The following is a 45914-nucleotide window of genomic DNA, read 5'->3' as shown; positions in this document are numbered from 1 at the left end:
AAAACTTGTGTAATACGTCACTACAAAATCTGTAGAAGGTTGTGCGCCTAAAATACCTAAATCTTGAACCGTTAAATCAAAATCCTCAAATCCATCATTGCTGTCATCATCGCAAACTTCTAGGTCTAAAACTGGATTAATTATAGGCTGACCAGAAACATTTAAAGTGAAAGTCAATATTTCATAACAATCTGATGTTAAATATTCAATTCTGATGTAAATAACTTGTCCATCAGTACCAGAATATGCTCCAGGGTTTGCAATTGCATTTGTATCATCATCAGCATCAAAAGCGGTTTCATGATAAGTGACAACCATATCTCCTGGTATTGGAGAGGAAGCTAGAACAACAGGAGTATTAGAACTTAAATCAAATATATATGGAGGAACTCCTGTATCACAAATGAATAAATCATTTGCTGGATCTGTAACTATTTCAGGTAGTACATTAATACAAACTTGCTCAGTATATTCACATCCAAAGTCATCAGTAACTCTGTAAGTATAACAATGTGTACCTTCAGTAGCAGGTTGAACTGTTATAACATTTCCTGCTGTATTAGTAATTGATGGATCTGCATCCCAAGCTTCAGAAGTAATTACTGGAGTAAATGATAATTCAGGAGGTTGAATATTTGGGTCAAAATTCATTCCCCAAGAAAATACATATCCATTATCTATAGCTAAATTATCTACAATTCTAATACACCAATCTCCATTAAGTGGGCTACCAACTAAACTTGCAAAAGATTCTACAGGCAAATATGTACCTGGTGCCCATGAGTTTCCTGGAGGGTTAGATCCTGCTGTAATAGTTGGAGCATTTTCTAATAAAACAGTTCCTGACATTGAAAAACAATAATCTGCTCCAACACCAGGTGTATTGGTTCCATCATCATTAGCACCTCCAAAATAGGTGCCTCCTCCTGCTTGTGTAAATAAGTCAGCTTCTTGACCATTCGGTGAAATTATAGTTATATCTAAATCTCCAGAATATGAGTGCTCCATATTAACACAGACATTCAAAAGCTGATTTGGATCTGTTAATGTTTGAGCTGAATCAAAACAATCTACAGTGATACAAGTTTCATAAACAGCACCAGAGCCATCTGGTAAGAATGTTGTACCACTTACTGGAGGCGTACAGTCGTTTATAAAAGGTACTGCATTTACCACACCTTCGATAGTAGTAGATTCTCCAAAACAAATTGTACTTTCAGCAGCTTGAGTACCTGTAAAATCTGGCTCAGTAGCTACCTGAATAACTTGATTTATTAAATTAGTATTTGGACAACCATCAGGATCAACACTTGTATTTGCATCTCTAATATCAAGATTTACAATATACACTCCTGGTGTTGCATACGAAAACGTAGCTGTTTGTCCTGCAATAGTATTACCATCTCCTAAATCCCACTCATATGTTGCTCCAGTACCATCAAACTCAAAGTTACCACTACCAGTAAGTGTAATTTCCTCATTAGGACAAACTCTTATATAACCATCTCCATTTGGAGCTGGCGTAGCTGAATCAATTTGAGAGGTAATAACCTGACAAGGTGTTAAACAAGAAATATCTGCAGCCCAACCTGTTGTTGTACCAGATCCATCTGAAGTAAACTCAATTGTAAGACACCCTGTAGGGTTAGATTCTGTAGCACTTACAAAACCTGGATTATTAACTCCATCAAATGTACCAAAAGCAGGAGATGCTGTACTATCTCCATTATAAATAGTCATTATATCTGCACCTAACTGGGTGTTAAAAGCTGTAAAGTTTAATTGAACTAATTGACCTGGGTTTTCAGGACAAATAGTGAACACCAATGTTTCATTACTTGAATAAGGCCCAGATGCACCTCCTGAGTCATAAAACGTTCCAGAGCATTGGCTTACTGTACCATTCTGCATTGAAACATCTTGAGAGTATGCTGTAAAAGAAAATATAAACAGTATTAAAAATGTAATTTTTTTCATTGCAATTTTTTATTGGAATTGAGACTTAATTATGATAAAGTAATTAGTGTTATCTACTCGGTACATTTCACCAGACAGACCATTAACATTGAATAAGTACTTTAAAGGATTAAACGTTTGAGGATTAAAAACCGTATCTCTTCGTAAATCACTAACATAATAGTTTAACAATGGTACTTCTGAAAGTAATGGACATTGTTTTTGGTCGTTAGGATTAGAAATAAGTTTTATTTCAATTCTATTCCTTAATAAGTTTTTAATGTCCTTTAATCTTTGAGGTCTGTTTAACACATACTCATTAGACTTATCTCCATAAACTTCATTAATTTGTTTTAACTCTTTACTATTTAAAGGAGCATTTACATTATCATTATACTTAATGAGCGAAATTGAAGGTTTAATGTTTTGAGAATTTGCTGAGTAAAATGTCATAAAACACACACATACAGCAAGTAGAAACGGTAATTTAATTTTCATTGCTTTATCAATTTTTAAAAGACGTGAAATTTAAGAATTTTTTAATAAAGACTATGTTAATATGTTAATGAAATTAACTTTTACACAGCTTATTTATATAACAACTGAAATTAAAAAACACCTACCTTGTGTTCAATTTTTTTAATTGCTTATCTTTGCCTTCTGTTTAAATTGACCTTATTTTTAAAATTGTAATGAAAATAGAAAAAGACATAGAAGATTTTGATTCTATTGGTAATGACCACATTGGCACTTCTGCCGACACTCCAATGAGATCTGATGCTTTTAACCTTACTAATGATGAAAAAATAGACATTATTAAGGATGACGTTAGACACATAATGGAGACTTTAGGTCTAGACCTGACTGATGACAGCCTTAGCGGCACACCTATGCGTGTTGCTAAAATGTTTGTGAAGGAAATTTTTGGAGGTTTAAACCCTGATAAAAAACCTAGCGCGTCAACCTTTGACAATAAATATAAATATGGTGAAATGCTAGTAGAAAAAAACATAACTGTTTATTCTACATGCGAACATCACTTATTACCAATTGTTGGTAGAGCTCATGTAGCTTACATATCTAACGGTACAGTTGTAGGTCTTTCAAAAATGAATCGTATTGTCGATTATTACGCAAAGCGACCTCAAGTACAAGAACGTCTTACCATACAAATCGTAAAAGAACTTCAAAGTGTTTTAAATACTGAAGATGTAGCTTGTGTTATTGATGCTAAACACTTGTGCGTTAACTCTAGAGGAATTAGAGATATAGAAAGCAGCACAGTCACTTCTGAATTTGGAGGAAAATTTAAAAATGAAGAAACTCGTAGAGAATTCTTAGATTATATTAAATTAGACACTCAATTTTAGTTTAAACATCACACAAAAAGCAAATGCATCTTTACGACCAGCAACACATTAAAATTTACAACTCATTAAGCGGACAAAAAGAACCTTTTAAATCTATTACCGAAGGGTATGTAGGTATGTATGTTTGTGGACCTACAGTTTACAGTAATGTACACTTAGGTAATGTAAGAACTTTTATGTCTTTTGATATGGTTTTTAGATACCTAAAGCATTTAGGGTATAAAGTACGTTATGTAAGAAATATTACTGATGCTGGTCATTTAGAAAACGATGCTGATGCTGGTGAAGACAAAATCACAAAAAAGGCGCGTTTAGAGCAAATTGAACCTATGGAAGTTGTGCAACGCTACACTGTAGACTTTCACAACATTTTAAGTATTTTCAATTTTTTACCACCAAGTATTGAGCCTACAGCTACAGGTCATATTATTGAACAAATTGAACTTATTAGCACCATAATAAAAAATGGTTTTGCTTACGAAGTAAACGGATCGGTATATTTTGATGTACATAAGTTTAATGAAACGAATGATTATGGCAAGTTAAGTAAACGTAAGTTGGACGATTTAATCCACAACACACGTGAACTTGATGGACAAAGCGACAAAAAAAATCCGCAAGATTTTGCCCTTTGGAAAAAAGCCGAACCACAACACATTATGCGTTGGCCTTCTCCTTGGAGCGATGGTTTTCCTGGTTGGCACTTAGAATGTACAGCAATGAGTACCAAATATCTTGGTGACCGTTTTGATATTCATGGTGGTGGTATGGACTTAAAATTTCCACATCACGAGTGCGAAATTGCTCAAAACGAAGCTGCTAAAGGACAATCGCCTGTTAACTACTGGATGCATGCTAATATGCTTCATCTTAATGGACAGCGTATGTCTAAATCTACAGGTAACACTGTAAACCCTGACGAGTTACTTTCTGGTGACAACAAATTTTTCAGTAAAGCATATTCACCAAGTGTTATACGTTTTTTTAATGCTCAATCGTCTTACAGAAGTGTATTAGACCTTACTGACGATGGATTATTGGCTAGCGAAAAAGGGTTTCATAGATTAATGGATGCTATTAATTTACTAGATAGCATATCGTCTACATCCACATCTACATTAAATGTTTCTGAATGGAAACAGAACTGTTACGATGCTATGAATGATGATTTTAATTCTCCAATATTAATAGCTCATTTATTTGACGCTGCTAAATACATCAACCAAATAAAAGACGGTAAAGCCTCTATTACTTCTGAAGATTTAAAACTTCTAAAACAAACTATGTACGCATTTACATTTGATGTTTTAGGATTACAAAACGAATCAAAAAAAGAGTCTGGTACTGATAAATTATCTGCTGCTGTTGATATTTTAATTAAATTACGACAAGAAGCCAGAGCTAATAAAGACTTTGCTTTATCTGATAAAATACGTGACGAATTAGCTGAAGCTGGAATTCAGCTTAAAGATGGTAAAGAAGGAACTACTTTTACGACAAACTAGTCATGAAAAAAATTATAATAGCTCCTTTTTTATTTTTAATAAAGGTCTATCAAACATTAATTTCACCTTTTCTACCTTCAACATGTAGATACCAACCTACTTGTTCTTACTACACAAAGGACGCATTATTAAAACATGGCTTATTAAAAGGTGGAAAACTGGCAATAAAAAGGATTTTTAGTTGTCATCCTTGGGGAGGTTCTGGTTTTGACCCTGTTCCTGAAAAGGAAAACTAATTTTCAAAAATACTTAACACTTAGTCACACTCAAAGTAGTATATTTACCTTTGAAAAAATAAACACATGCATTTTTTACATATAGACTGGAACCCATCAAAAGGAATAGACTTAAGCTTTTTTACACTACATTATTACAGTATGATGTGGATTGTAGCTTTTATACTTGGTTTCTACATCATGAAACGCATTTATAAAAATGAAAACGAAAGCAACGAATCTTTAGACTCGCTCTTTATCTATTCTGTAGTAGGTATTATGCTTGGTGCAAGATTAGGTCATGTTATTTTTTACCAACCCGAACTTTTTAAAGAAGATTTCTTTAGCGTCTTTTTACCTTTTAGCTTTAAAGGAGGTATTCATTTTACAGGTTTTCAAGGACTAGCAAGTCATGGTGCTGCTATGGCTATGATTGTCTCAATGTATTTATACAATAAGAAAGTGCTTAAAAAATCGGTGCTTTGGATATTAGACAGAGTTGTAATTCCTGTAGCTTCTGGAGCTGTTTTTGTTCGATTTGGGAACTTTATTAATTCTGAAATCATAGGAAAACCAACCAACTCTGATTACGGAGTAGTTTTCACAAAATTGGGTGAAGATTTTCCAAGACATCCAGCACAACTTTACGAAGCAATCTGTTATGTGTTCGTGTTCCTTATTCTATTTTATTTCTATTGGAAAACTAAGAAAAGTGAACAAGAAGGGTTTTTATTTGGCTTGTTTTTAGTGTTATTATGGACTGTTAGATTTTTTGTTGAGTTTGTTAAAGAGGCACAAGTTGAAGAACGTGCTGCATGGGCTTTAAACACAGGTCAATGGTTAAGTATTCCTTTTATTTTAATAGGACTATACTTTATGTTTGTTTATAAGCCTAAATCAAAGCTTTCTTAATGAGAAAGAAAATTTACAACATAGTATATGTTGCTAGTTTAAGCATATTTTGTTTAGCAAACACATCTTGTAAAGAAGACAAAAAAGCGATTAAACCAGTAGTTATTTCCTTTAAAAAAGAAGGTGAACTAACACTTTACAAAAGCACTTCAGACTCTATAGTTAAAACTTTAGATATAGAAATAGCTGATGATGATTACCAAACACAAACTGGTTTAATGTATAGAGATAGTATGAAAGATTCTCAAGGGATGCTATTTATTTTCCCAGATGAGAAATACCATAGTTTCTATATGAAGAATACCAAAATTCCTTTGGATATTATTTTTTTAAATGCTGATAAAACCATTATCAATATCCAAAAAAATGCTAAGCCTTATGACGAAACATCGTTACCGTCAAAAGCACCTGCTAAATATGTTCTTGAAATAAACGCAGGTTTAAGTGATGAATGGAAGCTTACTGCTGGTGATAGCATTTCATTCACTACTTTATAAATTTTCAAACTATAATAAATAAAAACTTAAGCAACTATAAAATAAAAAAGCCACTCTAAAAGAGTGGCTTTTTTGTTATTCAGAATAGTATATAATTCTTACTCTTTATCTTCAGCTGTTTCTCCTTTGTTTTTTAAAGTATCATACATAACTGGAGTTGCAATAAATACAGAAGAATATGTACCTACAACCACACCAACTATAAGTGCAAATAATAAACCTCTTAAAGAATCAGCTCCAAAAATAAACATTGCCAATAATACCACTAACGTTGTTAAAGAGGTATTCAATGTTCTACTTAAAGTACTGTTAATTGCAGAGTTAATATTTTTTCCACCTTTAAAACCAGCTCTTTCTGCTATCACTTCTCTAATTCTATCAAACACAACTACTGTATCGTTTAGAGAGTAACCAATTACGGTTAAGATAGCTGCAATAAACGCTTGGTCAATTTCCATACTAAATGGCATAAATGAATAAGTAATAGAGAACACTCCTAATACAATAATAATATCATGGAAAACCGCAGCAACTGCTCCAGTTGAGAATTGCCATTTTTTAAATCGTAATAAGATGTATAAGAATACAACTACTAATGACCCAAGTACAGCCCAGAAAGACTCTTTTTTGATATCATCAGCAATTGTTGGACTTACTTTACCAGAGAATACTTTACCTACATTGTTTTTAGCTTTAGAGAAATCGTCATACGATGTTCCTTGTGGTAAGTATTTGCTTAGTGATTCGTATAATTTAGTTTGAACGATAGAATCTGCTTCAGCTGAATTTTCATTTACCATGAACTTTGTAGATATTTTCAATTGGTGAGAATTACCAATTGTTTTTACCTCAGCGCTTTCAAAAACGCTTTCTACATCAGCTTTAACCTCTTCAGGATTCACATCTTGGTCAAAACGTACTTGGTAAGTTCTACCTCCAACAAAATCAATACCTTGATCTAATCCTTTAGTAGCTAAAGAACCAATACTAACAACAATTAAAATTGCTGAAAACACATAAGCCACTTTTCTCTTACTAATAAAATCGATGTTCAAGTTTTTAAATAATCCTTTTGTTAACGCAGTAGAGAACTCTAGTTTACCACCTCTGTTTACATACCAGTCAACTAATAATCTAGTGATGAATATTGCAGTAAATAAAGACGTAACAATACCAATTAATAATGTTGTAGCAAATCCTTTAATTGGACCAGTACCAAACACAAATAATATAATTGCAGTTAAACCTGTTGTAATGTTAGCATCTAAGATAGAAGACAATGCATTAGCAAAACCATCTTTTACAGCTTCTTTTTGTCCTTTACCTTTTGCTATTTCTTCACGTACACGTTCAAAAATAAGTACGTTGGCATCTACCGACATACCAATTGTTAATACAATACCTGCTAAACCAGGAAGCGTTAACACAGCTCCTAACCCTGAAAGTACTCCAAATATTAAAAGAATGTTGAATAATAAGGCAATATCAGCAAAAATACCTGACTTACCATAGTATAGTATCATCCATAATAATACTAATGATAATGCAATTAAAAATGATTTAATACCACTATCAATAGCTTCTTGTCCTAAAGTAGCACCAACTTCTTCAGCTTGAACAATATCAGCCGAAGCAGGTAACTTACCAGCTCTTAATACGTTAGCTAAATCTACTGCTTCGTTTAATGTGAATGAACCAGATATTTCAGAGTTACCTCCAGAAATTGGACCAGTTGTTACACCTGGAGCAGAATATACAATATCATCAAGAACAATTGCTATTTGGCTTTGTTGCTGATACGCTTTTCCTGTCATTTCTTCCCAAATCTTAGCACCTTTGCTATCCATTTGCATACTTACAGATGGCTTACCTGTTTGGCTATAAGATTGACGTGCATCAGAAATAACAGCTCCACTTAAAGGTGGTTGATTTTCTCTGTTTCCTACAAGTGCATATAAATCTACATAATCACTATCTTTTGGTTGAATTCCCCAAACAAATTTCACATAACGTTGTTCAGCTGGCAATAATGCTCTTACCTGTGGATTGTTTAAGTATGAAGTAACAAGTTCTTTATCTTTTGCTTCAAAAGTTGCTACTACAGGTCCTCCTGAACCATAACCTCTTAATAAATCAAAAATTGGGTTTACTGCTACATCTGTAGAATCAGTAGTTGTTTCACCTACTAAATCATCAATTAAACTATCAGTTTTTTCAGCTACAGTAGAATCAACAGTTACCTCAGTATCTTTTTCAGTATTAACTATAGGCTTCAACGTTTCGTTAGCTTGCGCTAAGAATGGAAGAAATTGCTCTCCTCTATACGCATCCCAAAACTCTAACTGTGCAGTACTTTGTAAAAGTTTTTTAACACGCTCAACATCTTTAGCTCCTGGAAGCTCTACTAAAATACGTCCTGAGTTTCCTAAACGCTGAATATTTGGTTGAGTAACACCAAACTTATCAATACGCTTACGTAATACCTCAAATGCAGAAACGATAGACTCATCAACTTTAGTTTTGATAATGCCTTTAACGTCATCGTCAGACATATCGTTTGTAATGTCTGGGTACATTGTTCTGTTAGCAAAAATATCAGGAGAAGCTAATTTTTGGTCTCCTTTTATAGCATCAAAAGCTTTGTAGAAAGACTCTAAATATGGCTCTTGAGCGTCTTTTTGAATTTCCTCAGCATCACTTAACGCCTTGTTAAAAACTGGGTCTTTAGAGTCGTTTGCTAATCCTACTAAGATATCTTTTACAGATATTTCAAGGATAACGTTAATTCCTCCTTTAAGGTCAAGACCAAGGTTCATGGCCTTGTCTTTTACCTCGTTGTACGTGTAGTCGGCAATTCCTATATCGAAAACTTTAATGCTTTCTTGTTTTCCGTCTACATCAACTTTGTTTGTTTTAAGAGAGTCTAGGTATCTTACCTCTTCGGCTGCTCTTTCTTCTGGTGTATCAAATTTACTTATTGCTAATTCTTCAGCAGTACTGTCAATTTGATTAGCTTTGAATGTAAATGATAATTGGTATATACTTACCAAACCAAATAACACTGCAAATAGCTTTACTAATCCTTTGTTTTGCATTACTTTATTTTTTGGTCAAATTTTTTAAAAACGAGCAAATATAGAATTTACTCAGAATTTGACAATTATTTTTTATGATTATAAGTGGTTTTAAATGCGCTTTTCGATAAAACACGAAAAACTATCTTTAATAGGAGTGATAAGCTTTTGGGTATAGAAACTTATCTTTTAATAACTGATTAAGCTAAAGGTCCTGCTCTAACTTCAGGAATTTTGTAGGAATACTTATCTATTGCGTTAGCAATATATCTTCTAAACACATAACTAGACGCTCTTAATTGCTCAGTGGCATCAATATTAAGGTAATATGAAGGCGCAAATACATTTGGGTTTATTAATCGGTCGTGGTCAGATTTTAATTCTACAGCAAGTTTACCACTTAATCCAATGTCGTAGTTACTATGAATTTCGTAAACATCAACATTGTAGTCAATTGATGTATTTCTTGATGGAAGTTCATTACTCCTTGATTTGTCATCAAAAGCAGTAACACCTAAATCTAGAACATTATCTTGAGATAATTGCTTTTTAATATTGGTAACGTCAGAAGTGCTGTAATAGGTAATTTTTAGTTGACCGTTATCTTGCTCTACAACCTTAATGTTTTCAGCTCCTGCATGTTGTAACTGCTGTTTTACATTAGCTATAGCATTTTGTGTATCTTCATGACTTACATGTTCTCCTGTAAATTGTAAAACAACTTCCTGATTAGGTACAGACGATTGCTGCTGGCTAGAAAAACCACCTAATACAGATAAAATGATTACCAGAGTACTAATGTACCATCTCAAATTCATGCGCCAAATATATGAAAAAAATAAAGACTGCTATATAGCAGTCTTTAAGTCTATTTTAATCGTGAAAGCTAAAATTTATAATTCTAATAATCCGTTAGTTTTACTTACACCTTCAGCACTTTCTTGCATGTGTGCTTTTTCGGCATCACTAAGCTCAATGCTTACGATTTCTTCAATACCATTACGTCCTAAAATTACAGGAACACCAATACATAAATCGTTTAATCCGTACTCACCTTCTAATAAAGCTGAACATGGGAACATTTTCTTTTGATCGCAAGCGATAGCTTGTACCAATCCGCTTACTGCAGCTCCTGGAGCATACCAAGCAGAAGTACCTAATAATTTTGTAAGTGTTGCTCCACCAACTTTAGTATCTTCTTTTACTTGGTCTAATCTTTCTTCTGATAAGAACTCAGATACTTTAATACTGTTTCTTGTTGCATGCGCAGTTAAAGGCACCATACCTTTATCGCTATGACCTCCAATTACCATTCCGTCAACATCACTAATAGGAGCTCCTAAAGCTTCAGCTAATCTGTATTTAAAACGTGCAGAATCTAAAGCTCCACCCATTCCTATAATTCTGTTTTTAGGTAAACTAGTAGTTTTGTGTACTAAATACGTCATAGTATCCATAGGGTTACTTACAACAATCATTATAGTGTTAGGAGAATGCTCTATTAAACTAGATGAAACCGATTTTACAATACCAGCATTGATACCTATTAATTCTTCACGAGTCATTCCTGGTTTACGAGGAATACCTGAAGTAATTACACAAATATCACTATTAGCTGTTTTGCTATAATCGTTAGTTACACCTGTAATTTTTGTATCAAAACCGTTTAAAGATGCGGTTTGCATTAAATCCATAGCTTTACCTTCGGCAAAACCTTCTTTAATATCTAATAATACAACTTCAGATGCAAAGTTTTTAATTGCAATATATTCTGCACAACTTGCACCTACTGCTCCTGCTCCAACTACTGTTACTTTCATATATAAATAATTTTTAAAATTGTGTTGATTTTTAAGACTGCAAAATTACAAATTATTATACTGTAAATGAAAAAAGCACAAGAATAATCTTGTGCCTTTGTTAAATCTATTATTAACCAAGTTTAAAACGAAAAATTAAGACCTAAACTTGCGCTATCAAACTCTGCTACTGTATAGTCAGCATTGATACCAAAAAAACCTAATTTTAAATTGGCTCCAACAGTTGCTCTAATTCCTGATATATCTTGTTCAACCGAAAATGGGTCAATTATTTCTTCTGAAAATAAAACACCATCGGTTACTCTATAAGTTCCTAATAAATCGGTTGTTGATGTTCCTGTAATATACCCTAAACCACCATAAAAGTTGATTACTTTTAATTTAGTACCAACTATTAATTCAAAAAGCATTGTGTTAACTTCAGTATCTATTTTTTGGTTTTCTCCTTCTACATATTCACCATCAGTAAAATCATAGCTTCCATCTAAATGCGTGTAGGCTATTAAACCAGAAATAGCAACAGGAAATACTTTGTCTGCTGGTAACCATGATGTAAATTCTTGTTGTATACCAAAACCATAGAATCCTACTTTAACATCATCAGTATCTACCTTAGGAAAAAAGCGTCCTTTTAGCTGAGTACCTTTAAAAGGTGAAAAACTAGCTTGTAAAAATGCTGTTGGTATTAAGTTTATGTTTTCTGAACCAATACCTGTAGGTAAGGTTATTTCCACTTCTTGTGCTCCAAAAATAGGATCGTCATAGGTTGCAATAACTGTAATATCAGGATCATTATGCCCTAAAGCTGTAGCTACGGTTTTTGTAGGACTATTATCAGGAAATCTAATATTTTCATAATCTGCTACATTCATTTCAAAAGATTTTTTTTCATCTTTAATCAAAGAAGCATTTCCCATAATAGAAATTTCAAAACCAAAACGTTTTGGTGCTTTTGCATTGTTAAACCAACCATTGTTGATTCCGAAAGCCACTCCTTCAGAAGCTGGAGCTATATAATCTGCCGTAAATCGTTGGGCATCCTCAACACCTGCTGTTAATAGGTCATTTACGTTTTCTTGTGCATTTGTAATTGTAACTGCAGTTACAAACAGCATGAACAGAACACATTTTTTCATAATACTAAGTAGATTAAATTTTTGGTGAAAATAGTAAAATTTATGATTATAACGTATTTTATCGTTAAAAAATTGCACTTTATCGATACTTTATTTTTTTCAGCACAAAAAAAAGCGAATACAAAATGTATTCGCTTTTAGTATAATAATAGCTACTATTAATTACGCATCAATATTAGCGTAAATAGCATTCTTTTCAATAAACTCCCTACGAGGTGGTACTTCGTCTCCCATTAACATTGAGAAGATACGATCTGCTTCTCCACCATTATCAATATTTACTTGACGTAGTGTTCTAAACTCTGGATTCATTGTTGTGTCCCAAAGCTGCTCAGCATTCATCTCTCCAAGACCCTTATAACGCTGCACACTTACACTGCCTCCAAATTCTTCGGCAATTGCATCACGTTCTTTATCAGTCCACGCATAGCTTTTCTTTTGACCTTTCTTCACTAAATATAAAGGTGGTGTTGCGATGTAAATATGACCGTTTTCAATAAGTTCTTTCATGTATCTAAAGAAGAACGTTAAAATTAGTGTTGCAATGTGGCTACCATCAATATCGGCATCACACATAATAACTACTTTGTGATAACGTAATTTCGATAAGTTTAACGCTTTACTATCTTCCTCAGTACCAATGGTAACACCTAGTGCTGTGAAGATATTTTTAATTTCCTCGTTTTCAAACACTTTGTGCGTCATTGCTTTTTCAACATTCAATATTTTACCACGTAGTGGAAGAATAGCTTGAAATGCTCTGTCACGACCTTGTTTTGCAGTTCCACCTGCCGAATCTCCCTCTACAAGGAATACTTCACATTTTTCTGGGTCTTGCTCTGAACAGTCACTCAGTTTTCCTGGTAAACCTCCAATGCTCATTACAGTTTTACGCTGTACCATTTCACGTGCTTTTTGCGCTGCATGACGTGCTTGTGCTGCAAGAATTACCTTTTGAACAATGGTTTTAGCGTCTTCAGGATGTTCTTCTAAATAATCAGTTAACATTTCAGAAACCGCTTGACTTACTGAAGCAGATACTTCTCTGTTCCCTAGTTTAGTTTTTGTTTGCCCTTCAAATTGAGGTTCAGCAACTTTTACTGATACAATAGCTGTTAATCCTTCACGGAAATCATCTCCTGCAATATCAAACTTTAGCTTATCTAACATTCCAGACTCATCAGCATACTTTTTTAAAGTATGTGTCAAACCACGACGGAAACCCGAAAGATGCGTTCCTCCTTCGTGCGTATTAATGTTGTTTACATACGAATGCAAGTTTTCTGCATACGACGTATTGTAAACCATAGCAACCTCAACAGGAACTCCGTTCTTTTCTCCTTCAAAAGAAATAACATCGTTCATTAAAGGCTCTCTGTTACCATCTAAAAACTTCACAAATTCTGAAAGTCCTTCTTCTGAATGGAATGTTTCTCCTTCGAAACTTCCGTCTTCTTTTTTGTGACGTTTGTCAACTAAATGTACTGTAATACCTTTATTAAGGTATGCCAACTCGCGCATTCTACTAGCTAAAGTATCGTAATTGTACTCTAGTGTTTGTTGAAATATTTGTGGATCTGGTTTAAAAGTTACAATGGTTCCTGTTTTATCTGAATCACCAATAGTTTTTACAGGGTATAAAGTTTTACCTCTTTCGTATTCTTGTTCCCAAATTTTTCCTTCTCTGTGAACAGTGGCTTTTAAGTGTTCAGATAATGCATTAACACAACTTACACCAACACCATGAAGTCCACCTGATACTTTATAAGAATCTTTATCAAACTTACCTCCAGCTCCAATTTTAGTCATTACAACTTCTAATGCCGAAACACCTTCTTTTTTGTGTAATCCAACTGGAATACCACGACCGTCATCCTCTGTGGTAATTGAGTTATCCTCATTTATAGTTACTGTGATATTATCACAATGTCCTGCTAAAGCTTCATCAATGGAGTTATCAACTACTTCATAAACCAAATGGTGTAAACCTCTTACACCTACGTCTCCAATGTACATCGATGGACGCATACGCACGTGCTCCATTCCCTCAAGGGCTTGGATACTGTCTGCACCATACTGTTTTTTGTTTTCTTCGCTCATTTTTATTTTAATATGATTTAGTTCTTATTTTACAGAAAAAAAGACGCTAATTGCGTCTCTTTTGAGATACTAACAAAGATAACAAATTATCATGCCTTTTAAAAGTATTTTAACGAGTTAGTTAATAAATTATCAACATTTGTTAATTACTCAAAAGTGCCTTAAAACGTCTAAAAAGCACCTCAAATTTGATTTTGGAATTTTTTTAGACTGCATAAAAAAGGATAAAACACAAAAATGCATTAGAGAGGTTTTAATGCGTTTATAGTTTATTAGAATTACCTTAATAAATCATGATTTTGAGTTGTTGTTCCTTAAACTAATTACACAACTTGATTTAATCAAATAATTAACAAATACCAATGTTATGATAGATGGAAATAATCCTTTAAATAAATTAAATAAAATCCAATTCCAATCTTGCGGAGCGGTTTTTGATAGTTCTATAAACATCAATTCTCCATACGGATAGGATTCATAAAAGAACGTCATTAAAAAGTTATAGCCTAAGTGAAACCCTAAACCTAACATAATTGACTTTGTTTTATAAAATGTGTAGGCCCAAACATAGCCTGTAAATCCTGTTACTAAAATCACATACACGATAGGTATTATTCTTTCTTCCATCATACCATACGAGAATACATGGTAAACTCCAAAACACAATGCTGATAGCAGAATAGCCTTTTTTGACCCAATTCTTTGAATTAGTATATATAGCAACGCTCCACGAAAGACTAAATCTTCGGTCAAAGCTGATTTGATGTGATAGATAAAAGATTGAAATATTAAACTGAAGTCAACAGTCTCTTTTAGTTTCCACTTCACATTTAAAATATATGCTTCAGTAACTACCATCAAAAGACACAGAAGCATCATAAACACAAGTCCTATGAAGAATTGAAGCACTCTATTTGAATAAGGAATGATACCTAAAACATCGATATTTTTTTTCTCAATAAAGCGTAAGAGTGCCCATGAGATTACTAGTATTATTAATAATCCTAACATTTGAAATTACGTTTAAATTAAAGTTATGCTTCTTTTGGTTTCAAAAAAGAGATTGAAAATGGATACTTAAAAGTTCCCGTTTGTAGCGATCTTGAAATATTATATATCGTAATGATAATAGCAAAAAGCACAATCGCTCCTGAAATAAAAAAATTGTAACCAGGAATGATAAAAAAGGATAGTAACGACAAAAAGAACAACAAGGTAATTGTTCCATGAAAATTTACAATTGCTCTACCATGTGCATCATACACCTTACTATCTTCAGCTTTATGAATCCAAAGAAAAAGAGGAAACAAAATACTTCCAAATGGAATAATCAATCCTAAAAAAGGAGAACCATGAAGCAACAACATCCATTTGCGTTGTATGACTTCCTCCTTGGGGTCTTCAAGAATTAGTAATTCGTCAATCTCTATTTCAAGACCTGCTGCCAACAGTTTTACCGTTTGAAGATGTGGCTGCACATCACCTTTTTCTATACGCTGAATGGTTCTAACCGTAACAGTAGTTTTATCAGAAAGTTGCTCTTGCGTATACCCTTTTAGCTTTCGCTGATAGGTTAAATTTTCGCTTAAAGAATTTTTATTCATTTTGATTATTTTTCTGGTACAAATCTACTTCAGGTTATTGGATTTTAACACGACATTTAAATGTCATCTATATGTCATTGTTAGGTTTTATAAGGGTTTTAAGCCTTCATTAAGCAAACTCACATGATAACCCAAAATAATACATTGGGTTAGCCTAGTGTTTAAAAGTAATTATTTTTAAAATAAAAAAGCCGGTTAAAAACCGGCTTTCCTTCTTATAGGTTATTAAAATTAATATGCATCAGTATGTACTTTTGCAACTGCTCTTCCACTTGGGTCATTCATGTTTTTGAATGCTTCATCCCACTCTAAAGCAATTTTTGTACTGCATGCTACACTAGGTTCTTGTGGTACGCTTAATGCAGCTGCATCACTTGGAAAATGCTCTTCAAAAATAGAACGATAATAAAACTCTTCTTTATTTTGAGGTGTTTGTATCGGGAACCTAAAATGCGCATTCTTCATTTGCTCATCGGTTACTTCTTCATTCACTACTTCTTTCAAAGTGTCAATCCAACTATAACCAACACCATCACTAAACTGTTCTTTTTGTCTCCAAGCTACGCTCTCTGGTAGCATATCTTCAAAAGCTTTTCTCACTACCCATTTTTCCATACGTTCTGGTGTAATCATTTTATCTTGAGGGTTGATACTCATTGCCACATCCATGAATTCTTTATCTAAAAACGGTACACGACCTTCAATTCCCCAAGCTGCTAAACTCTTGTTTGCTCTTAAGCAATCATACATATGCAGTTTACTTAATTTACGAACCGTTTCTTCATGAAACTCTTTTGCATTTGGTGCTTTATGAAAGTACAGATAACCACCAAATAATTCGTCAGCACCTTCTCCAGACAACACCATTTTTATTCCCATAGACTTAATAACTCTTGCCATTAAATACATTGGTGTACTCGCGCGAATAGTTGTAATATCATAGGTTTCTAGCTGATAAATTACGTCTCTTACCGCATCTAACCCTTCTTGAATGGTAAACTTTATTTCGTGGTGAACAGTTCCAATATGGTCTGCCACTTTTTGTGCTGCAGCCAAATCTGGAGACCCTTCAAGTCCTACTGAAAAGGAGTGTAATTGAGGCCACCAAGCATCTGAAGTGTCATCACTTTCAATACGTTTTTGAGCATATTTTTTTGCAATTTCTGAAGTCACCGAAGAATCTAATCCTCCTGAAAGTAAAACACCATAAGGCACATCGCTCATTAACTGTCTGTGAACAGCTGCTTCAAGTGCTTCTTTTATTTTTGAAATACTTGTTTCGTTGTCTTTTACCGCATCATAATCAGTCCACTCACGTTTATGCCATTGCACAAACTCACCATCTTTACTAGACATATAATGACCTGGAGAAAATAGTTCAATTTTTGTGCAAACACCTTCAAGCGCTTTTAGTTCTGATGCTACATAAAAGGTTCCGTTTTGATCCCATCCAATGTATAATGGAATGATTCCCATGTGGTCTCTAGCTACAAAATATTCGTCTTTTTCAACATCATAAATTGCAAAACCAAAAATACCATTAAGCTCATCAACAAAATCAGTTCCTTTTTCTTGATACAACGCCAAAATAACCTCACAATCACTTTCAGTTTGAAACTTATAATCAGGAAATTGTTTACGCAACTCTCTGTGGTTATATATTTCTCCATTAGCCGCTAAAACAAATCTCTTATCTTCCGAAAACAAAGGTTGTTTTCCTGAAGCAGGATCAACAATCGCTAAACGCTCATGCGCCATAATCGCTTTATCGTTATCAAAAATTCCGCTCCAGTCTGGACCACGATGACGGATTCTTTTTGACATTTCTAATATTTGAGGTCTTAAATCTTCTGTTTTCTGCTTTAAATCAAATGCACATACAATTCCACACATAATTTCTCTTTTTTATATCAATTGTTACATATTATGAAGCAAATATTCATTTAAGATTACAAAATAAAAAACATAATCAACATTTCAATTACAAATTAAAACTAAAAACCATAAATTATCATGAATAAAAAAGTTATTCAACTGTATTTTGTTATTTATATTTACAAAATGAAACACTTAAGCCTACTCGTTTACCTTTTGCCTTTTGTACTATTTAGTCAAACATGGCAACCTACTTCAATTACTCCTAACATAAATGGACAACGTTTTGATGATGTTTTCTTTATAAACGACAATACTGGTTGGGCTGCGAATGGTTATTATGCAGCAGTTTTTAAAACTACTGATGGTGGTGACACTTGGACAGAACAAGCTAGTTCTAGTGATTTAGGTGGCAGCTACTACTTTAGAAATATTGAATTCATTAATGAAAGCATTGGTTTTTTAGGGACTTTAAATGGTAAATTTTTCTCAACAAATGATGGTGGGACAACTTGGACTGAAGTCACCAATATCTCTCCAAACCCTCAAGCTATTTGTGGTTTGAATGCTGTAGGTAGTTCAACAATTTATGGTTGTGGAGCCTATTTTACTCCTGCTTACATTATAAAGTCCACTGATAGTGGTTTAAATTGGCAATACATTGATATGTCTGCTTATGCTAATGCACTAGTAGAGATTAAGTTTATTAATGAATTGATAGGTTATGCTTGCGGAAGTAATGCAAATGGTGCCTGTGTACTTAAAACCACTGATGGAGGAAGTACTTGGACAGAACTATTTAATTCTAATATACCTGGAGAATATGTGTGGAAATTTCAGATTTTAGAAAATGTACCTAATGTATTTTTTGGAGCGATTTCTTCTATAGCTCCCAATCCTGGAAAATTGATAAAATCCGTTGATAGTGGAACCACATGGAACAGTTATGACGCACCTGAAACCGATGTTCAAGCGGTTGGTTTTATCAATGAAAACAAAGGTTGGATGGGAGGACATACTACTGGTTTTTATGAAACAGTAGATGGTGGACAAACTTGGACGAACCTAAATGTTGGCTCGAATCTAAATAGGATTTTTATTATTAGTCCTGCTTTAGCTTATGCCTCAGGAACTTCTATCTATAAATTTACGGATGCCTCTTTGAACATTAGCGAAGTAGAATCCAACTCAAAAACACTTGATATTCATATTAAAAATAATCCTGTAGACACAACACTAGAGTTTAGCATTTACTTTCACAACAATGATAATCTACTAATTGAGCTATACGACAGTAAAGGAATTTACATAAAACAGCTTTCAAGAGAAATCATTACTTCAACTGAAATTGAAAAGCATTACACCTTTGATGTGAGTTCGCTTTCATCTGGAACTTACTTTATAAACTTCCATAATAATTTCCAAAGACAGTCTCTAAAATTCATTAAACAATAAACTTAGCACGATTTTTGTTTAACAAAAATTAACAATCTTAACTCTATTTTTTATAAGTGAAATCTTAAATTTAGAAACTTAATAAAACAACGTATGAAAAAAGTAATGAATTTATCCAAGCTAGCATGTTTAGCAATTTTATTAGTCTCATTTAGTATGAACGCTCAAGATTTTAAAGATCTTGACAAAAGCCCTATGGATGCAGCTGCATTTCCAAGTAGCCACAGAGTATCTGAAAAAACTGTCAAAGTTATTTATAGCAGACCTCAACTAAAAGGCAGAACAGTTCAATCTTTAGCTCCAAATGGAGAAGTTTGGCGAACTGGAGCAAATGAAGCAACTGAAATAACGTTTTACAAAGATGTTACTGTAGGTGATAAAAAGGTTAAAGCTGGCACTTACTCACTGTTTACTATTCCTGGTGAAAAATCTTGGACCATTATTATAAATTCTGATGTTGATGTTTGGGGAGCTTACAGTTATAACAAAGGCAATGATGTAGCAAGAGTTGAAGTTCCTGTTAGCGAAGGCAAGAAAAGCCTTGAAGCTTTTTCTATAGCATTTGACGACGAAGGCAGTATGCATTTAGCTTGGGGAACTCTAAGAGTTGCTGTTCCAATGAAATAAAAAATATGAAACACTAAAAAAGCCTTGATTTCTCAAGGCTTTTTTTATTTATGGTATGTTCAAATATTTATGTGTTTGTAACGACACTTTCCATTTAGGATTTTTCATTACATAATCAACAATTTCAGGAACAACTTTATCGCGTTTGCTCCACTCAGGTTGTAAGTATAAAATACAATCTTTATTTACTTTTGCTGCTTGCTCTTCAGCAAAACGAAAATCGTCTTTATTATAAACAATCACTTTTAACTCATTAGCATTATCATACACTTCTTGAGTTGGTAATTTCAATTTTTTAGGAGACAAACAAATCCAATCCCAAGTACCTGTTAGCTTATAAGCTCCAGATGTTTCAATATGCACTTGCAGTCCTTTTGCTTTAAGCTGCGATGTTAAAGCAGTCATATCCCAAGTTAACGGTTCACCTCCTGTAACAACTATAGTGTCACTATACTTAGCGGCATTTTCAACAATTTTAGACGTTTCAGTTGGCGGATGAATGTCTGCATTCCAACTTTCTTTCACATCACACCAATGACAACCAACATCACAACCTCCTACTCTAATAAAGTAAGCAGCTGTTCCTTTGTGATAACCTTCTCCCTGAATAGTGTAAAATTCTTCCATTAAAGGAAGCATCTCACCTTTATCAACCAATATTTGCGTCTCTGTCTTCATTGCCGCAAAGATAAGTTACTATTAGAAGTTTAGTGTTAAAATGTTAAAAAGATTTTCTGTAGGATTAATTCTAGATTAGTATTTTTATAGAAATTTTTTGAATAATGAGCAGAAACGAAGAATTCTTTAACCACATTACCGAAGGAAACACCAATAAAGGTGAATTCATTACACTTGGCTCTGCCATGTTGGATGGTGAAACTATAAAAAACGCCTATGTAAATGTTCCGCTTAAAACCATGAATAGACATGGACTTATTGCTGGAGCTACAGGTACTGGAAAAACAAAAACACTACAAGTTTTAGCTGAAAATCTTAGCGAAAAAGGTGTTCCTGTGTTATTGATGGATATTAAAGGAGACCTAAGTGGCTTAGCACAACCTAGTCCTGGACACGTTAAAATTGACGAACGTCATGAGGCTATCGGTTTACCTTTTGAGGCTAAATCGTTTCCTGTTGAAGTAATGACATTATCTGAACAAGATGGTGTAAGACTAAGAGCAACCGTTAGCGAATTTGGTCCTGTACTTATTTCAAGAATTTTAGATGTAACAGAAACCCAAGCTGGAATCATTTCGGTTATTTTTAAATATTGTGACGATAATAAACTTCCACTTTTAGACTTAAAAGACTTTAAAAAAATACTACAATATTCTACTTCCGAAGGTAAAGACGAATTTCAAGAGGAATATGGCCGAATTTCAACAGCATCTACAGGAGCAATTCTTAGAAAAATTGTTGAGCTAGAGCAACAAGGTGGCGACTTGTTTTTTGGAGAAAAATCTTTTGACACCCAAGACTTACTTAGAATTGCTGATGATGGTAGAGGTTACATAAACATTATTAGGTTGACTGACATACAAGACAGACCAAAACTGTTTTCAACTTTTATGTTGAGTCTCTTGGCTGAAATCTATTCTACTTTCCCTGAACAAGGCGATACAGGACGACCAGAATTAATCATGTTTATTGACGAAGCACATTTAATTTTCAATGAAGCTTCTGACGCTCTATTAGATCAAATAGAAAGCATTGTAAAATTAATACGAAGTAAAGGTGTTGGGTTGTATTTTGTAACACAAAACCCTACTGATGTTCCTGAAGCTGTCCTAAGTCAATTAGGTTTAAAAGTTCAACATGCGTTAAGAGCATTTACAGCTAAAGACAGAAAAGCAATTAAGCTTACAGCTCAAAACTATCCTGATACTGAATATTACGATACCGCTGAAGTATTAACCTCTTTAGGAACTGGAGAAGCATTAGTTTCAGCATTAAATGAAAAAGGAAGACCAACACCACTTGCAGCAACCATGATGCGTGCACCTATGAGCAGAATGGATGTTTTAACCGATTCTGAATTGAGCAACTTATTGTCTAGCTCTAAAATGGTGAAAAAATACAACGAAACCATCGATAGAGAAAGTGCGTATGAAATATTAAATGAAAAAATTGAGCGTGCTGAGGCTGAAGAAGCTAAGGAAAAAGCTCGAAAAGAAAAAGAAGAGCTTAAAAAAGCGGGGTCAAAACGAAGAGCTTCGAGTACAAGAAGCAATAGAATGAATCCTGTTGTAAAAGTACTTACAAGCGCAACGTTTATTAGAAGTGTTTTTGGCATCCTTACTAAAGTGATGAAAAAATAATCTTCAATACCAACACATTAAAAAACACTATAACATTAAAATAAAAACCATGAACAAATCCCTGCTTTACCTTATTATTTTCACTTTAGTTCTAACAAGTTGTAAAAAAGAACAAGACCCTTTTCAAGTTAGTAAACAACATATTGGGTTACTAACCGACTCTACCCAAGTCAAAGATTTGGAAGCTTTATTTGTAAATGACTCCATTGTAAACTATATAAAAGGTGATGAATTTATTGAAAACAAAAGTGATATTGAAGTGTTTGAAAAAGGCGGTAAAAAACTATTGATTTTATCTCCTAAACAAGTTTTAGATTCAACATCAACTATTGGTAGTGTTCAAATTATCGACTCTAGATTCAAAACAGATAAAAACATTTCAACACTAAGTACTTTTAAAGATATACAAGACAATTACACAGTATCAAGAATAAATAATTTAATTAATTCTATTGTGATTTCGGTTGATGAAATTAATGCATCCTTTACAATTGATAAAAAAGAATTACCAGCTAATTTGAGATTTGACATGAACTTAAAAATTGAAAAATCTCAAATCCCTGACACAGCAAAAATTAAATACTTTTTTGTTCATTGGAATTAGGATTTAAATAGGTTTACTTTAATTAATGAATCCATTTTTTTCCAAAATATTAGTTGATATTGCTCGCAAACGACTCAAAGCTAGCCAAAAGACTACTACCGAGTTTAGTAAACGACAAATTGTACCTGTAGTAAGAAATCTTCAGGTAGAGTTATCTCATGCCATTAAAGAGTATATTTTTATCATTATTGGTGTGTTTTCAGCAGGTTTTGGACTTAAAGGGTTTTTACTACCTAATCGTTTTATTGATGGTGGTGCTACAGGTATTTCATTACTTTTAGAAAACATCACAAACATAGAATTAAGTTTTCTACTTATACTAGTCAACATACCTTTTCTTATCTTAGGAGCAAGAACATTAAGCCTAAAGTTTGCCATAAAAAGTATTATTGCCATTGCTTTTCTAGGGTTTGTAGTGCATTATATTGACTATCCTACCATTACTGAAGACAAACTACTAATCGCTGTTTTTGGTGGCTTTTTTCTTGGTTTAGGAATAGGAATGTCCATGAGAGGCGGAAGCGTTATTGATGGTACTGAGGTGTTGGCAATTTATTTAAGCAGAAAATTATCCCTAACAGTTGGTGATGTTCTTTTGCTTATTAATATCATCATCTTTTCATTTGGTGCTTACGTACTCTCTATAGAAACTGCATTATATGCCATTTTAACCTATTTAGCAGCTGCTAAAACTGTAGACTTTGTGGTTGATGGTGTTGAGGAATATGTAGGCGTTACTATTATTTCTGAAAAACATGAAGAATTAAGAACAATGCTTATTGAAAAGTTAAGACGCGCCTGCACTATTTATGCTGGAAAAGGCGGTTATGGAGGAAAAGGGCAAAGTTATGACAAAGACATTATTTATACAGTAGTAACCAGATTAGAACTCGCCAAACTACACACTGAAATTGACAAAATAGACAAAGATGCTTTTATCATAATGGGATTGGTAAAAGACTTAAAAGGAGGTATGATAAAACGAAAACCTCTAAAATAGCACCTAAACAATTAACAATAGCACATAACTATATAAGCAACGCTGTATATGGTTAACTTTTTACACAAATGAAAAATTACACAGTACAAAACTCTCCTTTTGTAGTTCCCACTACCGATGGAAAAACAATTAAAGAACATTTTGGATTAGCAACCGATGGCAATTCACAACTAAGTATTGCACACATGACAGCTCCTCCTGGTTGGAGCGAACCTTTTCAAACACCTGAGTTTGACGAATACACGTTTATAATTAAAGGACAAAAACAATTTATAATTGAAAATGAAGTTGTAATTTTAAAAGCAGGTCAATCCATAAAAATTAACAAAAACGTAAGAGTGCAGTATTCTAATCCTTTTACTGAACCTTGTGAATATTTAGCTATTTGCTTACCAGCATTTTCTATGGATTTAGTAAATAGAGAATAAATGAAACAACTTCTTGCAAAATTTTTAGGATTTAGCTTAAACGTGCTAAGTTACATATCGAAGTCTTTTGCTGCCAATAGAGCTTTGGCTTTATTTTCTATGCCTTTAAAAGGAAAAGCAACAGAAGAGCAAACAGAATTTTTAGAAACATCATTTAGAGAAGAATTGATGTACGACAACATCCCAATAATGACTTACCGTTGGGTTGGAAAAAACAAAACTATACTTTTATTACATGGTTGGGAAAGCAACTCTGCACGTTGGAAAAACCTTATACTTAACCTAAAAAAGAAAGACTATAACATTATTGCTATAGATGCTCCAGCACATGGAAAATCTGGAGGCACAAGTTTTAACGCGATTTTGTATTCTGAGTTTATTAATGTAGCAGTATTAAAGTTTAAACCCGAGATTATCATTGGGCATTCGGTTGGTGGTATGGCTTCTATTTTCTTTCAGTACAAATACCAAACTCCTTTTATAAAAAAGTTTATCTTGCTTGGAGCGCCTTCAGAGTTTAAAGATATTCTTGGTAGGTATACAAAAATGATGGGTTACAACCAACGTATTAACACCAAGATTAACTCAATAATTCTAGAACGTTTTGGGGTAAAACCTGAAGAATTTTCGTCTTCAGAATATATCAAACAAAACAATTCCGAAGGGTTAATAATTCATGATGAACAAGACCAAATTATCCCTTACAAGGATGCTTTGCTTATAAAAAATAGTTTTAAAAACAGTAAATTAATTACTACACAAGGCATGGGTCACTCTTTAAACAACGATACTGTTACTTCGTACATTAATGATTTTATTGATGCCTAATCTTGTTTTATCTTTGCACTATGGAAGATAATCTTAAACGTCTTAATAAATACCTAAGTGAAGTTGGCTATTGCTCTCGTAGAGCAGCTGATAAACTTATTGATGCTGGTAGAGTTACTATAAACGGTAAAGTACCAGAAATGGGAACAAAAGTTAGTCCTGATGACGAAGTACATGTTGATGGCAAACTTGTAGAAAACAAAAAAAAGTCTTTTACTTACCTAGCGTTTAATAAACCTGTTGGTATTGTTTGCACTACAGATACTCGTGTTGAAAAGGATAACATTATCGATTTTATCAACTATCATAAACGTATTTTCCCAATTGGTCGTTTAGACAAACCAAGTGAAGGATTAATACTACTTACAGATGATGGTGATATTGTAAACAAAATATTAAGAGCTAGCAACAACCACGAAAAAGAGTATGTTGTTACGGTTGATAAACCTATTTCTCAAACTTTTATTAATAGAATGTCCAATGGTGTACCAATATTAGATACAGTTACTAAAAAATGTAAGGTTACTAAAGTTGGCACCTACGAATTTAAAATTATTCTAACACAAGGTCTAAATAGACAAATACGAAGAATGTGTGAGTATTTAAATTACGAAGTACAAACCTTAAAGCGTACACGTATTATGAATATAAAGCTAGATATGCCTATTGGGAGTTATCGCGAACTTACTCAAAATGAAATGGATGAACTTAATGAGTTACTAGAAGGTTCAACCAAAACATTTCAATCTAAAAAAAGGAGACCTTAACCCACATGTCTTTCTCTAGCTAATAAAGTATTTTTAAGTAGCATAGCAATAGTCATTGGACCAACTCCACCAGGAACAGGTGTAATATAACTTGCTTTTTTACTTACATTTTCAAAATCGACATCACCAGTAATCACATACCCTTTTGGAGAAGACTCATCAGGAACTCTAGTAATACCAACATCTATAATAACAGCGTCGTCCTTAACCATTTCTGCTTTTAAGAAATTAGGAACTCCTAATGCTGAAATGATAATATCTGCTTGAGAAGTAATTTGTGTAATGTTTTTTGTATGACTGTGTGTTAATGTAACTGTTGAGTTTCCTGGGAAACCTTTACGTCCCATTAAAATACTCATTGGTCTTCCAACAATATGACTACGACCAATTACAACAGTGTGTTTTCCTTTGGTTTCAACACCATAACGATCAAGCAATTCTAAAATGCCAAAAGGTGTAGCAGGAATAAAAGTACTCATATCCAATGCCATTTTACCAAAGTTTGCAGGATGGAATCCATCTACATCTTTATCAGGATCAACAGCTAAAAGCACTTTTTGAGTATCAATTTGTTTTGGTAGTGGTAACTGAATAATAAATCCATCAATATCTGGATTTTCATTTAGTTCTTCAATTTTATCTAACAATTCAATCTCACTAGTTGTATTTGACATTCTAACTAAAGTAGACTCGAAACCAACACGTTCACAAGCTTTTACTTTACTTCCTACGTAAGTTAAACTTGCTCCATCGTTACCAACAATAATTGCCGCTAAATGAGGCACTTTTTCTCCTTTAGCTTTCATTTTTTTTACTTCAGCAGCAATTTCATCTTTGATATCGTTACTAATCTTTTTTCCGTCTAGAATTGTCATGTTATTAGTTGTGTTGTATTGTTGTTATTTGTAATCTTATTTGAAATAAAAAAACATGAGTTACCTCATGTTTTTCATAGCTTGCATCATACGTTTGCCGCCACCACCTTGCATCATTTTCATCATCTTGCTCATTTGGTTAAACTGCTTAAGCAATTGGTTAACTTCTTGTACCGAGGTTCCCGAACCTTTACCTATGCGTTTTTTTCGGCTTGCATCTATTATTGACGGGTTAGTTCTTTCAGCTGGTGTCATAGAATGAATAATTGCTTCAATACCTTTAAAAGCGTCATCATCTATATCAACATCTTTCATCATTTTTCCAGCTCCAGGAATCATTCCAATAAGGTCTTTCATATTACCCATTTTCTTGATTTGCTGAATTTGCTTTAAGAAATCATCAAACCCAAATTGGTTTTTTGCAATTTTCTTTTGAAGTTTTCTTGCTTCCTCTTCGTCGTACTGCTCTTGAGCTCTTTCTACAAGTGACACAACGTCTCCCATTCCTAGAATACGATCTGCCATACGAGAAGGATAGAACACATCAATAGCTTCCATTTTCTCACCTGTACCAATAAACTTTATTGGTTTATTTACTACAGACTTAATTGAAATAGCTGCTCCACCACGTGTATCACCATCTAACTTGGTAAGAATTACACCATCAAAATTTAAAACATCATTAAATGCTTTTGCTGTATTAACAGCATCTTGACCTGTCATAGAATCTACAACAAATAATGTTTCTTGTGGCTGAATGGCTTTGTGGATGTTTGATATTTCGGTCATCATCGCTTCATCTACAGCTAAACGACCAGCAGTATCTATAATAACCACATTATGTCCATTAGCTTTTGCGTGAGCAATACCAGCTTGCGCAATAGCTACAGGATCTTGGTTACCTTTATCACTATATACCTCAACATTTATTTGTTCACCTACTACATGCAACTGATCTACTGCTGCAGGACGATACACGTCACAGGCTACTAATAAAGGCTTTTTAGTTTTTTTGTTTTTTAAATAATTGGCAAGTTTACCAGAGAAAGTTGTTTTACCTGAACCCTGTAAACCTGACATTAATATAACACTTGGTGTTCCTGAAAGGTTAATACCTTCGGCATCTCCACCCATAAGTTCGGTTAATTCGTCTTTAACGATTTTAACCATTAACTGTCCTGGTTGTAACGTTGTTAATACGTCTTGACCTAATGCTTTTTCCTTTACTTTATTCGTAAATTCTTTAGCAATTTTAAAATTGACATCGGCATCTAAAAGCGCTCGTCTTACTTCTTTAAGGGTTTCAGCAACATTAACCTCAGTAATACTACCATGACCTTTTAATACGTGTAGCGCTTTATCTAACTTATCACTTAAATTATTAAACATATATCTCTCTACTTTTTAAGTACATATCGGTAAAAAACTTCAATGCTTTTTAGAAAGTTGCAAAGTTAAGAATTTGTAGTGTATTAAGGAAGTATTAGCAATAATTCTATACGAAAAAAGGATTGTAAAATTATTACAATCCTTTTTAACTAACCTAAAAACTAAAAAACACGAGGTTTTTCAACATGTATAAAGACTCAATCACATGTTCTTTCAATAACCATTATATCATTTTCTCGATGTAACTGCAACCTATCTTCCTCACATTCTACTACAAGCCATTGGCCAGTTATAGCTTGAATATCTGATCCTGCTACATTAGAAAACTCAATAATAACTCCATCGTTTGTTTGAGAGGTCGTCCACGTTGCATCTATAGTTGCAGTTTCAGTATAAATAACCACAATATTATTTGACGACTCAAAATCAAGATTCCAAACTATTAAATTATCACTACCATTGTAGTTTACTACATTCCAAGTACAATCTAAAAGAAATGCATCTACATCTTGCTCTGAGCAAGTTTGACCACAATCTTCAACAACAAGATTAACTTCAAAAATTTCAAATGTATTCCCACCTGCCAATGTTGCTGATACATATATTGTTTGTGAAGAACTTACAACATTGCTATAAGGCGAGGTTAAAGCATTTACTCCAGTTTCTGCATCCATTAATGTTTCATGAAATGTCATTTCTATATTATCATTACTACAATTTGGGAAAATCTCATATAAATCAAAAGTTGCTATTCCGTCGTTAAAAGGCTCTTCATTATCACAGATTACATATTCTGTATTTGAAAAGCATTCAAACGGATTGTCACTTGTACATTGCTGGGTCAGCACTAATACCTCTTCACCTTGCTGTAATACTAACGAGTCTTCATTACACTCTACAACAGCATATTCTCCATTGTAATCCTCAAGTCCGTTAAAGTTTATAAATACCTTTAACTCACCTTCAATCATTGCGATATCCCAAGTACCAGAATATAAAAGATCGTTTTCATATAGAGTAGATATTTCATTTGAGTCATGAAATGTAAATGTTGTAAATGATGGAGTATAACCATTTAGAGCTGGTATTTGTGGACAAGCCACTAAGTAATCTCTTACATCTTGAAAGTCGCAGCTAACTTGATTATCATCACAGTTGATTTCCATAACAATTTCGGTAGTTGTGTTTTCAACTGTTCTAACAAGTTCAAATCTGTCATCAGCACAATCAACAACTAACCAATCTCCACCTAAATCTTGTGAAAAAGCTGTAAGTTGCTCTATTGACAATACAATACCTTGGTCTGTAGATTCTAAATTCCAGCTACCTAGTACAACTTCGGTTAAATCACCTTCACTAATTTGTAAGGCTCCACCACCTCCAAATACTAAATCAAAATCTATGAAATTATCGTCTCCATTGTAAGACGCGATTTCCCAATGACAATCTTGTAGTGCTTCAGACACTTCTTGTAGTGTGCAATCCTCATCATCATCATAATCGCACTCTTCCTCAGCAGCATTTATAGCAGCTTCAAGTTCTTGATTACTATTAACCTCAACTGTATCTCCATTAGCATAAACCATTGTAACTGGAAAGTTTAAACTTGCTAGAACAACAGCACTATTAGAGGTTTCTAAACTTTGTAAAAACACATATAATTCAAAATCGCTACCAATAACAACTGTATCTATAACCTGAAAGTTTGTATCATACATTGAAAATGAAATTGGATACTGAAAATCTATACATTCAATCACGTCTTCATCAGCAGTACACTCATCAATAAACTCTTGCAACTGCTCTTGGTTTTCAATTGTAATTTCGGTGTAATCGTTTAAAATAATAGTTATTGGAAAAATATATTCCAACACATCATCATCATTATCAAACTCATTGTAGATGGCTTCAATAAGACCTAAATCTTCAAGAGTGTTTATTGTAATTGTTATACCATTTACTACAACTGTCACAGGTAGATTAACAGATAAACAATTGGCTTCATCCATAACATCATCTACTGAACCATCATAAGCCGAAGTAGATTGCATAAGGCTTACAAGAGCTGTTTCAGAGTTGATAATGTTTTCGTTTTCTGGGTTTGGTTCAATTTCTTCATCCTGACAAGAAGTAACCATAATTGGGGCTATTAGGACAAAAAAGGCTAAAACTAATAAATGTTTAATTTTCATAATTCTATAGGTTGTCTTTATTTATACAACAGATGATTTTAAAAAACACCTACCATATATTTTAATTTTATAATTTTATGATCTTAATTTTTCTGTATGCCCAAACCATTACATGACAATATTTGTGACGAAACATTATTTACTTCAATATTCGAGAAGCATGCTAAAAATCTGCACAACTTTTTACACTATAAATTTGGCGAACAGTTAAACCCAAAAGACAAAGTACAAGAAGCTTTTATTAAACTTTGGCAAAACTGTGGTAAGATTCCTTCAAATAAAGCAAAGAGTTTTTTATTTACGACTGCAAATAATTTAATGCTTAATGAAGCTGCTCATCAAAAAGTGGTGTTAAAGCATCAGCAAATTAAACCTAAGCATTACACAAATGAGTCTCCTGATTTTGTAATGGAAGAACAGGAATATTTACAAAAACTAGAAAAAGCCATCGCCAACTTAACCGAAGCACAACGCACTGCCTTTTTACTAAATAGAGTTGAAGGAAAACGTTTTAAAGAAATTGCTGAATTACTAGATATTTCGGTAAAAGCTGTTGAAAAACGAATTTATGGTGCACTAAAAAAACTTAGAGAAGATATAAAAGAATTGTAATTAAGGGTAGGATATTTTAACACCTAACTGTTATATAGTTGTAATTGAAGACATGAAACGAGAAGATTTAATACAAAAATGGCTAGACCATAACTTAACCTCTGATGAACTTGAAGCTTTCAAACAGCTTGAAGATTATGATGATTTGGTAAAGTTATCAAATGGCATGCAGCATTTTAAGGCTCCTGAATATAACACTTCTGAAGCTTTAAGTAATGTTATGCAACACATTAACACCTCAAAGCAACCTCCACAAAAAAAGTGGTTATCTATTGCTATGAGTATTGCAGCTGTATTTGTTATTTCTTTTGGAATTTATTTTTTCACCATTAACCAAGACACATTGGTTAACACGCAATTAGCTGAAAAAACTACAATTGAACTACCTGATGCATCTTCGGTGGCTTTAAATTCACTTTCTGAAATAACATTCAATTCCCATAAATGGAATAAAAACAGAACTGTAGACTTAAAAGGAGAAGCTTTTTTTAAAGTAGAAAAAGGAAGTAGCTTTAATGTTAACACAGTTTATGGAACCGTAACCGTTTATGGTACTCAGTTTAATGTTAAGCAACGAGAAAACTATTTTGAAGTAATTTGTTACGAAGGTCTTGTTGGTGTTACTTACAAAGGGAACGAGACAAAACTACATGCTGGTGAAAGTTTTTTACTATTAAATGGAAAACTAATTGAAAAAGAAAAAGAACTTAAAACACAACCGTCTTGGTTAAACAATGAAAGCTACTTTAAAAGTATGCCTTACAAAGAAGTTATTGCAGAGTTTGAGCGTCAATACGATGTGAATTTTCATGTTATTAACTTAGACAGTTCTCAATTATTTACAGGAAGTTTTACTCACAATAACATTGAAAATGCATTAAAATCTATTACCTTACCTTTACATTTAACTTACAAAAAAACGGATAATACGATTACACTAAAGCGTGAGTAAAAAAGGTGTTTTTTATCTTTTCATACCTTTATTTTTTTTGAGTGTTATTGGCATTAAGGCTCAAAACAACTCAAAAGAAACTCAATCTCTTGTTTATATTTTAAGTGCTCTAGAACAGCGTTACAACATTCATTTTAACTACATAGATCAAACTATTGAAGGTGCAACTGCTAGCTTACCAGACGAAACACTTTCACTCGCACAAGCTTTAGACCAACTAAAGCGCGAAACACAATTAGATTTCATCGTTATTGATGATTATAGTGTAGTTATTTCAAAACCTTCAAGTCCATTTAGCAATATCATTACCCAAAAACTAGAAGAAATAGTCATCAACAATTACCTTACTAAAGGTATTTTGAAAAAGAGTGATGGTAAAGTGGTTATTGAAACCGAAAAATTTGGTATTCTTCCAGGATTAATCGAACCTGACATTTTACAAACCATACAAGCGCTTCCTGGTATTATAAGTGTTGATGAAACAGTATCAAATATTAATGTTCGTGGTGGTTCTCATGATGAAAATCTTATTTTATGGGATGGAATTAAAATGTACCAATCAGGTCATTTTTTCGGATTGGTTTCTGCATTCAATCCATATTTAACCAAAACCGTTAATGTTTCTAAAAATGGCACTAGTGTTATGTTTGGTGATGGAATTTCTAGCGTTATAGACATTCAGCAATCCAACTCATTAAGCCATAAATTTAAAGCAGGAACAGGTTTTAACCTTATTAGTGCTGATGGTTTTGCCAAAGTGCCTTTAGGTAAAAAAACCGAACTTCAGGTTTCAGCAAGACGATCGATAACCGATTTTATTTTTACACCAACCTACGACCAATACTTTAAACGTGTCTTTCAGGATTCTGATTTATCAAACAACCAATCCAACAATACACTTACCAGTAATGAAACCTTTTATTTTTATGATATAAGTACAAAGCTGCTATATGATATTTCAGATACTGATCAACTTCGTTTTAATTTTTTAACCATAAACAACAATTTAAGCTATGACGAAGAGACCATGACTGACGATATGAATGAGACATTACGCAGTAGCTTAAAACAAAACAATCTAGCTTTTGGTGGTGAATATTTAAAATACTGGAACAGTTCATTAACCACAACCGCTCAACTTTATCTTTCCAAATACAACTTAAACACCACTAATTATGATGTGGCAAACAACCAACGTTTACTTCAAGAAAATGACGTTAGCGATCTTACTTTAAAAATAAATGCCACCAACCATATTGACCCAAATTTAAAAATACACGCAGGCTACCAACTTAATGGTGTTGTAGTAAGTAATTCTGAGGACGTTAACAATCCTGAATTTCATAATTTCACGAAACAAATTAATCAAACGCATAGTATTTATGGTGAAGCTGAGTTTACTTCAGGAAACAAAAACACCTATGCCAGAATTGGTATAAGAACCAACTACATTGACAAGCTTTCAGAAGTATTTACTGAACCACGTTTAGCGGTAAGCCATAAGCTTAGTAATCTTTTTCGTTTAGAGTTTCTCGCAGAATTTAAAAGTCAAACCATGTCACAAATTATCGATCTTCAAAACGATTTTTTAGGCATTGAAAAACGACGTTGGGTACTCTCAAACGATATTGATATTCCTATTATAAAAAGCAAGCAAGGTTCTGCAGGAATTCATTATAACAAAAATAAATTACTGATAAGCGCTGAAGCATTTATTAAGGATGTTGATGGTATTACAAGCAGAAGTCAAGGGTTTCAAAACCAATATCAGTTTACTGATGCAATTGGAAGGTATCAAGTAAAAGGTATTGACTTTTTAATAAACAAACAGTTTACTAATACAAGTGCTTGGTTGAGCTACTCGTTTAGTAAAAACGATTACACTTTTGACGACTTAAACAATGGCAATACATTTCCAAACAACCTTGATGTAAGACATTCTTTAACTTTTGCAGGAACTTACCAAATCAACAACATAAAACTCGCTTTAGGTGTAAATTGGCACTCAGGAAAACCAGTAACTTTACCTGATGCTATTCAAAATACTTCTAACAATATTATTGAATACAATTCACCAAACGCCTCAAACCTTGAAGACTATTTACGTGCTGATTTTTCTGCTAATTACACGTTTAAAATGGGCAACACAACCAATGCTATTATTGGCTTGTCTATTTGGAATGTATTGAATAAAGTAAACACTATTAACAGTTATTATATCATTGATGAAAACGATGAAATTTCTGCTATAAAAAACAGGTCGTTAGGCATTACTCCTAATGTTAATTTCAGAATTCATTTCTAGCATTTATTACTTTAATTTTAAACTTATTGACAAGTAATTTCATTATCTTGCTCATGCTAACGACGCAACATTTATGAATACTAAAATCATTAAGCTTTTTCTTCGGTTTGCAATTTCTGCAGGTTTTTTATCAGCTTGTTTTGATAGGTTTGGGTGGTGGCCTGAGTCTATTTCTACTTGGGGAAACTGGAACAATTTTTTAGAGTACACGCAACTTATCAACCCTTGGCTTCCTGAAGCAATAATTCCTGCATTAGGAACACTTGCCACTGCTTTAGAAATTATTTTTGCCATCTTACTAATTATTGGTTTTAAAACAGAACTTATAGCCAAGTTTAGCGGAATACTATTATTAGTTTTTGCCTTATCAATGACATTTTCAACAGGAGTTAAAGGCGCATTGGATTATTCTGTATTTAGTGCAGCTGCAGCAGCTTTTGCATTAAGCCTTATTAAAGAAAAATATTTTGAATTAGACACACTCATTTCTAAATAACACCCAATACTATAAACAAATGAAACAAGCTTTACTTATTTTAACCTTTTTTACTATTTCACTCTCAACGCAATCCCAAACTACTAGTGTAGAAAAATCTACCTTTGGTGTACAAACTGGCTTTTTAGGTATTTGGGTACATAATGAATCTAGGCTCTCAAACAGTATTGCTTTACGAAGCGAAATAGGTTTAGATGCTGGTATTTGGGGAAATGACATTTATGATTCTTATGGCTTTTTACTTGCGCCTGTAATCACTTTAGAACCTCGTTGGTATTATAACTTAAATAAAAGAGCTGATAAATCTAGACGAACTGATGGCAACAGCGGAAATTTTGTTTCAATAAAAACAAGCTATCATCCTGATTGGTTTATCATTGCTAATGAAGATAACATTAACTTTATTAGTGATATTTCAATAATTCCTACTTGGGGAATAAGACGTCATCTTGGAAATCATTTTACCTATGAAGCAGGAATAGGTGTTGGGTATGTTCACTATCTTGAAGATTTTGATCGTGGAATACTTGAAACTAGTGATGTAGCAGTTAATTTACATTTAAGAATTGGTTACCGATTTTAATTTTTAATCTTATGACTACTGAAGCACTTCAAAAACTAAAATATCCTATTGGGACTTTTAAAAAGCCCGAACTGATTACCCAAGATCATATCACATCTTGGATTAATGATATTGAACAACTACCAAGCACTCTTGAAGCACTAACTAAAAACCTAACTAAAGAAGAACTTAATTGGGTTTACAGACCAGATGGTTGGACTATAAAACAAGTGGTTCATCATTGTGGCGACAGCCATTTAAATAGTATTATTCGTTTTAAGCTTGCTCTAACCGAAGACGCTCCAATCATAAAACCTTACCTCGAAAACCGTTGGGCTGAATTACCGGATTCAACTGATGATGACCTTTCTAACAGTATAACACTCTTAAAAGGAATACATAGCAAACTCACTAAGCTACTTAAGTCATTAAATAATGAAGAATTGAAGCGCGAGTTTATTCATCCTGAACATGGAAAACGTTTTTCATTAGAAGAAACAATTGGTATTTACGCATGGCATAGTAACCATCATACAGCGCATATTAAGCAAGCATTAGCGCACAAAGGTGAGTTTTAAAAACTACTTAGGATATTGCTTTTTAATATTCCTAATTAGGTCTTCCAATCCATTTATTTTTAACTCATAAACGGTTTGAAGCATCTCTCCTAGCTTTCCTTTTGGAAATCCTTTATTATGATACCAAACCACATAATACTCAGGCAAATCAACAAGGTCTCTTCCTTCATATTTACCGTAAGGCATTTTGTAATGTGCTAATTTTATAAGAAAATCTTTATCGGGTTGTATCACTTAATCTGCAGATTTATAAGCTTCGTATTTTTCAAGTTCTTTAGCAACAAACTTTTGCCATTTAGTTTGAGCTTCGGTGTTTATTGAATTATGACTTTCAGTATCGTAACGCTTTTGCATTTTAGCTAATTCTTCATTGCTGTTTTGGTGTAATCTATCCAATGTTTTCTTCAGAAAATTATTAATCTTAACTTGACTTATTTGATGTCTTAATTTTCTAACATGCAACTCAGTTATATCAAAATGCAATTGTTCATGAGCCAAAATATATTGGTTGGCTCGCTCTTTTATATACCAAGATTTTTCAGGATAAAAATGTGCTTCAACATTTGCTGTAAAATCAATTACTTCAGAATTTCTATGTTTTAAACTATAAGAAAATGTAATTCCTGACGCAGTTACAGCAACAGCATCAGTATTTTTTTGAGGTTGACCTTTAAAGTGTTCCCAACTTAGTTTGTAGTTATTTCTCCAAGAGATTGTAACCTCGTTTGAAGTAGATAATAACACAATACTTAAAAATAAGAATATGGATTTAAGCTGTAACATGTTTTTAAAACGCTAGTTACACTCTAAATAGTATAAAGTATTTACTTAGCCTCTACAATTGTTAAATCGTCGTACTTAACAATATAAACCGCTTCATTAAAGTAACCTCCAAAAAGTTTTTTAGAATAACGGAATTTATTCTCAACATACTCTGTTTCTATCTCGCTTCCTGAAGCGTCAAATAAGTCTTCTTCAGACGCTAATCGCATTAGCACATCTAGAGTTAAATCAAAACCTCTTACAGCATATTTGTTAGGTTCAACACCATTATGGTCTCTCTTATAAGCATTCACAAATCCATTTGTAGTTGAAGAGCTAAATGTTTTATTAGCTGAAGGATAATGAAACTTTAAGTTAGACAAATGGTAGTTTGAAATATTTTCACCTTCAAAAGCACTATTTTTATTAGTAGTCATAAGTACTATTTGTTGCTCATCGTTATGAATACCATTAAGCATACTTATAACATTAGATGCAAAAGCTTCGTTTGAGGTTTCTAGAAAAACTATATTTCTTCCTGGTTTAAAAACACCATCCAAATCAGAAATTAAAATATAATTTGAGTCTTTTCCGTCTTTATCCTTTCTTGAAAAGATTTGTTTTGATGCAGCGAGTTCAGATCTTATCATGCTACTAACCGCTTTATTTTTAGCATCAGAAATGATAACAATATGTTTTGGTAATGTGTCTAACTTCACAAAATTAATCATTGCTTTTTGTAGCAAATCAGAAGATGGTACAGTTTGATACACGTTATCATATAAGTTCTTTGGTGTTGTAAATGGCGAAATCACCGGAATGTTATCGCGTTTTAAATCTGAAGCTACACGATCAAAATTATCTGGCATTAATGGACCAATTACAGCATCATAATCTGAAAAGTCATTTGAATTTAAAATTTTAGTAACCTCACTAGCATGATCTCTAGTATCAAACACTTTTAAATACGTAGAAATTCCTAATCGTTTAGCCGAATCTAAAGCATACAGCATTCCTGCATGAAAATCTAATGAGATAGACAAACGACTGTCTGTTCTAATCGCTCTTTTCACATCAGCAATTGAGTCAATATCTATTCGATTCAATCGGTAAGGCATCATTAAAGCAATACGCTTAGTATTGAAGTTTTTAAGATGACTCGTCAAATTGGTATTTGCTACATCATTAGCTGATATTGTAGTATCAACATCTGATGGTACTTTTAGCACCATTCCTAGTTTTAAACCGCTTTCTTTAAGCTCAGGATTTAGAGTTTCTAACTGCTCTTGTGTTAATCCTAACTTTCGGTTTAAAGCCATATAACCTTCGCTCTTTAAAACCGTATAGTAATTGTAATTTTCCTCAATTACTTTTTCTTCATTATTAGAAATATTAGGAACATTAAGCTCGTCTCCAGGTTGTAAAACCTCATTCATATTAGGGTTTAGAGCTTCTAACTGTGGTACAGTTATTCCAAACTTATAAGCAACACGCCATTTTCCTTCCTTTGGTAAAACCTTATACTTTTTGATACTATTATCAATAGTAACTTTAGATACTACAGTTTTATATCTAGGAATTTTTAGCTTATCGCCTTTTCTTAAATTATTGGCATATAAAAAGGTATTGTGCTTTTTAATCTCATCAATTTCAATATCGTATTCCTTAGAAATACTGTAAAGCGTTTCTTTTCGCTTGGTCTTATGAGTTCTAAAACCAATAATTTCTTTAGTTTCGGTAGTGAGATCTTCTTCTTTTACTTTTGAAGTAGGAATTATTAAAACCGTATTAACCTTTAGGCCTTTTTTAGCATCAGGATTTAAAGCATAAATATCAAAAGGTGTTACCAAATATTGTTTGGCAATGTCTTCAATAGTTTCTCCTTGTTTTACTTTGTGTGTTTTAAAATCTTGTGCAAATGCTGTAATACATGTTGCAAAAAAAATGATGGCTATTAAAACAAGTTTCTTCATATAATTTACTTTAAAATCCTAATCCAAAAAGATTAAGGATTCCTGCTTAGCAGGACGTTGTTATTCCCATTCAATAGTAGCAGGCGGTTTTGAACTAATATCGTATACTACTCTATTAACGCCTTTTACTTTGTTTATTATTTCATTAGAAGTTTTTTGTAAAAACTCATAAGGTAAATTTACCCAGTCGGCAGTCATACCGTCAGTACTTTCTACAGCTCTTAGCGCAACACATTTTTCGTATGTACGCTCATCTCCCATAACACCTACACTGTTTACAGGTAACAAGATTGCACCTGCTTGCCATACCTTATCGTATAAATCCCAAGCTTTAAGATTATCTATAAAAATAGCGTCTACCTCTTGTAATATACGAACATTTTCTCTGTTTAGACTTCCTAAAATACGAATTGCTAATCCTGGACCTGGAAAAGGATGACGACCTAAAATATCTTTATCCATTCCCATTGAAGCACCTACACGACGAACCTCATCCTTAAATAAAGCTTTTAATGGCTCTACTATTTTTAGCTTCATAAAATCTGGTAATCCTCCAACATTATGATGACTTTTAATTGTTGCACTTGGACCTCCTGTAGCAGAAACACTTTCTATAACATCAGGATAAATAGTCCCTTGCGCTAACCATTTTACATCTTCAATAAGATGTGCTTCATCATCAAAAACTTCAATGAACACGCGACCAATAGCTTTACGTTTAAGCTCAGGATCGCTTACATCTTCCAAAGCATCCAAAAAGCGTGCCGAAGCATCAACGCCTTTTACATTAAGTCCCATGCCTTCGTATTGCTTAAGTACACTTTCAAACTCGTTTTTACGTAGCAATCCGTTGTTTACAAAAATGCAATACAGGTTTTTACCTATGGCTTTGTGTAATAAAATTGCAGCTACCGAAGAGTCTACTCCTCCTGAAAGTCCTAGTACAACTTTATCATTACCTAACTGCGCTTTAAGTGCATCAACTGTCTCTTCAACAAACGATTGAGGTGTCCAATCTTGTTCAACATTAGCTATAGTTACTAAGAAATTTTCTAATAACTGTTTCCCATCTGTACTGTGATATACTTCAGGGTGAAATTGAATAGCGTAGGTTTGTTCTCCTTCAATTTTATAAGCCGCATTTTCTACATCGTGTGTACTAGCTAATAAAACACCATTTGTTGGCAATTGCTTTATAGTGTCGCTATGACTCATCCAAACCTGACTTCCTTTTGATATTCCTGAAAAGAAAGCTTCATTGTCTTTAACGAAACTTAAATTTGCTCTTCCATATTCCCTAGTGTTAGAAGGCGCTACTTCTCCTCCAGAAAAATGAGCCAAATATTGCGCACCATAGCATACTGCCAGAAGTGGTTTTTTTCCTCTAATTTCTGAAAGGTCAGGATGTAGAACATCTTCTCCTCTCACAGAGTTTGGACTTCCTGAAAGAATTACAGATTTAAAACTGTCTAAATCAGTTGGAATTTTGTTGAATGGATGAATTTCACAGTAGATATTCAACTCTCTAACGCGACGCGCAATAAGTTGTGTGTATTGCGAACCGAAATCTAAAATAAGTACTTTGTTGTGTTGCATGTGCAAAAGTAACAAGGTTTTTAGAATTTCGTTTTAGGAAACCAAGTTTTTTTTCAACTAAAATTCAAGGATCAAAAACTCACCTTTTAATGGTTGCAATTCGCTTATTAGTTTTGAAATAAATGTGTTTCCGTATTCTAAGTAAAATTCAGAAAAGTTCATGTTACGCTCTTGTAAACTATGATTAGGAAATAATTCATTTTGAATTTCCTTTACACGCTCTAAGTGGTCGTTTAGTTTTCGTTTTTGGGCTTTAAGCAATCGCTTTTCTAAATTCTCAAGACCTTTTATTTGTTTACGCTCTTGTGCTGCAACTGCACCTTTAAACGATTTGTCAGTTGCTTCAGCTAATGCATACAGGGCTTCAAACTGTTGTTGTAAATGTGTTTTTTGTGAAGAAAAATCGATAGCTACTTTCGAAATAGCTTTGGTCACTTTTGTCATTAAATCGTCTTGATTTAAAAACAAATCGGTTACAGAAACATCAAGCTTTTTAAGCTTTTCTTTTTGCTTTTCGGTAGTTATCAATACTGAGTTACGCAACAACAACATTGGAAACACAACGTTTTGCGCTTCAAAATTTAATTTGAGCTGTAACCAATACGCTAACTCTCCGCCTCCACCAATGTAACAAAGATTAGGCAAAATAACTTCTTGGTATAACGGTCGCATAATAACGTTTGGCGAAAAACGCTCAGGAAACTCGTTAAGCTCTTGTAATATTTCGGTTTGGTTCCATGTAATGTTAGAATTGTGAACTCTAAAAACGCCTTCTTGCTCCACAATTCGCTCTCTTAAACCTTGTTTAATGTAAAACAGATTAATCTCTCTTGGATTAACTTGAATTTTATAATTGCCATCCAAAGCATTCAACTGCTCATTAGCCAAAGTTACCTTAGCAAAAGAGGTTTGCTGCGTAAGTTCTGTTTCTATATAAGGAATAAACAATCGCTTTAGCGCTGCATCATTTCCATCTACAATTACAAGTCCATACTCCTTAAACAAAGCATTCACCAAATAACGCATCGCTTGGGTTAAATCTTGATGCTCTAAATAGGCTTCTTTGAATAATTGCTTTAAGGTTTCAGCATTGGACGACGTGTTCAACTGACTTGCAAACGCTTCAAAAACATGGTCTAAATCGTCTAAATCCAATTCGCCTACAACTCCTGATGCTGTTCTGTTCCACTGTACCTTTTTTCCTTTAAAATTGAAATAGTTTATTTCTTCAAAATCATGATCTTCACTTGCCATCCAATATATAGGCACAAAATGCTGCTCAGGAAATTGTTGTTTCAAGTCCTTACACAAATTGATAGTTGAAATGATTTTATAGAAAAAATAAAGTGGTCCTGTAAACAAATTAAGCTGATGACCTGTAGTAATTGTAAATGTATTATCGTGCTCAAGTAACTGAATGTTCTGTTTTGTTAACTGAGATGTTGAAACATTTTCATACTGAGATTGCAGAGCTTTCACTAAAACAGTTCTCGATTGAGATGAAACCGACAACCTCTTTTCATCGATTTGCGCTTTGAAATTTTCTAGCTTCGGAAATCGGTTATAAAACGGTTTTAAAGGCTCTTGCTCCTCTAAATAGTCACAAATTAGACCTGAAAAATAATGGGTATCTCTAAACGGAATACAGTCAGTTGGCATAAATACAATTCAATTGAAGTGTAAATATACAGTTATTCCATTTTTTAGAATCTAAAAATTAAGTTAAGAAGTGTTTTTTATACCCAAAACGAATACCGCTTTACTTTTTTTATTGGGTTTGTTAGAAAAATAGTCGAAATTAGTTGAATAACTATTATTATTAAAAACCAACCAAATATTAACCAACCCATTAAACATAAAAATTAAACATGAAATTAGTTACTCGTTGTCAATCTTGTAAAAAGGATATTAAAATAAAGTCTAACGCTCCAACTAGACCAGATTTACAAATGGAAAAAGGAGATGAGTTTAATGTGAATTGTCAAAATTGCGGAAAGATTGAAAAGAAACATGTAAATGACATACAAGCAGAACCTAATAATGTCTTAATTCTTATTGGAGTTGGAATTGGTATTGCATCTACCATAGTATTATGGAGTTTATTTGGAATTATTGGAACTGTAAGTGTTGTAATTCCTATTCTTTTTTGGTATCAACAAATGAATGCTACAAAAGGATTTAACTCCTATACTATTCGACGAAAATAAGATAATCTTTTAATAAAAAAACAACTCTTGAATACTATAGAGCATTATGTTAATGAATAAAAAGACTACTACTCCCTAACCCACAACCTCAGCATAAAGGTCAAAATCTTCAGCTTCAATAATTTTTACGGTTGCAAACTCGCCTGTTTTTAAATAGGTTGTGCTGGCATCAATAAGTACTTCGTTGTCAACATCTGGTGAGTCAAACTCTGTTCTACCTACAAAGTAATTACCTTCTTTTCTATCGATAACCACTTTAAACTCCTGTCCTATCTTTTCTTGGTTCAACTCCCAAGAAATTTGCGATTGTATTTCCATAATCTGGTTTGCTCTGTCAATTTTCACATCTTCAGGCACATCATCTTCTAGGTTGTAAGCATGTGTATTTTCTTCATGCGAGTAAGTAAAACAACCTAAACGCTCAAAACGCATCTCCTTAACCCAATCTCTTAGAGTTTCAAAATCGTCTTCGGTTTCTCCAGGATATCCAACAATAAGAGTGGTTCTAATAGTCATTCCTGGTACTGCTTTTCTAAATTCTTTAAGCAGCTTTGTGGTTTTTTCTTTGGTAGTACCACGACGCATACTTTTTAAAATAGCATCAGAAATATGTTGTAATGGTATATCTAGATAGTTACAAATTTTTGGTTCTCTGTTCATAACCTCCAGCACATCCATTGGGAAACCAGTTGGAAATGCATAGTGTAAACGTATCCACTCAATACCATCCACTTTTACAAGGTGTTCTAGCAATTCGGCTAGATTACGTTTTTTGTATAAGTCCAGTCCGTAGTAAGTTAAATCTTGAGCAATAAGTATCAATTCTTTAACACCATTGGCTGCAAGTTTTTCAGCTTCGGTTACTAAATCCTCAATAGGTGTACTCTTGTGTTTTCCACGCATTAATGGAATAGCACAAAAACTACAAGGTCTATCGCAACCTTCAGCAATTTTTAAATAGGCATAGTTTTTTGGTGTGGTTGTTAAACGCTCACCAATTAATTCATGCTTATAATCGGCACCAAGTGCTTTTAATAAATGAGGTAATTCGGTAGTGCCAAAATATTGGTCAACATTAGGAATTTCCTTTTGTAAGTCTGGTTTATAACGTTCGCTCAAACAGCCTGTAACAAATACTTTGTCAACTTCGCCAGCTTCCTTTTTTTGCATAAATTCCAAAATGGTATTCACGCTTTCTTCCTTTGCATTGTTGATAAATCCGCAGGTATTGATAACAACTACGTTACCTTCTTGCTCATGCACCACATCTTTACCACTAGCTTTTAGCTGTCCCATTAACACTTCGCTATCGTACACGTTTTTACTGCAACCAAGTGTTACTACATTAATTCTGTTCTTTTTAAGCGATTTCGTTCTCATATGTATTTCCGCGAAAGCGGGAATCTTTTATACTTTACTTCTTTTTTAGTCCGCAAAGATACAATCTAATTTAAACCTTTAGTATATTTAATGGTCTTAAATACAAAGCTTTTATTATGAAATACCTTTTTTGCCTCTTTGTTTTAATAGGTTTTTATAATTGTTCATCCTCTGATGATGCCACTGATGACAGTCCTGAAGACCAAACTCCTGTTAATGAAATTTATTTTCCGCCATTAATTACAAGTACTGATAACCCTTGGGAAACGGTTAGTCCTTCGGAATTGGAATGGAATGAAAATGAAATACAACCACTTCTTGATTTTTTAGAAGAAAAAAACACCAAGAGTTTTATAATACTACACAACGGAAAAATTGCTCTCGAAGCTTATATGAACGAGCATTCTAGTACTACCAATTGGTATTGGGCAAGTGCAGGAAAAACCTTAACTGCAACGGTTTCAGGAATTGCACAAGAAGAAGGTTTACTAAATATTAATGCAAAAGTGTCTGATTATTTAGGTACAGGTTGGACGAGTGCTTCTCTTGAAAAAGAAAACCTAATTACTTGTAAACATTTACTATCAATGAGTAGTGGTTTGGACGATACAACAGGCGATGATGTTTCTCCTGAAAACCTACAATACACTGCTGATGCTGGTACACGCTGGGCTTACCATAATGTATATGTAAAAATGCAAGATGTGGTTGCTGAAGCGAGTGGACAAACATGGAATGATTATTTTAACGATAAGTTGAAAAACAGAATTGGGATGAATGGTTTTTGGACTAATTTGAACAGTCTTAGTGTCTACTGGAGTGACACTAGAAGTATGGCAAGGTTTGGATTAATGATTTACGCAAATGGCAAATGGGAAGACCAACAAATAGTATCAGAGAATTACATTTCCGAATCGACAAATACCTCTCAAGACATTAACAAAGCCTATGGTTACCTTTGGTGGCTTAACGGAAAAACTTCATATCACTTACCACAAAGTCAGCTAGAGTTTTCAGGAGAACTGGTTCCTAATGCTCCAAGCGACATGGTTGCAGGCTTAGGTTTAAACGACCAAAAAGTATATGTTGTACCAAGTAAAAAACTGGTAGTTATACGTATGGGAAATGAAGCTGATGAAGCTAATTTTGCACTCTCTAGTTTTGATAATGACCTTTGGGAAAAAATCAATGCTGTAACTAACTAGTTATAGTTTTTTGGAGCAACTCTCTTTTTTGAAGCCACTTCATAAACATAAGCCCAACTTAATAAGTTTTTTTCTGATAATGGTGTACTTATAAAGGTTAATCCTTTTGGAACACCATCGTTAGTATAACCCATTGGCACTGTTAAAGCAGGATATTCAGCAACAGCAGCAAAACCTGCATGATAGTTGTTTATTGATAAAAAACCGTCAAGATCGTGTGCTTTTTTTGGTACATCAAAATACAGTTTACCATTAGTTTTTAGCGTTGCTTTTATACTTTCAAATTCACTATCAGTAGCAGAGTCAGCAACAATACCTTCAAATAATTTTTGTCCATAAGGCATTGTGTTTATAGAGTCTTTCTTGTTAAACTCGATAACATCTTGCACTGATTCAACACCAACATTTGCATTGGCAGACGTTGATAAATATGTTGGCAAATCGGCTTTCATGTCTAAATTCAACAAGCGAATAAAATTAGGCAGCTCAACCTCTTCTTCTTCAATTTCAATTATTTCAGCTCCTTGAGCTTTTAAAACTGAAAGTGCATTGACGTAAAGAGAATCTTCCATTAATCGTTTAAATGCACCAAAACGTTTTCCTTTTAAATCATCTTTATTAAAATCACTATCAACATAATACGCTTTAGGCCATTTTAGAGTAAGCGACTTATCATCTGCTTCATCAAAACCATACATAGCAGCAAGTAAAATGGCATTATCTATAACATTTTTGGTCA

Annotated in this window: 42 protein-coding genes (1 of these 42 cut by a window edge); 21 read left to right on the top strand and 21 right to left on the bottom strand. The window is 33.3% G+C overall.

Annotated elements, in window-relative coordinates; translation table 11 throughout:
* Both ABD011_RS06560 and ABD011_RS06555 read right to left on the bottom strand, forming a co-directional pair.
* Window positions 1-1977: PKD domain-containing protein (locus ABD011_RS06560; RefSeq protein ID WP_343796761.1), on the bottom strand; the 1977-nt coding region annotated here is incomplete at its 3' end.
* Between the two features lie 9 nt (window positions 1978-1986).
* Window positions 1987-2454 carry a hypothetical protein gene (locus tag ABD011_RS06555; protein WP_129758971.1) on the bottom strand — a complete coding sequence of 156 codons (468 nt, stop codon included), beginning with the start codon at window positions 2452-2454 and terminating at the stop codon, window positions 1987-1989.
* 194 nt (window positions 2455-2648) lie between these two features.
* Here ABD011_RS06555 and folE point away from each other — a divergent pair, with 194 nt between their 5' ends.
* The 5 genes from folE (at window position 2649) to ABD011_RS06530 (ending at window position 6455) form a co-directional block, all read left to right on the top strand.
* Window positions 2649-3326, top strand: coding sequence for a GTP cyclohydrolase I FolE (gene folE / locus ABD011_RS06550; RefSeq protein ID WP_129758972.1), 678 nt, complete (start codon window positions 2649-2651; stop codon window positions 3324-3326).
* Window positions 3327-3349: 23 nt separating this feature from the next.
* Window positions 3350-4831 (top strand): cysteine--tRNA ligase, encoded by a 1482-nt coding sequence (gene cysS / locus ABD011_RS06545; protein WP_343796759.1) that lies wholly within the window; start codon window positions 3350-3352, stop codon window positions 4829-4831.
* 2 nt (window positions 4832-4833) lie between these two features.
* The gene (yidD, locus tag ABD011_RS06540; protein ID WP_131505695.1) at window positions 4834-5067 is read left to right on the top strand and encodes a membrane protein insertion efficiency factor YidD; all 234 of its coding nucleotides are present in this window, start codon (window positions 4834-4836) and stop codon (window positions 5065-5067) included.
* 66 nt (window positions 5068-5133) lie between these two features.
* The gene (gene lgt, locus ABD011_RS06535) at window positions 5134-5958 is read left to right on the top strand and encodes a prolipoprotein diacylglyceryl transferase (protein ID WP_343796757.1); all 825 of its coding nucleotides are present in this window, start codon (window positions 5134-5136) and stop codon (window positions 5956-5958) included.
* The gene (locus ABD011_RS06530) at window positions 5958-6455 is read left to right on the top strand and encodes a DUF192 domain-containing protein (RefSeq protein ID WP_343796755.1); all 498 of its coding nucleotides are present in this window, start codon (window positions 5958-5960) and stop codon (window positions 6453-6455) included. The genes lgt and ABD011_RS06530 overlap by 1 nt, the downstream gene beginning before the upstream one ends.
* Before the next feature lie 98 nt (window positions 6456-6553).
* On the opposite strand, the gene secDF is transcribed toward ABD011_RS06530, so the two are convergent.
* The 8 genes from secDF to asnB form a co-directional block, all read right to left on the bottom strand.
* The gene (gene secDF, locus ABD011_RS06525; RefSeq protein WP_343796753.1) at window positions 6554-9550 is read right to left on the bottom strand and encodes a protein translocase subunit SecDF; all 2997 of its coding nucleotides are present in this window, start codon (window positions 9548-9550) and stop codon (window positions 6554-6556) included.
* Window positions 9551-9729: 179 nt separating this feature from the next.
* Window positions 9730-10347 carry a hypothetical protein gene (locus ABD011_RS06520; protein ID WP_343796751.1) on the bottom strand — a complete coding sequence of 206 codons (618 nt, stop codon included), beginning with the start codon at window positions 10345-10347 and terminating at the stop codon, window positions 9730-9732.
* A 75-nt stretch (window positions 10348-10422) separates the two neighbouring features.
* Window positions 10423-11349 (bottom strand): malate dehydrogenase, encoded by a 927-nt coding sequence (gene mdh, locus ABD011_RS06515; protein WP_343796749.1) that lies wholly within the window; start codon window positions 11347-11349, stop codon window positions 10423-10425.
* Window positions 11350-11471: 122 nt separating this feature from the next.
* Window positions 11472-12485, bottom strand: a complete 1014-nt coding sequence (locus ABD011_RS06510) for a DUF6588 family protein (protein ID WP_343796747.1) — start codon at window positions 12483-12485, stop codon at window positions 11472-11474.
* A 162-nt stretch (window positions 12486-12647) separates the two neighbouring features.
* Entirely contained in the window at window positions 12648-14585 is a 1938-nt protein-coding gene (gyrB, locus tag ABD011_RS06505; RefSeq protein WP_131505702.1) for a DNA topoisomerase (ATP-hydrolyzing) subunit B, read from the bottom strand.
* Between the two features lie 291 nt (window positions 14586-14876).
* Window positions 14877-15596: a CPBP family intramembrane glutamic endopeptidase gene (locus tag ABD011_RS06500; RefSeq protein ID WP_343796745.1), complete on the bottom strand. Its 720-nt coding sequence runs from the start codon at window positions 15594-15596 to the stop codon at window positions 14877-14879.
* Window positions 15597-15619: 23 nt separating this feature from the next.
* Window positions 15620-16189 carry a magnetosome magnetite crystal formation protein family gene (locus ABD011_RS06495; RefSeq protein WP_335974417.1) on the bottom strand — a complete coding sequence of 190 codons (570 nt, stop codon included), beginning with the start codon at window positions 16187-16189 and terminating at the stop codon, window positions 15620-15622.
* 231 nt (window positions 16190-16420) lie between these two features.
* Window positions 16421-18082, bottom strand: a complete 1662-nt coding sequence (gene asnB, locus ABD011_RS06490) for an asparagine synthase B (RefSeq protein ID WP_343796742.1) — start codon at window positions 18080-18082, stop codon at window positions 16421-16423.
* Window positions 18083-18202: 120 nt separating this feature from the next.
* On the opposite strand from asnB, the gene ABD011_RS06485 reads away from it, so the two are divergent.
* On the top strand, window positions 18203-19519 hold the full coding sequence (locus tag ABD011_RS06485) for a YCF48-related protein (RefSeq protein WP_343796740.1): 1317 nt from the start codon (window positions 18203-18205) through the stop codon (window positions 19517-19519).
* 93 nt (window positions 19520-19612) lie between these two features.
* Window positions 19613-20146: a DUF2911 domain-containing protein gene (locus tag ABD011_RS06480; protein WP_131505707.1), complete on the top strand. Its 534-nt coding sequence runs from the start codon at window positions 19613-19615 to the stop codon at window positions 20144-20146.
* 48 nt (window positions 20147-20194) lie between these two features.
* Here the strand turns inward: ABD011_RS06480 and ABD011_RS06475 are convergent, their stop codons facing one another.
* Window positions 20195-20824 (bottom strand): 7-carboxy-7-deazaguanine synthase QueE, encoded by a 630-nt coding sequence (locus ABD011_RS06475; RefSeq protein ID WP_129758985.1) that lies wholly within the window; start codon window positions 20822-20824, stop codon window positions 20195-20197.
* Between the two features lie 104 nt (window positions 20825-20928).
* Here ABD011_RS06475 and ABD011_RS06470 point away from each other — a divergent pair, with 104 nt between their 5' ends.
* The 6 genes from ABD011_RS06470 (at window position 20929) to rluF (ending at window position 26091) form a co-directional block, all read left to right on the top strand.
* Window positions 20929-22464, top strand: coding sequence for a helicase HerA-like domain-containing protein (locus ABD011_RS06470; protein ID WP_343796736.1), 1536 nt, complete (start codon window positions 20929-20931; stop codon window positions 22462-22464).
* 49 nt (window positions 22465-22513) lie between these two features.
* Window positions 22514-23068, top strand: coding sequence for a hypothetical protein (locus tag ABD011_RS06465; protein WP_129758987.1), 555 nt, complete (start codon window positions 22514-22516; stop codon window positions 23066-23068).
* 25 nt (window positions 23069-23093) lie between these two features.
* Window positions 23094-24068 (top strand): YitT family protein, encoded by a 975-nt coding sequence (locus ABD011_RS06460; RefSeq protein WP_131505710.1) that lies wholly within the window; start codon window positions 23094-23096, stop codon window positions 24066-24068.
* Between the two features lie 68 nt (window positions 24069-24136).
* Window positions 24137-24496: a cupin domain-containing protein gene (locus tag ABD011_RS06455; RefSeq protein WP_131505711.1), complete on the top strand. Its 360-nt coding sequence runs from the start codon at window positions 24137-24139 to the stop codon at window positions 24494-24496.
* Window positions 24497-25324: an alpha/beta hydrolase gene (locus ABD011_RS06450; RefSeq protein WP_343796733.1), complete on the top strand. Its 828-nt coding sequence runs from the start codon at window positions 24497-24499 to the stop codon at window positions 25322-25324.
* A gap of 20 nt (window positions 25325-25344) precedes the next feature.
* Window positions 25345-26091 (top strand): 23S rRNA pseudouridine(2604) synthase RluF, encoded by a 747-nt coding sequence (gene rluF, locus ABD011_RS06445; RefSeq protein ID WP_129758991.1) that lies wholly within the window; start codon window positions 25345-25347, stop codon window positions 26089-26091.
* Here the strand turns inward: rluF and ABD011_RS06440 are convergent.
* The 3 genes from ABD011_RS06440 to ABD011_RS06430 form a co-directional block, all read right to left on the bottom strand.
* On the bottom strand, window positions 26088-26966 hold the full coding sequence (locus ABD011_RS06440) for a bifunctional 5,10-methylenetetrahydrofolate dehydrogenase/5,10-methenyltetrahydrofolate cyclohydrolase (RefSeq protein WP_131505715.1): 879 nt from the start codon (window positions 26964-26966) through the stop codon (window positions 26088-26090). The two genes, rluF and ABD011_RS06440, sit on opposite strands and share 4 nt — an antisense overlap.
* A gap of 60 nt (window positions 26967-27026) precedes the next feature.
* Window positions 27027-28355, bottom strand: a complete 1329-nt coding sequence (gene ffh / locus ABD011_RS06435; protein WP_129758993.1) for a signal recognition particle protein — start codon at window positions 28353-28355, stop codon at window positions 27027-27029.
* 197 nt (window positions 28356-28552) lie between these two features.
* A complete protein-coding gene (locus tag ABD011_RS06430; RefSeq protein ID WP_343796730.1) occupies window positions 28553-30547 on the bottom strand; it encodes a hypothetical protein in 1995 nt (664 codons plus the stop codon).
* Between the two features lie 96 nt (window positions 30548-30643).
* Here ABD011_RS06430 and ABD011_RS06425 point away from each other — a divergent pair, with 96 nt between their 5' ends.
* The 6 genes from ABD011_RS06425 (at window position 30644) to ABD011_RS06400 (ending at window position 36052) form a co-directional block, all read left to right on the top strand.
* The gene (locus ABD011_RS06425; RefSeq protein WP_335974398.1) at window positions 30644-31159 is read left to right on the top strand and encodes an RNA polymerase sigma factor; all 516 of its coding nucleotides are present in this window, start codon (window positions 30644-30646) and stop codon (window positions 31157-31159) included.
* A gap of 52 nt (window positions 31160-31211) precedes the next feature.
* The gene (locus ABD011_RS06420; protein ID WP_343796727.1) at window positions 31212-32111 is read left to right on the top strand and encodes a FecR family protein; all 900 of its coding nucleotides are present in this window, start codon (window positions 31212-31214) and stop codon (window positions 32109-32111) included.
* A gap of 37 nt (window positions 32112-32148) precedes the next feature.
* Window positions 32149-34416: a TonB-dependent receptor plug domain-containing protein gene (locus ABD011_RS06415; RefSeq protein ID WP_343796725.1), complete on the top strand. Its 2268-nt coding sequence runs from the start codon at window positions 32149-32151 to the stop codon at window positions 34414-34416.
* Window positions 34417-34489: 73 nt separating this feature from the next.
* A complete protein-coding gene (locus ABD011_RS06410; protein ID WP_134198830.1) occupies window positions 34490-34912 on the top strand; it encodes a DoxX family membrane protein in 423 nt (140 codons plus the stop codon).
* A 19-nt stretch (window positions 34913-34931) separates the two neighbouring features.
* Complete coding sequence (locus tag ABD011_RS06405; protein ID WP_262731930.1) at window positions 34932-35495, top strand: hypothetical protein; 564 nt, start codon at window positions 34932-34934, stop codon at window positions 35493-35495.
* Between the two features lie 11 nt (window positions 35496-35506).
* Window positions 35507-36052, top strand: a complete 546-nt coding sequence (locus ABD011_RS06400) for a YfiT family bacillithiol transferase (RefSeq protein ID WP_343796720.1) — start codon at window positions 35507-35509, stop codon at window positions 36050-36052.
* A 3-nt stretch (window positions 36053-36055) separates the two neighbouring features.
* Here the strand turns inward: ABD011_RS06400 and ABD011_RS06395 are convergent, their stop codons facing one another.
* The 5 genes from ABD011_RS06395 to bshC are packed head-to-tail and all read right to left on the bottom strand — an operon-like array spanning window position 36056 to window position 42042.
* Window positions 36056-36283, bottom strand: coding sequence for a DUF3820 family protein (locus ABD011_RS06395; protein ID WP_343796795.1), 228 nt, complete (start codon window positions 36281-36283; stop codon window positions 36056-36058).
* A gap of 3 nt (window positions 36284-36286) precedes the next feature.
* A complete protein-coding gene (locus tag ABD011_RS06390) occupies window positions 36287-36835 on the bottom strand; it encodes a DUF922 domain-containing protein (RefSeq protein ID WP_343796718.1) in 549 nt (182 codons plus the stop codon).
* 41 nt (window positions 36836-36876) lie between these two features.
* A complete protein-coding gene (locus ABD011_RS06385; RefSeq protein WP_343796716.1) occupies window positions 36877-38787 on the bottom strand; it encodes a LysM peptidoglycan-binding domain-containing protein in 1911 nt (636 codons plus the stop codon).
* A gap of 60 nt (window positions 38788-38847) precedes the next feature.
* Entirely contained in the window at window positions 38848-40383 is a 1536-nt protein-coding gene (gene guaA, locus ABD011_RS06380; RefSeq protein WP_129759002.1) for a glutamine-hydrolyzing GMP synthase, read from the bottom strand.
* A 57-nt stretch (window positions 40384-40440) separates the two neighbouring features.
* A complete protein-coding gene (gene bshC / locus ABD011_RS06375) occupies window positions 40441-42042 on the bottom strand; it encodes a bacillithiol biosynthesis cysteine-adding enzyme BshC (protein WP_343796713.1) in 1602 nt (533 codons plus the stop codon).
* A 209-nt stretch (window positions 42043-42251) separates the two neighbouring features.
* On the opposite strand from bshC, the gene ABD011_RS06370 reads away from it, so the two are divergent.
* A complete protein-coding gene (locus tag ABD011_RS06370) occupies window positions 42252-42590 on the top strand; it encodes a hypothetical protein (protein ID WP_343796711.1) in 339 nt (112 codons plus the stop codon).
* Between the two features lie 75 nt (window positions 42591-42665).
* On the opposite strand, the gene rimO is transcribed toward ABD011_RS06370, so the two are convergent.
* Window positions 42666-43970: a 30S ribosomal protein S12 methylthiotransferase RimO gene (rimO, locus tag ABD011_RS06365; protein WP_131505731.1), complete on the bottom strand. Its 1305-nt coding sequence runs from the start codon at window positions 43968-43970 to the stop codon at window positions 42666-42668.
* A gap of 116 nt (window positions 43971-44086) precedes the next feature.
* Here rimO and ABD011_RS06360 point away from each other — a divergent pair, with 116 nt between their 5' ends.
* The gene (locus ABD011_RS06360) at window positions 44087-45175 is read left to right on the top strand and encodes a serine hydrolase domain-containing protein (protein WP_343796708.1); all 1089 of its coding nucleotides are present in this window, start codon (window positions 44087-44089) and stop codon (window positions 45173-45175) included.
* Here the strand turns inward: ABD011_RS06360 and ABD011_RS06355 are convergent.
* A protein-coding gene (locus ABD011_RS06355; protein WP_343796707.1) for an amidase family protein crosses the window boundary here: on the bottom strand, window positions 45172-45914 show its end. 913 nt of this gene lie beyond the right edge of the window; only the last 743 of its 1656 coding nucleotides appear in the window; its start codon lies beyond the right edge, outside the window — the gene reads right to left on this strand; the stop codon is at window positions 45172-45174. The two genes, ABD011_RS06360 and ABD011_RS06355, sit on opposite strands and share 4 nt — an antisense overlap.

Source organism: Gaetbulibacter jejuensis, assembly GCF_039524015.1.
GTDB classification, from domain to species: Bacteria; Bacteroidota; Bacteroidia; order Flavobacteriales; family Flavobacteriaceae; genus Gaetbulibacter_B; species Gaetbulibacter_B jejuensis.
The sequence above is the reverse complement of the archived record's forward strand: the minus strand, read 5'-3'. Positions and strand labels throughout refer to the sequence as shown.

Coding starts and splice junctions, on each gene's coding strand:
- ABD011_RS06510 (WP_343796747.1), bottom strand. CDS start 12,485: ATGAAAAAATGTGTTCTGTTCATGCTGTTTGTAACTGCAGTTACAATT.
- bshC (WP_343796713.1), bottom strand. CDS start 42,042: ATGCCAACTGACTGTATTCCGTTTAGAGATACCCATTATTTTTCAGGT.
- gyrB (WP_131505702.1), bottom strand. CDS start 14,585: ATGAGCGAAGAAAACAAAAAACAGTATGGTGCAGACAGTATCCAAGCC.
- asnB (WP_343796742.1), bottom strand. CDS start 18,082: ATGTGTGGAATTGTATGTGCATTTGATTTAAAGCAGAAAACAGAAGAT.
- lgt (WP_343796757.1), top strand. CDS start 5,134: ATGCATTTTTTACATATAGACTGGAACCCATCAAAAGGAATAGACTTA.
- ABD011_RS06440 (WP_131505715.1), bottom strand. CDS start 26,966: ATGACAATTCTAGACGGAAAAAAGATTAGTAACGATATCAAAGATGAA.
- ABD011_RS06450 (WP_343796733.1), top strand. CDS start 24,497: ATGAAACAACTTCTTGCAAAATTTTTAGGATTTAGCTTAAACGTGCTA.
- ABD011_RS06430 (WP_343796730.1), bottom strand. CDS start 30,547: ATGAAAATTAAACATTTATTAGTTTTAGCCTTTTTTGTCCTAATAGCC.
- ABD011_RS06410 (WP_134198830.1), top strand. CDS start 34,490: ATGAATACTAAAATCATTAAGCTTTTTCTTCGGTTTGCAATTTCTGCA.
- ABD011_RS06455 (WP_131505711.1), top strand. CDS start 24,137: ATGAAAAATTACACAGTACAAAACTCTCCTTTTGTAGTTCCCACTACC.
- ffh (WP_129758993.1), bottom strand. CDS start 28,355: ATGTTTAATAATTTAAGTGATAAGTTAGATAAAGCGCTACACGTATTA.
- ABD011_RS06480 (WP_131505707.1), top strand. CDS start 19,613: ATGAAAAAAGTAATGAATTTATCCAAGCTAGCATGTTTAGCAATTTTA.
- guaA (WP_129759002.1), bottom strand. CDS start 40,383: ATGCAACACAACAAAGTACTTATTTTAGATTTCGGTTCGCAATACACA.
- ABD011_RS06485 (WP_343796740.1), top strand. CDS start 18,203: ATGAATAAAAAAGTTATTCAACTGTATTTTGTTATTTATATTTACAAA.
- secDF (WP_343796753.1), bottom strand. CDS start 9,550: ATGCAAAACAAAGGATTAGTAAAGCTATTTGCAGTGTTATTTGGTTTG.
- rimO (WP_131505731.1), bottom strand. CDS start 43,970: ATGAGAACGAAATCGCTTAAAAAGAACAGAATTAATGTAGTAACACTT.
- rluF (WP_129758991.1), top strand. CDS start 25,345: ATGGAAGATAATCTTAAACGTCTTAATAAATACCTAAGTGAAGTTGGC.
- ABD011_RS06420 (WP_343796727.1), top strand. CDS start 31,212: ATGAAACGAGAAGATTTAATACAAAAATGGCTAGACCATAACTTAACC.
- ABD011_RS06385 (WP_343796716.1), bottom strand. CDS start 38,787: ATGAAGAAACTTGTTTTAATAGCCATCATTTTTTTTGCAACATGTATT.
- ABD011_RS06555 (WP_129758971.1), bottom strand. CDS start 2,454: ATGAAAATTAAATTACCGTTTCTACTTGCTGTATGTGTGTGTTTTATG.
- ABD011_RS06530 (WP_343796755.1), top strand. CDS start 5,958: ATGAGAAAGAAAATTTACAACATAGTATATGTTGCTAGTTTAAGCATA.
- mdh (WP_343796749.1), bottom strand. CDS start 11,349: ATGAAAGTAACAGTAGTTGGAGCAGGAGCAGTAGGTGCAAGTTGTGCA.
- ABD011_RS06425 (WP_335974398.1), top strand. CDS start 30,644: ATGCCCAAACCATTACATGACAATATTTGTGACGAAACATTATTTACT.
- ABD011_RS06460 (WP_131505710.1), top strand. CDS start 23,094: ATGAATCCATTTTTTTCCAAAATATTAGTTGATATTGCTCGCAAACGA.
- folE (WP_129758972.1), top strand. CDS start 2,649: ATGAAAATAGAAAAAGACATAGAAGATTTTGATTCTATTGGTAATGAC.
- ABD011_RS06470 (WP_343796736.1), top strand. CDS start 20,929: ATGAGCAGAAACGAAGAATTCTTTAACCACATTACCGAAGGAAACACC.
- ABD011_RS06405 (WP_262731930.1), top strand. CDS start 34,932: ATGAAACAAGCTTTACTTATTTTAACCTTTTTTACTATTTCACTCTCA.
- ABD011_RS06400 (WP_343796720.1), top strand. CDS start 35,507: ATGACTACTGAAGCACTTCAAAAACTAAAATATCCTATTGGGACTTTT.
- ABD011_RS06500 (WP_343796745.1), bottom strand. CDS start 15,596: ATGTTAGGATTATTAATAATACTAGTAATCTCATGGGCACTCTTACGC.
- ABD011_RS06520 (WP_343796751.1), bottom strand. CDS start 10,347: ATGAATTTGAGATGGTACATTAGTACTCTGGTAATCATTTTATCTGTA.
- yidD (WP_131505695.1), top strand. CDS start 4,834: ATGAAAAAAATTATAATAGCTCCTTTTTTATTTTTAATAAAGGTCTAT.
- ABD011_RS06495 (WP_335974417.1), bottom strand. CDS start 16,189: ATGAATAAAAATTCTTTAAGCGAAAATTTAACCTATCAGCGAAAGCTA.
- ABD011_RS06390 (WP_343796718.1), bottom strand. CDS start 36,835: ATGTTACAGCTTAAATCCATATTCTTATTTTTAAGTATTGTGTTATTA.
- cysS (WP_343796759.1), top strand. CDS start 3,350: ATGCATCTTTACGACCAGCAACACATTAAAATTTACAACTCATTAAGC.
- ABD011_RS06475 (WP_129758985.1), bottom strand. CDS start 20,824: ATGAAGACAGAGACGCAAATATTGGTTGATAAAGGTGAGATGCTTCCT.
- ABD011_RS06465 (WP_129758987.1), top strand. CDS start 22,514: ATGAACAAATCCCTGCTTTACCTTATTATTTTCACTTTAGTTCTAACA.
- ABD011_RS06360 (WP_343796708.1), top strand. CDS start 44,087: ATGAAATACCTTTTTTGCCTCTTTGTTTTAATAGGTTTTTATAATTGT.
- ABD011_RS06370 (WP_343796711.1), top strand. CDS start 42,252: ATGAAATTAGTTACTCGTTGTCAATCTTGTAAAAAGGATATTAAAATA.